Consider the following 55263-nt stretch of genomic DNA (forward strand, 5'->3'; position numbering starts at 1 on the left):
AATAGTGTGATGGTGTGGATCACAATCCCTGGACTTCCCCACCACAGCTCACGAAGATCAGTCATGCGCCGCTCGTCACTACGTGCAGGTTGACCGTGTAGCGCCCCTGCCAGCTGATATTCATCGTTGGCGGGGGCTGCGCTTGGCTGTCCCCCAACACAACCCATGCCGCCACGACTGCCACAGATGTCCTCGGCCCACGACTTCCGGCCGACGGTGTCACTCACTTAACAGTCGCCGCCGCCGCGACCGTGGCCCGCCCATTCGGCGCTCGACCGACAAGCCGACACCCATCCCCAGGCGGTGGCAGGGTGCACCCAGCCTCGGCAACCCGATACGCCCAGGACAGCGACGAACTCCTCCGTCGCCCTCCTGGGCTAAAGACCGTCAGGAGGCGGATCAGTTCAACACCTGGTCAGTTCTGCCACCATGGAGAGAACCCTGCAGCCCGGTCGCCCCCCCGGGGGCGCGGTCCCCATGTGGTTCTTCCACCGCCCAGGGTCGGTCTACCCGGCGGATCCTGGCAATCTCGGGTCGGCAGTGAGGTCGTCGGTGTCGGCGAAGACCAGCCGACCGTCGTCGAGGGCGACAGCCCACCGATGCACCGGCGCCCACGCATGCCCGCGCTCCTCGGTGTCGGTCAGCTCGGCGTAGTCCTCGATGATCCGACCGGTCTGCGCCGGTTCGGACGGCCGCCGCACCAGCACCCGCGCGCCCGCGCCGAGCGGACCGGGTTCGGGTCTCGGACTGTGATCCTTCTTCTCGGACATCGGTCTGCGCCTTCCGGTCGACTACACGCCCGGATCATAAGCACCTCGCCGACGAAACCTCATCCTCGACGCCGCCAGGCCTAGCGATCGACAACGAACCGACCGGACTCCGGTGCTTGCGCCTGCGCCAACGGTGGCTCACACCGCTCGGCAAGCACCAGCTCGTTACCTCACCGCCTCGAGCGCCGTAGACGCCCATGCCGCTGTAATCGGTGTCGACGTCGTCCGGGGCCGCCGCTCCGTTACCGGGACTTCTTCTCGGCGACCGCGGTCGCCGGATGCACGGCGATCAGGCCGAGACCTCGGCGTCGCTTACACAGCCGCGCCAGTTCCCGATACGCGGCCTCACCGAGCAACTCGGTCAGCTCCGGCGCATACGACTGCCACACCGCCTTGGCGCCGACGTGCGCGTCCGGCGAGCCGGAGCAGTACCAGTCCAGGTCCGCGCCGCCCTCACCCCAACCGCGGCGGTCGTACTCGGTGATCGTCGTCTTCAGGACCTGCTCACCGTCGGGTCGCTCCACCCATTCCTGGGTGCGCCGGATCGGCAGCTGCCAGCACACGTCGGGCTTGACCTCGAGCGGCTCGATCCCGCGCTCGAGCGCCATCGAGTGCAGCGCGCACCCGATGCCACCCTCGAATCCGGGACGGTTGAGGAAGATGCACGCGCCCTTGTAGCGGCGGGTCCGCAGCGCCGGCTCGCCCTCGAGCTCGTCCTCCTCGATGTACCCCCTCTTCCCGAGACCCTGCTTCCTGAACTGCCAGTCCTCGGGTCTGAGCAGCTTCACCGACTCGTGCAACCTCTCGACATCCTCCTCGTCGGAGAAGAACGCGCCGTGCGAGCAGCAGCCGTCGTCGGGTCGGCCCGCGATGATGCCCTGGCAGGCCGGGGTGCCGAACACGCAGGTCCAGTGCGAGAGCAGCCACGTCATGTCCGCGGCGATGAGATGCTCGGCGTTATCGGGATCGAGGAACTCGACCCATTCCCGAGCGAAGTCGAGCCCAACCTCGGGGCTCGGCGTCATCTTGTCCGACGGCCCCGGACTACCTGCTGTCACAAACCCCACGGTAGCCAATCCACGTAACAGACAAGGCCTGATCGGATCTCCGTCCGGGAGTGAACAACACTCGACCCGAATCGCGCCGACGTGGGTGTAACGCCGCGGCCTCCACCGCGAATAACCAGCGAACGTTCTCGCGGCTGCTTCGGGGCACGAGGAGGCAACGGCCTTCTGATGTCGACACCCTCGGGTGGGGCGTGTCGTCACGTGTGTCGACGATGTGCAGCGAAGAATCGACGTAGAACGCGACAGTCGAGGAGGGTGCGATGAACCCCAGTCGCATACGCAGGCTCCGGCCGGTGCCCGACGCCGAGCCGCAGATGATGTTTCGCACCATCCACGGGTACCGGCGCGCCTTCCGCATGGCCGGTGACGGCCCCGCGCTGCTGCTGTTGCACGGAATCGGCGACAACTCGTCGACCTGGACCGAGATCATCCCGCACCTCGCCGAGAAGTACACCGTGATCGCACCCGATCTACTCGGCCACGGTCGCTCCGACAAGCCCCGTGCCGACTATTCGGTCGCCGCCTATGCCAACGGCATGCGCGATCTACTCTCGACCCTGGGAATCGACCACGCCACCGTGATCGGACATTCGCTCGGCGGCGGCATCGCGATGCAGTTCGCCTACCAGTTCCCACAGATGGTGGATCGGCTCATCCTGGTTTCCGCCGGCGGTATCACCACCGACGTTCATCCACTCCTGCGCCTCGCGGCGACGCCGATCGTCAATGAGGCACTGAAGTTGCTGCGCCTGCCGGGAGCGGTGCCCGCGGTGCGCTGGGTGGGGACCCTGTTGACTCGGCTGCACGGCACTGCCCTGCACCCCGGTGCGACGCTGCACGACACACCGGATCTGGTGCGAATCTTGACCGAGCTTCCCGACCCCGCCGCGTACGAGGCCTACCTACGCACCCTGCGGGCGGTGGTCGACTGGCGCGGACAGACGGTGACCATGCTCGACCGCTGCTATCTGACGGCAAGCCTTCCCGTTCAACTCATCTGGGGAGATCGAGATACGGTCATCCCCGTCAGCCACGCCCACTCCGCGCACGCGGCAATGCCGGGTTCGCGGCTGGAGATCTTCCGGGGCGCCGGTCACTTCCCCTTCCGGGACGACCCCATGCACTTCCTCCACACCGTCGAGAAGTTCCTGTCCGATACGCGCCCATCGCCATTCGACGAGACCAGGTGGCGGCAACTGCTCAACATCGGAACCGTCGAGAAGACTCTCACCCCCGACGTCTCCACGCGTGCCGCCGTGCTCGACGCCGTGGGATCCGCCGAACGCAACGCCACCTGATACGGGCTCAGATGACCGACACCGGGCACAACACCCACCCGGTACCTGGGGCAGGTACCACGCCGCGGCAGTCACCGGTCTGCAGCACCGTGTTCGAAAGATTCACCACCTACCGACCGGGAATCCGCCACGGCCATGTCACTGCCTCGCACACTCTGATCCGGGCGGCCTGACCCCGTCCCTCCACCGGCCTGTTGGGGGCCGGCGGTGAACGCGGTGGGGCGGGCGGGGCTCGAACCCGCGACCAATGGATTATGAGTCCACGGCTCTAACCGACTGAGCTACCTCCCCATCACCGCACTACCCCGCCCTCGTGGGGTGTGGTGATGCTACCGGCCACCCTGCTGGCTGTCCCCGCCCGCGTCGGGAAGTCTCATACGCGGCCGAAGAGCTGCCGCACGCTGCCGTCCTCATCGACCGCATACAGCGCCATCCCCAACAGATTCAGAATCCGCTGAGGTGCCCGCACCGCGGCGTCCACCGATCGCGGCTCGTCTCTCACGACCAGCGCGAACGACACCGACTGATCCGGTTCGCTCGGCATCCGCCGCACGAGCTGCCCGATGGCGGTATCGATGTCCAATCCCGGCGCGGCGGTCGCAGCCTTGACCTCGGCGTAAAGCCGGCGCCCGTCCTTCTCGGCAACGATGTCGACGAAATCCGTATCGGGCACCACCGTCCAGCCCTGAGATGACAACCACCGCGCGAAGTCCCGGGCCACGCGCGCCTCCTCACCTCTCATACCGCCACGGTAAGCCCGAAAAACGTCAGTTCAAACCTCTTTTGTCGAGCGACACGGACCCCACGGTGCGCGATACGGCCGACGCGGGACACGTCACGACTCGAACCCGCCCCGAAGGGCGCCGTGCGGTGAATCCGACGTTCACGAGGCTCCCTCCCGGACCCAACCGTGTCGATCACGTAATCACCTGGCTGCTAAAGCAATCCGTGTACCGAACGCTTGACACTTCCCGCAGAGCCGACTGTGCAGGCGGAAGGCCGGGGACCGGGCCATCCTGCACCTTTTCGGTTCGCTGGGGCCGGCGGTTAGCACCGTGTCGGGGCGGGCTCACCCCGGAAACGTGCCGCGATGAACTCGTACGCATCCGGAAAACCCACCACCGCAGTGGTCATGTGCTCGGAGATGTCATAGGGCACGAACGTCAGCCTCGCCCCGCCCGCGCAGTACCGGTGCGCCACCTCCGCCACCGAATCGAACGGAGTGAGCCCATCGAGCGTGCCGTGCCACATATACACCGGCGCCGACGGCACCCCCTCGAAATATCGGAGACTGTTCTCCCGCAACACCTGCCGCGCCGCCGAACTCGCCATCAGACTGGTCGACGCCGCCAACTGCCCGGCGTTGCGGAAAGCGCCATGGAACAGCAGGAACCGTCGGCACTCGTTGCTCATCCATTCCCGCAACCACAGACCGGTCTCATTGAGCTGCGAAGACACCGGCAACCGATCCGGGTACTCCCGCTCGAGACCGATCGCCGCCGCGAAGGCCAGCCCGAACCCCGGGTGCGGGTTGAAGCCCAGCCCCTCGGCCATCTGCTCGAGATCCGCCGGCACTCCGCCCTGCACCACCGCCGCCAGCTTCAGCTCCGGGGCATAGGTCGGCGCGAGCGCCGCCGCCCACGCGCCGGCCATTCCCCCACCCGAATAGCCCGCCAGGGCCACGGGACTGTTCGCCAGGCCCAGTTCGGCCACCCGCTGCACCGCACGGACACTGTCCAGGGTGATCATGCCGCCGAGCTTGGCCGCACCGTACGCACCGGTCGGGCCGAGGTGATCGGGCACCGAGACCGCCCACCCCCGCTGCAACCCCAAATACATCCCCGGTGATTCCTGCATCTCCAGGTTGAACAACGCCCGCGAGGGCGCGCACTTGGTTCCCAACGAGTTCACGATCGCCTGATACGACACCAACGGCGGATTCGCCACACCCCTAGGAAGGAGCACCGTCGTGACCGCCAGAATCGGGTTTCCGGCCGAATTCGTCGACCGGAACGCGACCTGCCACCCGTCGGAGTTGGCGTACATCCAGGTGTCGATCCGCCGCGTCCGCACCACATCGCCCGGCGCCTTGGCCCCGAGATCGGCGGGAGCGAGGTAGAACGGGTCCGGGTCGGGCCACGGATACAGCGGTTCCGCGCTCGCCGGCACCGGAACCGCCAATGCGAGGAAGAGGACACCGAGCACCGCCGCCATCAAACCCCGCAAACCTCGCCGCACCACGTCCTGCTCCCTCCGCGCCCCCTCGTCAGGACACGGTGACAGTATCCGCACGGGCACCCGCACCGTTACCGACTCGATCCCAGGCAACCTCAGCCACAGTCCCGTGCGGAACCCTCAGAACATTGGGTTTGGGCGAATCACGGGAAAGTCTGCCCAGCGTGGCCAAAGAGCCCTTTCCGTGGAAGTGCCCAGCGATGCCAGGGGCGGGATCGCCCCAGGGCTGTGGTTCGTTCAGCGCCATTTCCGCTGTCAGAAGTTCTCGGTGAGGATCATCTCGAGTGCCCCCGTGCCCCCGTGCCTCCGTGCCCCCGTGCCCGCGGGGACCGCGGTGCAGCGCGGTGTCGCCGCCTGTGCGGATCGAGCACGCACATCATTAGTTGCAAGGTGTACTCGTCGTGGGGCATTCGGCCGTGACCTCTCCTATACGGATCCACCGCGCTCCGAGAAGAAGCAGTTCGCCCAGTGCGCCCGCTGCCCTCATCCACGGACTGATGCTCGATATTGCGGTAATCAGGGTGCCCGCCCAGAATCGAAGAGGCAGCAAATTCGCTTCAGCCCGCGGTTCCCGATTTGACGGTCGAAGATCCGCCGCATCTGTGGGTGCCGCCCAAACGACGTGGGAGGACAACGATGTCCGGTCTCATCCGCAAGAGTCTCGATTCGCCCGAGGAAACCCGCCCTTTCGAGGACGACATGGGCAAGCTCGAACTCGTCAACGTCACGTCCGGCGCTGTGGGGAGGGCGACCTTCCAGCCCGGCTGGCAGTGGTCCAAGCACGTCAAACCGATAGCCAAGACGGACAGCTGCCAGGCCGCTCACATGGGTTATGTCATCTCGGGTCGTATGAAGATCGTCATGGACGACGGAGAGGACATGGAGTTCGGCCCCGGCGATCTCATGGTCTGCCCGCCCGGACACGACGCCTGGATTCTCGGCGATGAGCCCTGCGTGGTCATCGACTGGACCGGCGTCGCCGACTACGCCAAACGGTAGATGACAGCGCCGTGTCCGCCCGCTCATCCCACGCGCGCGGGGAAAGCCTGTGGAGTGGACTCTTGCTCAGGGGACTCCCGCCCTGCTTGCTATTGCGTTGTGCGACACAACGTTGTTGACGACCCAGGCCGCTTCGCAGAGTGAGCGGTCAGTCCGCGGGTAGCGACCCCCGTAAGGACGTAGCCGAGGGTCAGCGGGCTTTGGTGGTGAGGATTGCCGCAAGGTCGTCGAGCGCTATCAGGGCGGCGTCGCTGTCCCGGTCGACGAGCCAGCGCAGCACCAACCCGTTCATGCACGCCAGCGCGAACCGGACGACCTGATCGACCGGGGTGATCCAGGCGACGCCAGCTCTACGTGCGCACAGGGTGAGGAACGCGACGGCCTCGGCGTCCATGGTGCGGTACTGCCGCGCGGCGATCGCCCCTGCAGACAGGTTTCCGGCGCCGCGTCGGCGGAGCGCGTGCGCGGTGATCTCATAGGTCAGCAGCTGGCGGTTAGGGGTGGCCTCGATGATCGGCCACAGTCCGCGGATTCCGGCCCGCAGCAGATCCGCGAGGGCCGGAATCCCAGTGAGCCCGGCCGGTGCGGTGTACTGGCCGAACGCCAGCCGCATCCCCTCGTTGACCTGCAAGATCTGGGTCTCCCCCAGTTGGGTGAGGAGGGTGTCCTTGTCGTGGAAGTGGTAATGCACGATCCCCAGTGACGTTCCGGCGGCGGCGGCGAGTGGACGCATGGTCAGCGCGTCGACGCCCCGCTCGGCCGCGATCGTCAACGCCGCCTCGAGAAGTTGGGCGCGGCGCTCATCGGCGGGCAGCTTCTTCGCCATTCGCCGAGCGTAAGCGCTCGGCGGTCGGCGCCGGGGCCTTTATCCCACGACGATCAGCAGACCGACGGCGGCGACCGCGATCACGGAGGCGAGGACACAGATCGCCCACGCCCGGATCGCAACCCGGTGCCAGTCCCGGTCACGGCGTACCACCTGGGCGGTGAGCATCCGAGCCTGCGAGGGTGATGCCGCCGTGTCGGCTCGGTCCGGCACCCGCTCGCGCGAGCGTCGCGACACCACATCCGCGGTCACCGCCGCGGCGAACGACACCGCAATCACGCACAGCGTGGCCACCAGGACCTCGACCATCCAGAACACATTCATACGGCAACTCGAACTTCCTTGTTTCTCGGGCGTCCACCGCTGTAGGCGATTGCCGTCCCCGTCGGTCCCCGCCCCGTCGTGTATCGCCACGATCGCTCACTCTGTTGCGCCGATCGGCCCACGAAGTTTTTTCAATATTTTGATCAGTCGTCCAATTTCCATTTTGATCGCGCGTCCAATTGAATTGGGCATTCGTTCAGTTTGATGGGCGAAAATTATCTTCCTTTTCGTGAAACGCCGGAGGCGCCCACAGCCGATATAGGAGTAAGCGGGTTCGGTGCCCGTGGATGAGAAAAGGCAAGAGGAGTGAAGGGGTCATGGGTTCTGCAGGTGTTGACTTTGCCGTCGCCTTCGAGGCGTTCCTCAAGTGGCTGAGTATCACGTTCGGGGGCGGTATCGGAATCGGCTGATCGGCCATATATGCCCTGGAACGGCGGTGGCCCGCGGCTCGCCAGGTGGGAGCCGAGCCACCGCCTTCCGAGCAGCGGCCCACGCCTCAACGCTGCCCGCCGCCCATAAGGATGCTTTGCCGCCTAAAGTCGGAATCGACTAATGGCGTAATCGTCATGCATATGCTCACACGGACCGGCAATAGCGGCCCCCTCGATTATCGTCCGCGATTTCAGCCATTCGAGAAATGTTTGTTCGGTGAGCTAGAACCTCACCACCCTTGCTGTCATTTCGTTCGCTGTCCTCGGGCTCGCAGCCTGCGGCAATGACCAGTCGCCGGACGTCGAACCGTTCCCACCGCCGGTCGGCACCACCGCGACAACTACGACGCAGCTGCCGCCGCGCGCGACCGAGATGGTCGTCGGTCAGCCCAACACGCTGACCTTGAGCAATGGCGTCGAACTGACGTTCACGGTCGACTCGTTCGCCTCGCTCACCGGGGCCGACTGCACCGGTTCGGCTTTCGCTGGTCCGCTGGACAAGCAGTTCCTCCGGGTCGATTTGGTTGTGCGCACCGGCGAGACGGTGCCCGCGGACTATACGTCGATCTTCGACACGTTCCTGTGGAAAGTGCGCGGCGACGACGGTGTCGTGATCGACGAAGCGGCGATGGAAGAGGACGCGTCATATTGCCTCAGCGTCGAGGAGGACGGTGCTGATCTGGACACGTGGGAAACGAATTCGATCTACAACGCAAGCTTCGTTGTCCCGCAGCAAGGTCCGGCCGGGACGGTCATCCTGGAGCCGTCGGATTACGTCAGCACAGACCGCTTCGAACTGAGGTACTGAACAGAGACGCCACAAGGCCCCTGGCGCGCAACAGCGGGCGCCACGCACCATGTGCACCTGACCGATGGGCAGCACCCGTCCGACACCGGTCTCGGGTGCTCCGCAGCGAGGCGTGGGCCTCGACTTCATGGGGGCCTTGGCCTTTGCTCTTCTGCGCCGCCGCGAACTTCATGCTCGCCGACGGTGACGCTCTTCCCCGGTTGGACGAACTTACATGGCACGTCATCTTCCAACCAGAAGTGATCCCCCAGTGGCCTGCGGCGGTGCGTGCCGCGCCGGACAACCGCTACGGCGTCGGTTGCGTACTGGCTGTCACACTTCCGTCGCGGCGTGGCTGGATGGTCGGTGGTTGTACAACGTCTATCGCAGAGAAGGCGACGGCACCGGACAATTTCAGCTATCGAGTTCCGGATGTGGGGGTTTCGACCTCGTCACCACTGCCGCCTCCGTTGCACATAGGCCGACCCCGGTGCACACGGGCGATCCTGGGCCCCGAACCGGCGTCGAAGATTCAAAGAATCGGTCAGCCCATCGGAAGGCAAATCGAGCCGAGATTCAGTCCCGTTGCCACGGTGACGGTCGTGCTGCCCTCCGAGCCTCTGAAGCCGGCCGCTCCTTTGAATTTTGCGCCGATGACGTGCGCGCCTGGCGCGCCGAAGGTGTGATTGGCAGTGGCGGTGCCATTCGTCACGACGGCGGCGGCAACGATCACGGTGGTGCCGTCCTTGAACTCCACCGTGCCAGCGGCGTTTACGGGCGTAATCTTCGCGGTCAGCGTGACCGGACAGGTGGTCGCGACGGTCCCCTGCACGGACACAGTCGTCGTGGTATCGACGTCAACCGCTGCTGCGGGTGTGGCCATGAGGACCATCGCGGTGGCAGCGGCGCCGAGTGTGAACATTGGGGCCCGGAGCCGTCGCGCCGGCCGCCGCCGAACGTGCATGCCCTGGCCTGCCGATTCCGAACCGATACTTGGACTTGCGAAGGTGATCATGGCCGTACTCCTTCGATTCGCGCCTGATGTGAAACGCGAAGCGGACGACCACGCATCCGATAGTTCCGGCGGCCGCCCGGGCCGCTAATTCTGACGCTACTCGTGGCGGGTAATTGTCATCAATACCCCAAACGGATCGTTCGGCCACCGGGAATTTGGCCCCACACGAACTTTCTTGGTTTGCCGAGGGCTGGCGGCCGTTGACGCGATCGGTAACCTTTACGGCCCCACCCCGCCCCGTGTATCGCCGCGACGGCGCACCATGTTGCGCGATGTCGGGGTCCGTCCCATTCGCGGGAGCAGTGCTGCACATGGTGCTCGGAGCCCGCGACGCGCACGGTGCACCGGTGCGCCCCGCCGCGCCGGATCGGCCCTCCCCGGCCCCGATTCGCCCCGGGGGGTTTCCACACATTTTGATCAGTCGTCCATTTTCCATTTTGATCACTCGCCCAAATTGGTCTTTCGTTCAGTTTGAAAGAATGTCAATTTTTCTGGTTTGCAGTGAATCGCCCAGGGCACTTCCGTGCGATATGCGGCCCGGGATGCGGGGTGAATATCGGAGACGCCGAGCGAAGACGACGTTCCTACCGGAGGCCTACCGCAACCTACGTGGCGTGCTCGACCCGGCCGTCGCCGTATTCGGACCCAGTTGGTCGTCATCGACAATCCTCACACCGACCACGTCGGCCAAACTTGTGCGAGGCAAGAGATCTGGAGTTGCCCCATGGCCCCGACGGCGAAGAGCAGTTCTCCTTCTCGCGGACCCGCCACCCAGGGGCGCGCAGCCCGCATCATCGACATCACCGCGGTCGTCGCTACCTCGGCCTTCGCCGGCGGCGCCTTGCTCACTCAGACCCCGTGGTCGTCCCGGCCTGGCGCGCGATGGAACCGGCGGCATTCCTGCACCATTTCGCGGTGTACGGACCCGTCACCGGGGCGACGGTGTTTCCCTTCGCGGTCGCCGCGGTGCTGCTGCTCGCAATTACCACGTACTCCGCCGTCAAGCGTCACCGGCCGGGGCGGCTCGCCTGGGCGCTGGCCACCTTGTGCATGGCCTGGACCTTTGTGCTCCTACCGCTCTATTTCGTGGACGCGAACCTCGCCATGCTCGACCCCGGGTTCCCGCCGCAGGCCGTGTCCGCCGAGTTGACCGACTGGTATCGCTGAATTGGGTCCGTGCGGGCCTGGGCCTCGCCTCGGCGGCCCTGGCCTGCACGGCGCTCACGGCCAGCCGAGGCCAGAACGCCACTCACCGGGGTGAGGCGGACCACGGTCTCGGTAACAGCTGAGATCTGTCGACCGCTGCGCGCGGGAAGGGGCCGCATCGGACTTGCACCCATTGCTCATCCATTCCTGCAACCACAGACTGGTCTCATTGAGCTGCGACGACACCGGCAACCGGGTCGGGTACTCCCCGGTCGAGACCGATCGCCGCCGCGAAGGCGGGGCCCCGAAACCCATGTGTAGGTTGAATCCCAGCCCCTTGGCCATCTGCTCGAGATCCGCCGGCACTCCGCCCTGCAAGCACCGCCGCCAGCTTCAGCTCCGGCGCACAAGTCGGCGCGATCGCCGCAGCCCACCCGCCGGCCACCCCCCCGAATAGCCAGCCAGGACCACAAGCCTGTTCGCCAGCCCGACTCGTCCGGCCTTGTGAAGCCGTTACCGTCAGAACTTCTCGGTGAGGATCATCTCCAGTACTCCCGTGCCCGCCGGGACCGCGGTGCAGGGCGGTGTCACCGCCTGTGCGGGATCGAGCAGACCCATCACCAGTTGCAGGGTGTACTCGTCGTAGGGCATCCGGAAATGCCCGGACTGATTGGACGGGCAGAGGTCCCCGATCATCAGGTTTGTTGCCGACCCGTCGCGCAACGCGATATTGGTCGCCGGCTGAATGACCTCGTCGAGCCACGAGCCGATCGTCGTGTACCGGGTTCCCCCGGCGGTGTCTCCCCCGCTGTTGAGGTCGTCGAGGAACGGCGAGCCCTGGGCCTGCTGCTCCAACGCGGGCGACACCAAGTCCGGGGGCAACACCGCGGTCGCCCACTGCATGCCGCCGGGCGTCTGCTCGAGGACCGGAACGAGCCCGTACAGGGTGCCCCCGTAGGTGGGTGAGGCGAGACCGACCCACTGATCGACTATGGCTGCACCACCGAGCCGGTTGACGTAATACCGGGCCACCGTCGCTCCCTGCGAGTAGCCGACGAGGTCGACCTCGGAAGCCGCGGTCGCGCCGCGGACCTCGGCGACGAACTGCGCCAGCTGACCGGCGCTGACCGCCATATCCTCGGTTCCGTAGTTGTCGCCCCCGGGCTCGCCGCCGTAATTCAGCGCGAACACGCAATACCCCGCCCCGGCCAGTCGCGGACCGAGCGCCGCCCAGTCCGAGTACGCATTCGAGTCCGTGCCGTGCACCAACACCACCGGCCTCGGATGATCCCCGGTCGGGGTGCAGGTGAAATCGTTGACTCCAGGCGGAACCGATCCCGGGTGCTGCCGCGCATACCGGGCGGCATCAGGATGCTCGCTCTGGGCGGGACCGATGCGGTCCGGTACCTGCCACACCGAGCTCGCCCCGGGCAGATCCGGAACCTCCTCCGCCGCCGCGACCGGCGCCCAAAGAAGGCCCGCGGCCAACCCGACACCCGCGGCCGCCCACCTCATCTGTCGATGTGCCCGCATCCTGCCGCTCCCTGCCCTCCCTCCGCGCCCCGACCATTCGTGCCGGCACCACTACCGGAGCGCCCCTCTGACCCGGGCAGCTCCGGGGACAGTGTGGAATACATTGAGCGCAAACGCTATTAGGTCAATCGTCCAGTTCCGCTGGGTCGTATGCCATCAGGCCACCGCTCGAACAGTGCGACCGCTGCCGAATCCGACGAGCTCATCTCGTGGACCGGATCACTACCGCTCGGTAATGTGATGCAGGACACAGCGACTGCCGCGGAGATGCCCTACCCTGCTTAAAAACACACCGCCTAAGGCTTCCCTCACGGATCGATGCGCAGAGTGAGTCGGAACCCGCGCTTACTCGAGGAGGTGCGGTCGCCATGACCACAGGACAGCTTGTCCACAACAACGACGGCCCAGGACGGGGCGCCGAAGGCATCATCCGCCGTCCGCTCGGTGACGTCGTCGCGGCAATGTTCTCGTTCGAGGACGGGGACGTCGATGCCGTCGAGCGGATCCGAGCGGGCGACTTCGACGATTGGGTTTCCGCCGCCGCCCGGTCCGGCCTTTTTACCCCGCGGGAGGTCGAGGACCTGGTCCGGTCGTGGCACGCCGATCCCAGGTTGCTGTTCGAGGCGCTCCTGACCGATGCCGACGACCTGAGCCGCAGGCGCTTCGAGATCGCCTGGGACTCACTCGACGAGGTCGACTCACTCGAATACGCCTGACGGTGCCCACCGACGGTGACATGCGTGCGAGCCAACGCACCACACTGAGCGCCGAAAAGCCTTGAGATGAGCGGCAAGAGAGGACGACGATGGCGAACTCGACCGTTCCAGAGCAGTTGCTGCACGCCGTGCAAGACCGCACCACCGAGATGCGCCGATGGTTGGATACGGACAACAACAGCGAAACGCTGATGGCGCACCTCCAACACGAGCCCGTCGACACGGTGTGGCTACGCACCTACCAGCGCCTGGGTCGCGACCTCATGTCAGCTGTCGGAAACGCACAGGAGCAGTTGCCGCGACGTCGATGAACACCGACCAGGATGGCGCGTCGATCGGTACAGGACCCGCGCGCGTTCCGCCGAAACTTGCACCCGCCGAGCGCACAACGGTTTTCCGCCTCGCTTGAGCTGAAACTTTACCTCGCGGGCCGGTCGTCGGTGGGGTCTCCAATGTCGGGGCGCCGACACCTTGCGCCTGGAGTCCCACCTTCCTGAGCTGCGCTGGGGACGACGTCGTGCGGCCAGGCAGCCTCAGTGGGGGTCACGCCAAACATATTGCAACGAACCTCACATCGAATATGCATGTGCAGTGCGTCGTTCAACCCCATTCAGGACCGTTCAGAACAGCCGTCCGGTCGATGATCTCGGACGGCAGGTTACGCGAGCGTGTCGGAACTCTCGGGTACGGCGTGCGCGCGGGATGGTGCCGTGCATCGCCCGACTCGTCGCTGGACACCGCGGCTGGTGTCAGTCGTCGGGGATGTTGTAGGGGCGTTGCTGCGAGTGCTTGTTCCGCTCTCGGCGGGGCGTATGCCTCATGCCGACATCCTGCGCGCTGGAAGGTCGCCCGGAGGAACCGTGCCGCGGCTGCCGCAGCACCTCCTCGACCAGACAACCCCTTCCTATCCGGTGGTGACGTCGGGCGGGTCGGGGAGGTCGACATCGAGAAAGAAGTCGAGCCAAATGAGGGCGTCGGCCAGGGTCTCCGCCCGCATGGTGATGTCGAAATCGTCGGCGGCGCTCAGCGACCGCTCCCCCTCCGCGACATCCTCGGCGACCAACGCCGACACCGTCTGGAGCACCCACCGCTCCGACGCCGGCAAGGCCTCGACATCGACGTACCCGCCGTCCGCGAAGCGCAGGTCGAGGATGAACCGTTCGCCTGGCCCCGCGGCACCCAAGCGCGCGATGACCACACCGACGATGGCATCGACCACCCAGGCAAGAAGAGCGCGGTACTCCGGGCGCTCGTCGAGAGGGCGCGGGTCGACGCACACGCGGGAGACCTCGCACGAGAATCGGGCCGCGTCACGATCCCCGACCAGCTGCATCAGCCGACCGCCGAGAGCCGCGGCCGACGAATCGGTGGGGCGATGTCCGTTCGATTCCATACCCGAGAGTGCCCGGACCCCTTCCCCGCTACACCGCCCCACCGAGGTGCGGTCGACCTGCTGTGTCAGGATCCGTTGATCACCAGGTCCAACAGCCAGACCCCCCACGGTATGCCGCTCTCAATTGGCAACTCCCACAACGTTCCCTCCCAGTGTTGTCGGTGCGGTGTGACCGTCATTGTGCCCGACCAGGCAGACACCACCCGCTCGTGACAACCGAAAAACATCGGTAACCCCCAGCGCACCGAACCAATACCGATATTCCGCCCCACTGAGGCGGCGGCAGGGTGACCGCACTCCCACCCCAGGGAGCCTGGAAACCCCCGTGCAGGTCACCGACGATAAACACGTCGAACTTCCGAACTGTCGAATCCTGCTTCCCCATTTCCTGGAAAGGAACCCATACCGAAGACACCCCGCACACGGATCGCGGTGACGCTCGCCGGCGTCGCCGCCGCGCTGTCGATCGCCACCGTCGGGCCCGTCACCGCCGCCGTCGCCGACACCCCCTGCAAGGGAACCAGCTGCCACACCCCCAATCCCAAGCCGACACCACCGGACCACATCGACGGCTGCCAATTCTGCAACGACGGACCCAAACTGCCCGCCCCGGGAACTTCCCACCACCCCAGCAACCGGCACCCCCACCGCGATGAACCCGCCCACGAATACTCCCGGGATTGGCAGCCACCGAAGCGATTCCGTTCACGCCCGCCGGCGTGAAAGCGGACGCCCGTTGCTACCGGCCGCCTCTGGTGATTCCGGGCGACACGCGACCGTATGCCCCGCGTGCGTGCCTCCCGACGTGACCGAAGGGCCCATTGCCCGTCACGGGGTGGGTAACCCACCACTGTTTCGGGTAACCGGACCGCAGGCGACGACGCGAGACAGCCGGTCACGGTGGGCGACGTCGAACCAACCAAAAGATCGCGGCGCATCCCACCGGATGCGTCCGACCGAGAGGGTGTACATATCGTGCCTCGCACCGGCGAAGACCCCGATCACACCTCTGGCGCCGATTTCGGATCCGACGACGATCCGATCCGGTGGCCCGATCCCAGTCCGTTGGACCTGTGGTGGCAACGGGTGATGTCCGAAAGCCTCCGCCGATCCCGGGAACCGGGACCCCGGCCGGTAGTCCCACCCGCGTCGAGGAACTCCCGCAATAGCGATCCCCGCCCGCACGCAAGTTTGACCCATCGCCCGATCCGACGCTAACGCCCTCGGGCCCGCTCTGTTCGGCAGCACCAATCGAGACGCGCCCTCGATTCCCGGCACGGGAGGGGTCGGCACGCATCAGCGGGTGTAAGGACTGGTCGCGGTTGTGCTGACGGGTGGACCGATCGTGGTAGCGAGCAGGCCGAGAGCGATCATGGCCACCCCGAGGCCGAAATGCAACTAGTTGTCAGCGGTGTTGACCGGCACGAAGTTCGCGGCGCTATCGAGATCGATGACGAGCCCGTAGATCCACAGCACCAGGTAGATGAGGCCGCCGCCGAGCAGGAACGCCTTCCCCGCACCGGCGGTGCGGGCCGCGGCGATCCCGACGACACCGAATAACACATGCACGACGTTGTGCAGGACCGAGACATTGAACAACCCCAGCAGTTGGGCGTCGGAATGATGGCCGGCGAAGGTCAGGGTGTCGTAGTCGGTAGTGACGCCGGGGATGAACCCGAGCACCCCCACCAGCAGAAACACCGCACCGGGGTGCGCGTCCTCGAACGCACGGCAGGCGATGGTGTCATGATCGTGCTCACCAACTTTCGGTCCAAGATTTCCGACAGATCGAGCGCGGCACGCGTTATACCGGCCATCGGTGCCCGGTGACCGGGACCCGCGTGTGCCGCCCTCCTGCGGGTACCCCACCGCCCAGACGCGAACCCGAGCGCAGACCTTCCACAAAGGGACCTCACAGTAGTTCGAGGAGGCCCACCGGCCACGAACACAATCTGACGAGCAACAAAGTCGTCTCAGCGATGGTCAGATGGTCGACGCCACAGCCGACGTGCGACGTGCGACGTCAGGATCATCAGCCGCGTCGAGCCAGAACAGGGACCGGCCGTCGTTCGTCACAGGCTGCCTCGCAGTCGCACTACCCGCAACAGCGTGTGACACCGAATCGGAGTTAGTCGCACAATCGAAGAAGGAGGAGAAGCGAATCCTGATGGGGTGAGCAATGCGTCCGAGCCAGTCGGCACCTGTGCCAGTGCCCCTGCCGGCGGCTCTCACCAGAGATCCTCCCCTGGATCTCGGCAATACCCATCACATCGGCCCCGTGCAGCGGGCAGTGCGCGGACACAGGGATCACGGGGACCCGGGGGGGGTGTCGCTCACGAGAAGTGCCGCCTTCAACGTGGGGGTGCGTGCCGCCACGGGCGACCGCACAGCCGATTCGACTCGATGCCGTCTCGGCGTGTCCGTCGCCCGGGCGGGTACCCGGTGGGCGTGGGTTCGGATATCGGTGACCGCGCGTTCCCGGAGGCTCGCCTGGCCGGACACCTGCTCGCCCTGGTCACCGATCACGACTTCGACGCGTTGTCGGCGGAACTGTGTCCGCTGGTACAACCACCGGCCGCGGACCCGGTCCGGGCCGTTCTCTACGGCAGTGTGCTGACCTGGCTGGTCACCGCCCTGACCGACGTGGTCACCGCCCGTCTCGGTCAGCCCGCACCCGGAGAATCGTTCGTCCTCGAACTGCAGACCACCGCCGGCCACACCCTCGGCGCCGAGGATCTCCCACTGCGGGAAGGCCGGGTCGGACGCGCCGCCCTGGCCCTACTGTCCGGCGACCGGGCTACAGCCGACGTCCACCTCGAAGCCGCCGCACGCGAACCGGAGCTGGCCATCCGGGCAGGCACGCTCGTCGAGGCGTTGATCTGGCTCGACGCCCTCCTTACCGCGCAGACGCCTGCGTTTCCAGACTGCCCACCGCGCTGACCTCCCACAATGACACTCCCGGTGGGCGCCGTCGCCCGGCCGCCGGGTGGTCCGCAGGGCGGCCCGCATCGCCCCTATCGGGACCACAGCCGCATCGCTGCTGCCTCGGCGACGCCGGACCACTTCGGGCGGCTGAACACGCAACCCACACACGATTGCGAGGCCGAGTCCCCCGACCGGTCGCTGACGACTCGCGTGAGACCGCGGATGTGATGCCAGTTACTTTCGGGCGAATCTCTTCACCGTCCACCGTCGTAGCGTTACCATTAGCGTTACATCCATTTACCGATTCTTTGCAGTCGGTGAGGGTGGGGAGATCACCGGTATTCCGGCGTCTCCCGGTTCCATCGATGTCGAGACCAGGCATAACGTCCATTCCCGTCTGCGGAGACGTGGTGCACTGATTACCGTTTCTGAATCCGGTCCTCGCTGTCACTACCTCGATGTCTCTTGCCGGCATCAGGAGTGAACGCGCGATGTGTCGAGGGGTCATGTCGCACAACATTTTCCGGACAACAATCCTGCAGCTGGTCCGGCTCCGTTCCTTCTGAGGAGGCCATGCCAACACCCACCTCCATGTGCACTTTGCACGATCCGTCGGCGACCGGCCCAGGCCTTGCCGAACCCGTGTGTCCCCCGCTATTGCCGGCGTTCGTGTCACCGTTTCAACTCCGAAAGCGACCCATCCCGCAGTGCCTGATCATTCGCACCACATCAATCCGGACTGGCAGCACCGCGCCTCCTGCCGCGGCGCCGACACCGAGACGTTCTTCTCCCCCGACGGTGAACGGGGCAGCGGCCGCACAAAGCGTGAGCGTGCCGCCAAACAGATCTGCCAGGACTGCCCCGTCCTCGCACAGTGCCGCGCCCACGCCCTCACCGCCAACGAGGCCTACGGCATCTGGGGAGGCATGTCCGAAAGCGAGCGCGCCCGCCACCTCCGACGGAACCGTTCCACGGCCCGCCACTGCGACACCGCACCCGCTTCGGCAGCGCACCGCAACCGCTCCACCTGCTCGCGCACGTAACCAACCACGTGCGCGGTGAAATCGGTTCCCTGCGGTACGGCGCCGTCACCGGAACCCTGCGAGCGTGTCTCAGTTAGCCGGCGTGACGGTGCTCCTCAGGACGTGTTCTCGACGAGTTCCTATCCTCGACAATGGACGTTCTCCCGCAAAGGAGTGACCATGAGCGGATCGATCGAATCATCCCCTGACGACGGTGCCCGTGTGCTCTTCGTGATCCTCTCCGCGGTGGTGGCGGTCGTGGGTTCGGTCATCGGCTCAGGGGCGCTGGTGGGAACCCCGATCGCCCAGGTCGCCGACGGCGCCCTCGCCGCCGACGCCACCGCAGTGGCCCCGGGCGGGCCCGCCTTCTCCATCTGGACCCTGATCTACCTCGGGTTCCTCGCGCTCGCGATCTGGCAGGCACTGCCCGCGCACCGCACCGATCCTCGGCAACGCCGCGCCGGGTGGTGGCTGGCCGCGGCGATGGTCCTCAACGCCGCGTGGATAGTCTGCGTGCAGTTCGAACAACTGTGGCTCAGCGTCCTGACGATCGTGGCCCTACTCGCAGTGCTGGTCGTCGTGTTTCACATCCTGACCAACACGAAGCCGTCCAGTCGTGTCGAAGCGATCGTGGTCGACGCCACCGCGTTCGTATACGTCGGATGGGTGTGTGTCGCGGTGGTCGCCAACATCGCTGCCGCCCTGGGCGCCGCCGAGATCGATCCGTTCGCTCTCGGGGCCGATACCTGGGCCGTACTCGTCCTTACCGCAGTCGCCCTGGTCGCCGTGGTCCTTGCCGTCGCCGGTCACGGACGCTTCACCGTCACAGCAGCCATCGTCTGGGGGCTCGTATGGATCGCCGTCGCGCGGACCACCGGCGACGGTTCCACCTCGCAGCCAGCCGCCATCGCCGCACTGGCGGCCGCCGCAGTGGCCATCGCCGCCACCGCGATCGCCCGACGACCCCGCGCACAGTCCGGCGAGGCCAGCGTCACGAAACCCTAATCGTGTGCAGTGCTTAGGAAATCGACCACGAGCGATCCGGGTCGGTTCGACAGGTTCCCCCGATCAAGCCCGTCCTCTCAGCCCCACAACTGTGCCCGTATTTTCTCCTCGAACCACTGCTGCGGACGCCGGTTCGGAACGTCCACGACGCGCCCGAAGTCGTCGAGGCGGGAGTCGATGACCCGGTCCCGTGCCGCTCTCCGGTCGGCGAGATCACCTGTGGCATCGATGCTGATCTCCGGTGGTGTGCCCCGTTCGACCAGCATGACGGCGCGTTCGTCCCGTCCGTGGCGGCACCGATACCGCACCCCCGCCGCGGTCGGGGTGCCGACCAGGATGTTGGTGCAGGTGATGCGGGAGTCGCGGTAGTCCCGCCACGTGCACCCGGTCAGCGAGCCGTCCTGGTTGATCGCCGCCAACCCGGCCTGGGTGTCGAGGGCCGCGACCGTGAGGTCCTCGCCCGCAATCATCCGGGTGAGCGACACTTCGGCACGGGCTGTGTCGGAGAGCCTTCCGGTCTTGGGGATGTCGGTGCCGCGCAGGATCCTCTCGCGACCACCGCACCCACCGGCAACCCGACGTACAGGTAGCCACCGAGCAGTGAGCCGCCGGGGCAGACGCGGTCGTCGTGGACCGGGTCGAACCGGCCCTGCCGCGGAATTCGCGTGGTGCGGGTGTTGATCGTCACGCCGTCCGCGAGCGGGGCAATGGCGGCGGAGTTGAAGCTGTTCGGCGGGTAGGGGCTGTCGGTGCGGTGGATCCGCCACAACTCGGTGCCGGCCGCAATGGTGTCGGTGTGCGCGGGTGCGCCGTTGTACGTTCGCACCCGCTCACATGCCCCGGCGTGCCACGTCGAGGACGTTGTCGATCGCGATCTCGGTCAGCTCGCCGGCCTCGAGGTCCTCGAGGGGGCTGCGGCCGTCGAGGATCTCGGTAGCGGTCAGCCACCACGACGCCGCACCATACGGGTCCTCCGCCACCGCGAGCCGCCGGTTCGCATATTTCACCAGGTCAAAAATCTGGTGCCGTGCCCGGTCGAACTGGAACAGCGGGTACCGGTAGTCCGGGCGGGCGCCGATCGGCAACCCGATCAACTCCCCCGCCTTCCTGCGTTTCTGCGCCACGCTGCGGATCGGCTCACTCGTCGGCGCCAGGATCGTGGCGACCTCTTTCGAGTCGATCACCTCGAGGGCGTCGAGGACCGACCTGCGAGCATTCGCCCGCAGCGATGTGCCCTCTTCGGCGTCGGTGACGGTCGCGATCAGTGACTGCGCCAACTGCAGCCGCTCGGTCTGCGACAGGGCGGCTGCCGAAAACTGGGTGAGTGCAGTGACCACGTCCCCGCCCGCTTCGTCTGCCCCCACTGAAGTCAGGGCGTCACCGCGCCGACCTGCTGTGCCTGCGCGGGGTCCGGGATCCGGCGCGTTTCCGCCTGCCTGGACCAGGGCGAGGCGGAACTCCGCGAAATAGGTGCCCAACGCCCGCTCGAGGCCCTCGACCTGGATCGACTCGGACATCCGCGCCACCACTACCGGGTCGATGGCAGGAGCAGGTCCCGAGGAGAACGCTTCGGCACACATCCAACCCTCCCAGGTACGATCGTCCTGACCACGTACCTATCGTACCTCCGAGCGGTCGATCCGTCGACGCCGAGACCAGCGGCCACGACGGGCGACTGGTGCGCGCCGCCGACTCCCGTAGGCCTTGGCGGTGGGGCCCGCCCTGGCCGGAGGCCGGATCGGGGTCGACGGTCACCTAGTCTGTCTCCACGAAGATCCGGCGTCCGTCCTCGTGCGCATCTGAGCGCGAGAGTGTGCCGTTCAGCTCACCGATTTGGCATCGCTGCTGAAACTCAACGCCGAGCATGACGTGGGCCGACTCTGTCAGCTCACCGAGCTGGGTACCGGTGGCTCGCTGCCGCTCCCGCGCAGCGGCAGCCTATCTGCGGCGAAGTCGACCTCCAGCTCCCGCGCAGTGTCTGCGCGGGAGCTGGGGTGGTCAGTGTGATTGCAGCTTCGTCACAAGTGCTTCGGCGACGGGCCGAGCGCTTCCCGGGTTCTGGCCGGTGATCAACTGTCCGTCTTCGACGACGAAGGGGTCGAAGGGTTTGTCGGCGATGCTGTAGTTCGCGCCGAGCTTATTCAGCTCGTCCTGCAGGCTGAATGGAACGGCATCGGCGCGTTGTGCCGCTTCCTCCTCCGGCCAGGAGAAGCCGGTGACATTCTTGCCTTTGACCAATGGGTCTCCCGTACTGAGCGGGACATTGAGAAGGCCGGCCGGTCCGTGGCAGACGGCAGAGACGATGCGGCCGGTCTCGTAGAAGCGTGCGGTCAGCGCACCGAGATCGTCACCGCGGAAATCGAACATCACGCCGTGGCCGCCGGTGAAGTAGATCGCGTCGTAATCTTCGACGTCGAGGTCGGTCGCCTTCGTCGTGTTCGCGAGGAGATTCATGAATTCGCGGTCGTGGTAGCGCTTGTCGGTGCCGAGCTCACCGAGCACCTCGTGTGCCAGGCTCTCGGGGTCGATCGGCACGTAACCACCCGAGGGACTGGCGATGTCCACGGTGTATCCGTGGTCGGTGACGTAGTCGTAGAAGTGCGTCAGTTCACCGAGCCACAGCCCGGTGCGATAGCCGACCTTCTCGTACTCTCCGACGTTGGTGACGATGATCAGAATCTTGTTCGTAGCCATGCTGTACTCCATTTCCAATCAGATTTCTTCAGAAAATGGTGGGGCGCTGGAGGGTGCGGTGTGGTCCCGCGCCTGGCGTGCGACCCTGCTCAGCAGCGAGCGGAACTGTTCCTGCTCGCCCGGCGCGAGGGCGCCGAGGACAGTGGTCTCGGCGTCGGCGATCCGCGCCTCCAACTGCTTCAGCCGCTCCGATCCCGCGGCCGTCACGACCACCGTGCGGACTCGACGGTCAGCAGGATCGGGTTGGCGATCCACCAAGCCCGCGTCGACGAGGTCGTCGATCACGTAGGGGATCACCGACCGATCCACTCCCAGATAGTCCGCGAGCTGCACTTGTGTGCGAATGCGTTTGCGCGCCACGGTATACAGCAGCTGGAAGCCGCGAGAACCGCGCGGCAAGTCCGCCACCACGGGCTCCACCAGGGTCTTGTAATCACGCATCAACATCGCGACCGACCACCCGAGGTCGCAGTCCCCGTCGTCCGCTCCGTCATTCGACACTGGTTCAGGCTATCGAAGAATCATATGTGCCACAACTAAGTCATATAACAATTTAGTTGTCCATCAATAGTTCCCTCTCGACGCATGAGGCTTTCCGCGTTCGAACACCCCACCTCGGTCTTTGTGGGCCGACCGTGGAGGCTGCGCGGGATGACACCGAAGGGACTGCCCCGGGCTCTGGTCGACATCGCCTTGATGGTGCTGCCGTGTAGAGCCCGATCGCCCAAGCTCGCAAACACGGCCGGGCGGGTGTGCGCGGTGTACCCATTGCCCTACCGGCAGCGTCAGTCGTATTTCGCGTCCGTGGGTCCCACAACGTCCCTTGGTCTCGTCGCGCGTCCAGGTCGACTCTGTTAGACAGAGCGAATGGCGCACAACGGAAATCCCGACACGACACAGCTCTCCGAGCCGAACTAAATGTCGACGGCGTGGCAACACCGGCGTCGCGCGACGCCGGACAGGCGTTCGAAGATGTCGTCGCGTAGTTGGACTATCCGATGTTCGTGGTCACGACGCGCGGGGAAGAACAGCGGTCGGGATGCCTGGTCGGGTTCGCGTCGCAAGTCAGCATCAACCCGCCGCGTTTTCTCGTGGGACTGTCGAACAAGAACCACACCTACAGCATCGCCGCGCACGCCGAACACCTCGCGGTCCATCTGCTGACCCGACCACCGTGCCGTGGCAACCCTGTTCGGTGAGCAGACCGGCGACGACATCGACAAGTTCGCGCAGTGCGATTGGCACGCCGGCCCCCACGAGCGGCCCATCCTCCACAGCGCCGCGGCGTGGTTCAGCGGCCGAATCCTCGAACGCCTCGAGCTCGGCGATCATGTCGCGTTCCTTCTCGCACCCGAAACAGGCTTCGCACCAAACGCTCTGGGTGAATTGATCACCTTCTCGGATGTGCAGGACCTCGAACCCGGACACGAGGCGTGATACCGACCATGCGCAAACTGGACACAGGCTCAGGCGAGGTGCCTGCCGAGGATTTCTATCGCGACCCGCCCGACGGCGTTCGCGTGAACATGGTGGCCAGCCTCGACGGCGCCGCTGCCTTCAATGGCCGGGGCCGGCCCCTCTCGGACGCGGTGGATCACCAACTCCTCCGCGCTCTGCGCACCTATGCCGACGTGGTACTCGTCGGCGCCGGAACCATCCGGGCCGAACGGTACGGGCCGGCAGTGCTGACGGACGAGCAGTCGCGCTATCGACTCGAACGGTGGCCTCGACACACCGCCGCCGATCGCCGTCGTCACCCGCACCGGCAACCTCCCGCTCGACACCCCACTGTTCACCGGCGACGTACGGCCGATCGTCGTCACCACCCACAGAACCGCGACCGAGCGTGGCCCCGCCCTCGGAGAGGTCGCGGACATCGTGGCGGCAGGAGAAGACACCGTCGACATGCCTGCCCTGATCGCCGCCTTCCGCGACCGTGGCTTCCGCAGAATCCTCTGCGAGGGAGGCCCCACACTTCTCCACGACCTCGTCGACGAAATGTGCCTCACCGTGGCGCCGAGGCTGGCCGGACCCCAACCGCTGCAGTCGACCACCGGTCCCACCTTGGGAGCGCCGCGGACGCTGTCACTCCACCACGTCCTGACCCACGACGACTTCCTGTACCTCCGATACGGCCGCGGCCGCTAAGCCAGTCGAGGACGGTGGAGCACGAGTCGCCCGTCCAGGGCGTAACGGTTTCTGGCGACTCCTCCGGCGGCGACCTCGGTCAGCCAACAGCGTGCGCACGCTGCCCGAGGACGAGGCCCCGCACCTGTCGCCGGAACGCGTGCGGCCCCGTCAGAAGGACTGAACCACTTGCGTACCAGGATTCGCGCTACCCGACTTGTACCCCCGCCTGACAATCCGTCTCGCCGACGGCACCACCACCAAGGTCCGTGTCGACCGTGAGCTGTGGAACAGCATCACCGAGGGTGACATCGTCCGCAAGGCCCCCGGCCAGAATCCGGTCAAGCGGGCAGAGCATGGATGACAAAATCGAGCGCCATTGCCGCCGCCTCTGCCCTTCGCCTATGTCCGACAATGCCTGCGGGTTCTGGGCTTTCGCGCGAGCGTGGACACGATCTCGGCGACGACGAAACGGGTGTCTCCGTGGTCGATACCTCTGAATGCATCGACAGCACGGTAGTCTGATCGGAGCGAATCTGGTGTCCGACCAGATCTCCTACGGTGCGATCGCCACCATCCAGGCGTTCGCCGGCGGCGCGGCCATCGCCGTACTGGCGGATTCGTTGATGCCCGAGGCCTACAAGGAAGGCGGTTGGTGGGTGGGCCTGTCCACCGCGCTGGGATTCCTCGTCGCGTTCGGTCTCGGAGCATAGACCGAATACGACGACGTCTCGGTCCCTACAGCACCATGGGTGCGGCCGGTGACCGCGGGTCGGGCGGGCCGGAACGATCGCGGCTCGCAGCAGGTCCCGGGCTCCCGCGACGGGCGCCTCGCCGACCCGGTGTTTGCGATCCTGCCATCCCGGCAACTACCGACGGTAGGGAGCACCGCCGTGTTGGGGTATCGCCGATGTCTCGACTAGCGTTCGCCGGGTGTGCCGCCGATTCAGCCGACAGTGTCCAGGCGTCAGGCAACGGAACCGTCCGGATACCGCCCCCTGCAACAACATTGACCCAAGCGAGGCTCACCGAGGCGGACACGAGGAACAGTGAGCACGTGGGTTCTGTGGATCCTCGCAGCACTTTCTACGCTGGTGCTCGGCGGTCTCGGTGTACCAGCTGCGGTGGAGGCGCCGGGTGCACAATGTGAGGTTGGCGCGTTGGATCGAGCAGGGCGGTCCGGGTGATTTTCGGGACCCTCTGGGCCGATCGAGGGTCGTGTCCGCGACTGCGGTGTAATCAGTAGGTGGCCGCTCGACGCAGCCGACGACCGTCGCCGCCGCGCCGTCGAACTTCTCGACGAGTACGGGTGGATTCGCGTTGGACCGGCCCTGATCGTCGACCAACAGAAATTCTTCGTGCGGTGACCCATCGGCCTCACCAGCGACTACGAGGCCGATACCCTGTACTCGAAGCGTATCCAAGGCGTCGGCATTCAGAGTGCACCCGACGGGCGAGAAGATCCCGCCGGTTTGGTGCAAAGGTTATCCACTGGGCTGCATTGTCATCGCGACCCGGTGACCACCCGGATGCGGCGGAGGGATCCGTCGGCGGCATCGGGTATCTCCATCCCGGCATCCACGCCGCTGCGCAGATAGTCGATGACGGGCTGGTCGAGCCGCTCACCCGGCACCACCGCGGGAATGCCCGGTGGATACGGGGTGAGGGGTTCGGCGGCGATGCGCCCGGCGGCCTTGTCCGCCTCGACCAACTCCACCGGCCCGAAGAACGCATCCCGCGGGGACAGCACCGAATCGAGCTGCAGTTCCTCGGGACTCGGCAACGAGATCGGTGGTGGTGGATCGAACGAGGACGCGGCGTGGGCCAGGTTGTCGAGCGCGGTGACCAGCCGGTCGGTGGTGGTGTCGTCGTCGGCCATCGATAAGGTCGCCGCGATGCGGCGGTGATCGTGCATGCCGACATCGAGGTGGCAGTGCTCCCGGAGCCAGTCGGTGCACTGGAACCCGGACACACCGAGTTCGCTGACATCGATGAGGATCTGCATGCGGTCGAGGTCGTGCGAGGCCTGCTCCCCGAGCAATCGATCTTCGAGCACGGTCAGTCCGCCGATGCGGGCGATCCGTTCCCTGGTGCGGCCGGCGAGCGCGAGTGCGCGGCCGAGCAGGTTCGTGCCGTGCTCGGCCATCTGTCGCCGCCACCCATCGATGGCCGCATACAGCATCACGTTCGGGCTTGTGGTCGTCAGCAGGTCCGCGCACTGCGACAGGTGCGTGCCGTCGACGAGGTCACCCTGCAGGTGGTAGACCGATCCCTGCTCGAAGCCCGCACCCATCTTGTGGACGCTGACCACGCAGACATCGGCACCGGCGTCCATCGCCCAGGTCGGCAGGTCGTCGTGGAACGGAAGGTGCGCTCCCCATGCCTCGTCGACGATGAGCGGCTTGCCCCGCTCGTGGCACACCTGTGCGATGGCGTCGAGGTCGGCGCAGGTGCCGTATGGGCTGGGGCTGACGATCAGTGCACCGGCGGCGTCGGGGTACTTCTCCCACATGGCCCGCACCTGGTCCGGGGACGGCGGATGGGAGAAGTGCATGTCCTGGTCCCAGCGTGGGGTGATCCAGCGAGGTGTCACACCGCTGAAAATCAGTCCGGCGACGATGGACTTGTGCGAGTCGCGGGAGACGAGTAGGCCGCCGGGATCGTTTCCTGCGACGGCCATCATCGCCGCCTTCACCGACAGCGAGCTGCCGCAGGTCGAGAAGAAGGCCTGCTCGGCCCTGACCGCGTCGGCCATCAGTTGCTCGGCCTTGGACAGGTAGCCGTTACTCGACCTCCGGTCGTCCAGTCCCCCGGAGGCGAGCACGTCCGCACGGAACGGGTCGGTGCCGAGAACCTCTTTTACCCGCTCGTCGGCGCCGCGCCCCTGCCGATGGCCTGGTGGGGAGAACCCGTATCGGTCGAGCCGGTGATACTGCTCCAACGCATCCAACAATGGTGCCTGCGACTGGTCCATCCCCGAGGTGTACCCGCACTCTTTCCGCCTTGAACCCTCGACGCGTCGCCGCAGCTTTCGGCCGCCGGCGCACACCGCGCCACACGGCGACAACGGCCGAAGAAATGTTCTTATGATCGATATGGCCCCGCGGACACGCGGCGCGCCCGCCACGCGGCGCTCGCGAATCGCGTCTCGCCGGAAAGGTACTTGACGACATGGCAGTCGAGAATGACGAGTGGTTTCGATGACGGTCATCGAGTGTTCCGGAGACGGGCGGGCGCGTGGCCGCGCCCACGGTGAGCAGGCCCGCGACTTGGTCCACGCCGCCCTCGACCGCTGGCGAGACGGTACGAACGCTCGAAGTCGCCATCACCTCGCCTCGACAGGACTGCTCGCCACGGTTCAGGCCGCCGTACCCGACCTGGCCGAGGAGATGCGCGGCATCGCGGAGGCCACAGCGGTCCCGTTCGCGGAAATCCTCGCGTACAACTTCATGGACGAACAGTGGTGGGTGCATCGCGAGCACCTCGAACTCGGCTGCAGCGTCCTCGGGCGGGCGGACGTGGACGGCGTCTACCTCGCGCAGAACATGGACCTGCCCGACTTCATGAACGGATCCCAAATCGTTCTCCGCATCCGCCCGGAGGCCGGCCCCGAGGCACTGGTGCTCAGTTCGGCGGGAATGATCGGATTGACCGGGATCAACGATGCCGGAGTCGGCGTCTGCGTCAACACCCTCGGCATGCTGCGCCACAACTCAGCCGGCCTGCCCGTGGCCGCCGCGATCCGTGGCGCGCTCGCCCACGCTTCCCGCGAGCAGGCCGTCGACTTCCTGCACCGCATCTCACACGCCAGCGGCCAGCACTACGCGGTGGCGGATGCGCACGGTTTTCACGGGGTCGAGTGTTCAGCCGCAGCGGTGGTCGTCAGTTGCCGGGCGGGGTCGCCGCGCCTGCTCCACACCAATCACCCGCTGTCCAACAGCGACATCGACCAGGATGCCGAGCACGAATTGGAGCGCGAAGGACGGATCACCGATTCCCGGGCTCGGCTCGCTTTCCTCGAAGCGAATGCGTCGGAAGCCCGCGATCGCGCTGCCGCCGAGCGCCTTCTCGCCGACCGCACCGCGCCCCTGTGCGTCACACCGCGTCTGGGTCATCGGACGCGGACTTTCGGTGCCGTCGCCTTCGAGTTCGGAACAACTCCGCCGACAGCACGCTTCTGCCTCGGCCTACCGGACCAGGAACTCTGGATCGAACCTGGATGGCGCTCGGCGCCTCAGGACGATTAGATGCTATCCGCCCAGGACTTGGCTCAGCGACGTCGTCGCGCACCTGGTCTACGGCGCCACCGTCGCCGGGGGGTCACGACGCGTCTCTAGCCGCCGGTGAGCGTTCGAAAGGCGGTGGCGACGACGCCGAGGGCACCGAGGCCGGCGGCGATATTTGGATGACCTGCACTACCGCGCCGTATACACGTCATGATCGTGCGGGTCGGTATCGGCGCTTCGCGTAGTGGGACACGCACCACAGCGTGCGAGGACGGGATAGGCACCATCCGCGGCAACAGACAGACGCCGAATCCTTCTGCGACCAAGGCGGACACGGCATACCACTCCTTGACCTGGTGGGTGATGCGGGGAGCGAATCCCGCTGCGAGACACGCTGACACGAGTAAAGCGTAGGTGTCGTTGTTCTCCTTCTTGACAATCCATTCCTCGGCAGCGGCCCCGCTGAGTGCCACACCCTCTGATTTCGCAAGAGAATGGTTCGCGGGGACCAGTAAGTCCTGCGGGTCGTCGAGCAGCTGATACTGCTCGAACCGAGGATCGACAAGAGTCGGAGCGTCGGGACTGGGGAGGACGATTCCCACGTCGGCCTGCTCGGCACCGACGAGCCGGTAGCAGTCGAGGCATTCTTCTTCTCTGATTTCGACCTGCAGCCGGGGGTGGGTTACCGCGAGACGACGAGCAGCGGGTGCGGCCAGTGCCGCGACAGCCGAGGACACCCCGCACAGACGCAACGGACCGGTCGACTCGCGGCCCTCGGCGGCGAGATCGGCCTGGGCGCGTTGCCATTGAACCTGCAGTGTGTCGGCGTGGTGGAGCAGCATGCGTGCGGCCGGGGTCAGGTGCACCAGTCGGCCTTCGTGGCGGAGCAGGTCGACGCCGAGATCACTGGCCAATGTCTTGAGCTGTTGGGAGACCGCGGACGGGGTCAGATGCAGCGCCGCGGCAGTCGCGGTGACGGTGCCGTAGTCGGCCAGGGCCCGCAGGACCTGTAACCGCCGCAGGTCGATCATGAAGTCCAATCTAAACGAAATTGCGCCCAAAGTATTGATGGACCTGCACCTTTATCGTGGCGATGCTGGGTGCATGAGGAACATAAGCAGCCTCTCCGCTCCCGCTCTCGTTCTGTGTAGCGTGGTCAGCATCCAGTTCGGGCAGGCGCTGGGCAAAGGGTTGTTCGACTCCGTGGAGCCCTCCGGCGTGGTGGCATTGCGTCTCGGCATAGCTGCGGTGGTGCTCCTGTTCGTGTGGCGGCCAAGGCTGCCCCGGCCATGGACCGACCGGGCGGTGATCCTCGGATTCGGTACGGCGATCGCGGGGATGAATCTCGTCTATCCCGCCCTGCACTACCTGCCCACGGGTGTCGCGACGAGCCTGCAACTTCTGGGGCCGATCACCCTGGCCCTGGTGTCGTCCCGACGGTGGTCTGACGTGGTGTTCGTCGGTCTCGCCGCGACCGGGGTGTGGTTGTTCTCCGGATCGCCGAGTGGCGCGTATCCGGTCACCGGCATCGTGTTGGCGCTGGCCTCCGGAGCGTCGATGGCCGGCTATCTGCTGATGGGCCGACGAGCAGGAACGCGCAGTGCCGGCGCCGAACCCTTGGCGTGGGCGGTTACCTGGGCGGCTCTGGTCACGGTGCCGGTCGGTGTGTTCGACAACGGTGCCGCGCTCCTCGAGGTCCGAACCGTCGCCATCGGCGCAGTCGTCGCGGTCCTGTCCGCCGTGGTGCCGTACTCGCTCGAACTCGCGGCGCTGCGTCGCCTGCCGCCTCGAACCGTCGGTGTGCTGCAGAGCCTCGAGCCCGCCGCCGCGGGGATTGCGGGAACCGTTGCACTCGGCGAAAACCTGCACGTCGCACAATGGCTCGCTGCCGGCTGCGTCAGCGCCTCGAGCATCGGAACAGTCCGCCGATCCCCGCCCCAAGTGCCCGAACGATCCCTCGACTCACTACCGCAGCGCCGCTCCCCGCGGGTTGACATTCCGCGCATCCGAACGGCTACCAAGACGCTCCACAATGCGGTGTCCACGGATCGCGTCTCCACGCGGAAATCCGAAACACACATGCCGCCAGCTCGAAGAGCCTATTGACGGCGCGACGTCGTTGACGGAGTCCTTGGGGGCTCGTCGTCACCGCACGCCGCGACATTGTTCACCATCGTCGACCGTCCCAGCGAGCAGGTCGTGTGGATCCAAGTCACTGTTGCGTGGGCGGATGTCCGGACGGATCCCCTGGCGGCGACTACTCCTCATCGCGCCATCTGCGGGTTGCGGCCAGCCACTCGGTACGCGAACCCACGTCGGGCCGTCTAGGGGTCCAGGTATCCGCACACGAGCGCCGCACCCACGACACGGCGCCTGTTCTGTCATTTCTTGTCTTCGGCCTTGCCGACGCCTCCCTGATGAGCGGGTCCGACCCCGGAGTCGCTGTCCTCGGTCTCGGCGGCATGTGCGGCGGGCTTCTCCTCGGCCGGCGAGGCCATCGCACCGCGGGGGGTCTCCTCGGGTTCCGGGGACTGCATTCCGTCGGCGTCCACGTGCTCGTCGTGCGCCGGACGCCCCTCCTTGGTGCTCGTCGTCCGGCCGTCGTACGGCGGTATCGCCGGCTTCGCATCCCCGGGCGGGAGCGACCCACCGGCAGCAGCGGGATTGGCGCCCGGTTCCGCGGTGGACTTTGTCTCCTCCTGCTCCAGTGACCCCGGTTCGCGGTCCGTCTCGCCTGCTCCAGCCTGGTCCGGGCCCGCGTCCCGCGCGCCTTTGGGGCCACGCTCGGACTGCGGCTCCTCCTGCAGCTGCTTGCCTGGTTCGGTACCCATGATTCTCTCCTCACCGACGCCCCAGAATGCCGGATTCTCTGCTTCGTTCGCGGCTGACGTCTGCTGTAGCTATGCCCAGGGACACGAACGCGAAACCGCACCTCTCCGGATAAGGGCACGAGTGCTCTTTTGCGGAGCCTCGATGACAATCCGTCGATAGCGGACGGCAGGTCGGCGCTACCTCCGCCTGGACGGCTCGGTGATTTCCCGCACGGTCGACGCATCATTCTGCTGAAGAGTTCTTCAGTTGTCAGGTGTTGGACAACACGGTTTTGAGCGAACCGCGCTCGCGGGTGTCGAACTTTTCGTACGCGTCGAGGGCGTCGGCGGTGGGTTCGTGTTGGGTGATGAACGTCGTCGGGTCGATCAGGCAGTGGCCGACCATGCCGAGCAGCCGAGGAATGTAGCGGCGATGGTTCGGCTGAGTCGGTTGCTCGCCGACGGTGATCTCATCGCGGCACAGGAAGCGTTAATGCGCCTGGTCGCCCGGAAGGAATGGAGCATCGCTGCGCTGTTGCCGCTGCTGGTGCACCTGAGTGGCTTGCCGCCCACCGCATCGGAGCTGGAACCGCCGACGTGTTCGTCGTCCGAATCCGGATAGACAACGTGCGGGCGGACATCGACGCTCTTGCTCCCGACCCGGGGAGCGCGGCGTGCGGTCCTCCCTCAGCTGGCGCGCATCCCGACGATGCGGTCCTTCATGCCAGCGCCGCCGCCCACACCCGACCCATCGGCCGCGCCCACACCGTTCTCGACTTACTGGTGTGGATTTATACCCTCGGCATCGGCAGATCCTCGCCGCCCTCGCGGTGGTGCGGCAGTCCTCGAAGACTGGTAGTCGATATCGTCAGGGTTGCGGTTCGAGTGCCGCAGCGGCCGGGTAGAGCACGGTGATGGCTTTGCGGCTCCTGCCATACAGGAGCGAAAGCTGTGCGGCTGGTACGAGCACGGTGAATCCGGGTATCCGGTGAGCAGCCAATCAAGTGAGGAGGAACGCCATGCCGCGGTCATCGATCAAGGACGAGAAGGTGTACCAAGAAGTACGCAAGGACGGTGCGTCGAAGCAGAAGGCGGCACGGATCGCGAACTCGGCCGCCAACCGTGGCCGGTCCGCTACCGGCCGCAAGGGTGGCAAATCGTCGTCTTACGAGGACTGGACCGTCGACGAGCTGAAGAAGAAGGCGAAAGAGGTTGGTCTGTCGGGTTATTCGTCCAAGCGCAAGGGTGAGCTGATCGACGCACTCCGCAGCCATTGAGGGTCCGACGACCTAAAGCGGTACCGCCACAGTCAGGTTCATGGAGATCTGCCGCAGCGCCGCGGCGTGATGGGTTCGAATTCATGTCGGCGCCTGGAACGCTTCCCCGATCCATTGTGGCGGCGCGGCGATACTGCATGCCGGTGTCACGATCACGTCGCTGACGCAACTAGTGCGCACCAGGGCGGCTGCTCGTCACCGTGGGGATGTTCGTCAGAGTTGGAGGGAGGCCATGGCAACCACCACCGTGCCGGCAAGGACGGTCCGCGGCGGGATACCCACCCTCGGGGTAGAGGAGGAGTTCGTCCTCGCCGACCCGCACACCGGGCGGCCCAGCCTGCACAACACCGAAGTCATTACCGCCGGCCGCGACCTCGGCATCAATCTCCAGGCGGAGTTCTCCCGCTGCCAGATCGAAACCGCCACCTCGATCGGCACGCACATCCGGGATCTGCGCGACCAATTGTGCGAATCCCGCGCAGTGACCGCCGACGCCGCCGCGCGCACCGGGTGTCAGCTCCTCGCCGTGGGCACCCCCATGTACGTCCCGCCACCCGACTCGATCACCGATACCCCCAGGTATCGGCGGATGGCCGAACAATTCGGCGCGCTCGCGACCGGAGTGGTATGCGGCTGCCACGTGCACGTCGGGGTGGCAGACCGTGAGCAGGCGGTCCAGGTGATCAACCATCTCCGACCGTGGCTGCCCACGCTGCTGGCGCTCACCGCGAACTCCCCCATCGCCGCCGGGTGCGATACCGGGTATGCCAGCTGGCGCTACATCCTGTTCGGGCACTGGCCCAGTGCGGGAGCACCCCCGTATTTCGCCTCCTCCGCCGACTACGATGCCGCGGTCGACGCGATGCGCGAGAGCGGCACGATCCTTGACACCGGCATGGTCTATTGGGATGTGCGGGTCTCGGATCATCTGCCTACCGTCGAGATCCGCATCAGCGATGTCCCCGCCACCATCGACGAGACGATGACCCTGGCCACCCTGGTGCACGCACTGGTCATCACGGCGGCGCGCGCGATCGAACACGGCACACCGGCACCAAGGATTCACCAGGAGCTGCTGCGCGGTGCGTGCTGGCGGGCGGCCCGCGACGGGCTTGCCGGGCACGGTTTCGACCTGACCACCATGCGCCTGGTGCACGCGCGGCGGCTGGTCTACCAACTGCTGACGCATGTCAGGCCTGCCCTGACGGAACTCGATGAGTACCGGCAGGTCGCCGGGTCGCTGTCGGCGATCCTCGATCACGGCAACGGGGCCGTCCGGCAACGCCGGACCCTGGCCCGTCGGGGCAGTGTCGCCGAGGTGATCGCGGAGTGTGCGCGCCGCACCTTCGAAGGATGCATTCCCGAACCGGACGATGCGCTGCCGCTCTAACCGCCCACACCTGGTTCTCATCGGGATCCTGCCACGGTCTCGTCGCTCACGGAGTCTGATTCGCCGCCCTCGGGTCTCAGGCGAAATCACTCAACCTACCGAGATCGAATTAACTTGGCAGGGCAAAACATACTCCTTGCCCCGAGCGAAACCGGCAGCGTCCGTGCCGATTGCCGGCGGAAGGGGTGCGGCCTCGACACCCCTGACAGTCCGGCCGCCCGTGTTCCGACCTGGCGGGGTTCAAACACGCAGAACGCGAGATAAAGCCGACGCCGCATAACCACCCACCGGACTTGCCCGATCGCCTACATTTCGTAGGACCGAACGATCGGTGAATGTGGTCCCGCATTCGCGATCGCAATCATGGTGATGACCCTCATCTGCGCAACAACGGGCCAGAGGACTGTGGCGCGCCTTCGTGGAGTGCTCCGTCCCCAGGCCGATACAATCTAGTGTCCGGACCCTAGCTTCATCCTGCTACTCGGCCGCCTCGGCGTGTGCGGGGAGCGCATCCCGCTCTTGGCTCGAAGCCGGGAAACGGGAACCAGGCTTCGCGACCCGTCACCGCCAACCAACACAATGCCGTTAATCATTGCCGCTAGCAACGGGGTTGGTGCGGAGCGTCCGCTGCTCGTCCGGTTGCCGGACCTCAATCCGACCGTGCCGCACGCGGGCCTCGTACACCTGCTGCGGTCGCGTTGCCGGACCCCGCATGACCCGGCCGTCGGCGACACGGAAGCGGCTCCCGTGCCAGGGGCATTCGATGCACCCGTCATGGAGTAAGCCGTCGTGAAGCGGTGCGCCCCGATGGGTGCAGCGGTTACTCAGGGCAACGACGCCGTCAGGGCGATTCACCAGCAGCACCGACACGGTGCCGACCAGCACGGCGACCATTTCCCTGCCGGTCAGCACAGTTTCCGGTGCCGCGTCCGTCCAGTCCGATGGCAGGGTGGAAAACGCGGTGGTATCGACCCCGACTCCTGCAGCATAGGACAGATGACCCCCGAGCCAGCCGCTGACTCCGAGCAGTCCTGCCCCCGCTGCCGACAGGCCGACGCCGACGCCGTGACGGCCGCGTCGTCGGGCGGTCCACGACGCGAGATACACCCCAATGGCTGCATAGTTCGCGGCCGCGTGGATTGCGCCGATCCTGCGCTCGGCGCCGAGTGTGTCGGCCCAGTCCGACGCGCCCGTGAGAGTGGCCGGCACCGCGGCCATGGCACCCAGCCCCACGAGCTTCGTCGCGGCCATCCGCGCGCTCCTGCCGCCGAGAGCATCGAGGAAACCGGCGCTGACCCACGCCCCGATTGGCACTGTAACCAGGAGTGGGTGCAAAGGGTGCCCGAGATCGGTGCCGGACAACGCATCCTTGGCCCGGCCGGCCGGAAGCCACCTGTTGATCGCGTTCACGACCGCACCGGCAGGGCGATCCAATCCATGAGCGTGTTCGAGCCGCCGCACACTTCGCTCGAGTAGATTCACATCCACCTCATCCCGATATTCCCTCGACGAACACCTTTCGGACCACTCCGGCGCGGATGCCCCGTTGCCGAGCTGCGCAAACGAACGCTTCTGCGCGCCACGGTGTTGCACGCCGTCAACCCGGCAGAGTCTCACCGCCCAGCGGGGCGAGCACCTCCCCGGAGTAGTAGGACGACAGCAGACCGGAAGCGAAGAACACGTAGGATGGGGCGATCTCGTCGGGCTGCGCTGCCCGCCCGTAGGGGGCCTGCTTCCCGAATTCGGCGACTTTCTCCTCGTCCATGGTTGCCGGGATCAGTGGTGTCCAGACCGGTCCTGGTGCAACACAGTTGACGCGAATTCCGCGGTCCAGCAGGGTCTGCGCCAACGAGTACGTCAACGCCGTCACCGCCCCCTTGGTCGCGGAATAGTCGATCAACGACTTGTTCCCCCGCAATCCGTTGACCGAGCCCGTGTTGATGATGGCCGAGCCCCGGCCGAGATGGGGCACGGCCGCTTTCGTCACGTGGAAGTAGCTGTCGATGTTTACCGAGAACGTGTGCCGCCACTGCTCATCGGACAGATCGAGGAAGTCGTCGACCGGTTCCTGGTAGGCCACGTTGTTGACGACGATCTCGAGCCCGCCCAGTTCCGCGACCGTGCGGGCTACTACGTCACGGCAGTGTTGCGGATCGGCGAGATTACCGACGAACGTGCGACAGCGTCGCCCTTCTTTTTCGACCAACTCAGCCGTGTGGGCCGCGTCGTCGCTCTCCTCGAGGTAGGCGATGGCCACGTCGGCGCCTTCTTTCGCGAACGCCACCGCCACGGCGCGGCCGATCCCCGAGTCTCCGCCGGTGACCAGCGCCCGCTTGCCCGTCAGTAGTTCGTTGCCCCGGTACGCACGCATCTCGTCATGCGGTTCCTCAGCCATGTCCGACGTGCGGCCGGGATAGTCGATTGTGTGTGGCGTGTGTTCGCTCATGCACTTCTCCGATCGGGTGAACATTCACCTGTCGAGTACCCGGCCCGCGAGCGGGCAAATCGACGCGGCCGCGCGCCGGAAACCTGTTTTCACGTCGCCCACCGTGGGTAGACGGCACTGGGGAGGGCGGGACCCTGCTTCCCGCCGGCATGCGTCGACCGGAGGTATTCGATGACGCCGGCATGCGTCGACCCGGAGGTATTCGATGACACTGACCGCCACAGGACCGGCCGCAACCGCTCGGGAGCGCCGCGCGGCGCTGCCCGACGTGGCGCGTTTGTTCGGTCAGGTAGCGCTACCGTTCCTCGCCGCCGGCGCCATTGCGCGACGCCGTCCCGTAATGGGTCTACTCGAGCGACTGCAGGCCGACGCGGCCACGGCGCGGCAGATACCCGCACTCCGCGAGCGCTACGGTGACGGACCGCTGCCGTTGCGAGTATTCGGCCGGGACCTCGCCCTGGTCCTGTCGGACGAGGACGTCGATACCGTGCTGCGCACGAACGCCGACGCCTTCACCGCGGCGAATCGCGAAAAGACGGCGGCGCTGAGCCCGTTCCAACCCAACGGTGTCCTGATCTCACAGGGCGACCTTCGTGCGCGCCGCCGGGACGTGAACGAGCAGGCTCTGGACACCGAGCAGCCGATGCATCACCTGGCAGCCCCGATTGCGCGGGTGATTCGAGACGAAGCAGACAAGTTGCTGCGCACTTCCCGTGCCACCGGCAGCCTCGACGCCGCCGAGTTCACGCTCTGGTGGTGGCGGACGGTACGACGTGTCGTGTTGGGAGAGTCCGCGCGAGACGACCACGAATTGACCGACCAGTTGTGGACGCTGCGCGCGAACGGGAACTGGTCATTCGCTCACCCTACCCGGCACGCCTTGCGGGACAGGTTCACCCAGCGGCTGCAACGTTACGTCGAGTCGGCACCGCCGGAAAGCCTCGCGGGTGCGCTGCGTGAGGTCTCCACCAGCGCACCGATCGACCCCGTCGGCCAGATCCCGCATTGGTTGTTCGCGTTCGACGCCGCCGGAATGGTGACGATCCGAACGATGGCGCTCCTCGCGACTCATCCGCGGCACCGCATCAAGGCACTGGAACGGATCGAACCGTCGACCCTGGACGAGCCGCAGCCCTACGAGTACCTGCGTGGGTGCGTCCTCGACAGCACCCGGCTCTGGCCGACCACCCCCGCCATCCTTCGGGATTCCCTCGTGCCGACGGAGTGGGAAGACAACAACGGACGGTACTCGATTCCCGCCGGTTCCGCGTTCGTCATCCTGGCAACTGCCTTCCACCGGGACCGCCACGCCTTCCCGTTCGCCGACCGATTCGAACCCGAAATATGGATCGACGGACGGGCCGAACACTACCGCGGGCTCGTCCCCTTCAGCGCCGGACCGACAGCCTGCCCCGGCCGCAACGTGGTCTTGCTGGTAACCAGCACGGTGCTCGCCAACCTCTTCACCCGCGCCGACTTCACCGTCACCTCACGCACCACACCCGACCCGGACCAACCCCTCCCCGCCACGCTGAACAATTTCGGGATCACCTTTTCCGTCCGATGAGTCACCCGTCCGCCTCCATCGGTGCTCGTCCACTCGCTCGGGTGCGGGAGGGGTAGATAGGTGCCGCACGCTCCCCGCAAAGTCGTGATCACCGGTGCCACTGGAAATGTCGGCACCGCCCTTCTACGCCTCTTCGCCGCACAGGAACCCGCAACCGTGGTGACGGGAATCGCCCGCCGAACACCTCCCCGCACGGCACCCTACGAGCGCGCGCAGTGGCATGAGCTCGACCTGGCACGAGACGATGCCTACACCACACTCGCACCTCTGTTCGCCGGAGCGGACGCCGTGGTCCATCTGGCGATCGCATTCCAACCGGCACGAGACCGCGACTACCTGAGACGCACAGCGGTCGCCGGGACGCGCGCGGTCGCGCAGGCGGCGCGCGATGCCGGCGTGAAACAGGTGGTCCACCTGTCGTCGGCGGCGGTGTACTCCCCCGGCGCCTACGGCGGATACGTGACCGAACAGTGGCCCCGCCGCGGCATGCCGCGATCGATCTACAGCGTCGACAAGGTCGCCGAGGAAGACGTTCTCGACCAAGTCGAGCAGGACATCGCATCGGATGGGCGGGCACCTCTTGTCGTCACCCGGCTACGTCCCGGCCTGATCGCCCAGCATGATGAGGCCACCGCGCTCCTGCGCTACGCGGCACCGAGTTACCTGCCGCGAAGCCTGACGCGGCGGATACCGGCACTGCCGGTACTGCTCCTCGACCGCACACTGACACTTCCGGTCATTCACACGGACGATGTCGCCGACGCGGTGATGAAGGCCCTCACCCATCGTGCGCCCGGAGCGTTCAACATCGCCGCGGACGAACCACTGACCGCGAAACTGCTCGGTGACGTCTTCGACGCTCACCTGGTGCACGTACCGTCGACAGCATTGAGCATTGTCACCAACATGGCTTGGTCGCTCCATCTTTCGCCCATTCACAGGGGGTGGATCGATCTCGCCTATGCCACCCCGCTCGTCGATTGCTCCCGCGCCCACACCGAGATCGGGTGGCGTCCCCAGCACGAGACCGAATCGGTGATTCGCGAACTCGTTGCAGGAGTCGAGGACCGATCACGCAGTACCAGCGCAGTCCTCGGCGAACGCTCACCGGCCGTGCGGCTGCGAAAACTCCTCACCTCTGGGCCCGTCACCAGACGGAAACTGCCCTGACGGCGCTGGACGGAGCGTGATCATTGCGACCCTCACACCACGCCGCCAGGAGTTTCGAGAAAGAGTCCGCTGTGAACGTCGATCTGCTCGACGGTGGAACCGATCGCTCTTGCCGGCGGTACTGGTCGACAGCCTCTGTGACGCCCGCTGGACCGCGGAAATGCACCTCGAGACTCGTGGTTTGTCACTTCCTGATCACCACGACTTCACGCGCCATCCGTCTCGTCGATTACTGCCGCGCCTATACCGAGATCGGTTGGCTTGCTCGGAGGGATTGTTTGACGATCCTGGGCGACTCAGTCGAAGACTCCGACAATGTCGAGAACGAGTAGGACCGCGATCGCCAGGAATACGACAACGATCACACCGATAACCACCATGGTCGCAATACCTGTGGGTGGAAACGCCCAACTGGTGCGCGGTTCGTGCTCGGACAGTCCCGAAGTTTGCGCGGAATCGGGTGGGGTCGATCCAGGCCGGACCCCCCCGGCTCCAGGTCTGGGGTATCCGCCGGATCAGGGTCTGGGGGTTGAGTGGTCATGGTAAGGATCCTCTCGGCTACTGCCGTCCGGCGCTTCCTTGCCACCGCGACCCGAGTGAACCTGCGGGGGATCATGGGCCGGGTCACCGTCCATTCCTCGTCGTCCACAGTGCGAACGATCGGCAGATCCCGCTCGAGTACGCTCACCACCTCTACAACGACCTCGTCAACAGCCCGAAAGGTGAATTGAGAATCTTCACCGATCGCGAGGGCGGGGTCGAACATTGCAGTGTCGACAATATGTCCGTTGTACGGGACTACATCTGCGACTGGATCGACGACACCGTCAACGAACTCCGCGGCGGCCACCTCGACCAAACAATCGCACTGCCACCCCAACCGTCACCACCTGACCACAACCAAACCGGAACGAGATCTGCGGGTGCCCGGGATTGCTCAGGAAAGGGCGGGTGAGTTCTCCGAGTCGGCAGGCTCGTCGACCGGCGCGGTCGGCGGGGGCCTGTCGTGTAGGACGTTGAGGAGGCGGGTAAGCGCCGGGACATGAGCACCATCACCGAAGCAGTCGATGTCAACGTTCCGATCCGTGTGGCCTATGACCAATGGACCCAGTTCGAGTCGTTTCCCCAGTTCATGGAAGGCGTGAAGGAAGTCCGGCAGATCGATTCCACCACCACCCATTGGGTACTCGACATAGCCGGGCAGAGACGCGAATTCAACGCCACCATCACCGAGCAACACCCCGACGAGCGGGTGGCGTGGAAATCAGATGTCGGCCCCGACCATGCCGGGTCATCACCTTCCACCGACTCGACGACACCCACACCCGAGTCACCGCCCAGATGGATATCGACCCGGACGGCCTCGTCGAAAACGTCGCCGACAAACTCGGCATCCTGACCCACCGGGTCAAAGGGGACATGACGAAATTCAAGGAATTCATCGAAGCACGCGGCACCGAAACGGGCGCCTGGCGCGGCGACATCGACCGCCCCGACCACGGCCTCCCCGACGAGACCTAACCCTCGCACGAACCTGGGTGCGGTGCAGGCAAATCCATTTCTTGGCGGACGCGGGGAGACGAAGTTGCCGATGACAGGGCCGAGCACCCTTCCGATTGCATCGGAAGAGTCCAGCATCCGGCGCGCAACGAGCCGTTGGTGTGGGCAGCGTTCAAGCTACTCCTCGGGGTTCGGCGAGTACCGCGGCGGTTGCGGGGGACGGCGGGGCGTCTCAGTCGTGCCCTGAATGGCTCTTCGCTCCCCGCTTCTTGTACAGCACATAGGCGACGACAACGACCAGAATGAGTATCCCGAAGATTTCCACATCAAGCGGATACCCGGATGGTGCGTTCCTCATGTGTTGCGCACAGACGTGCTTCGTTCGGTCGCAAAACCCTCAGCGGCAGATCGTGGCGGTCCCGGTGCGCGCCGTCACCGCCGCGGTGGTCGAACTGATGCCACCGAAGACGTGCGCGGGCATTCTTCTCATCTCCGGCGGCAAGAAGTTCGAGACCGTCGCACCGACCTCCGAACTACTCCGAAAACTCGACCACGCGCAGCAACAACTCGGGCAGGGACCGTGCGGGGCAGCTGCAGTGAACAACCTCGTGGTGCGCAGCGACGATCTTCGTGCGGAGCCGCGATGGCGCAGTTTCCGGGGATTGCCGTTGAGGTGGGGATTCTCAGTTCGGTGTCGTTTCAGCTTTATACCGCCGACGGAAATTGGGGGCACTCAACGTGTTTGTGTTCTCTCCAAACGCGTTCGGCCCCGAGGAGGAGGCCGCGGGTGAAGTTCTCGCCACCCACGCCGCGTTGGCCCTCACCGCGGCGCGCACCGAGGAGCAACTCCGATCAGCGGTCGCCTCCCGCGACGCCATCGGACAGGCGAAGGGCATGCTGATGGAACGATTCGACATCGACATCGACGCGATTCGCGCGTTCGAACTGCTCACGAAACTCTCCCAGGAGACGAACACCCGATTGAGTGTGATCGCGCAACAGGTTATCGACCGTCGGTAGAACAGGCCACGTCACCGGAAGGCGTTCAGGATTGGAACCACGGCGACGTAACGGTCGGCGAGGACGCCCCCCGAGGATCCACCATGGGTTCGACGCATCCGCCGCCGATGGCCGGCAGCGGCCGGATACTGCAGGGGCCGGCGCGCGCCGGGCTGGGCCTGAGGGAACCGGCCAGCCGAGGCGGCACCTCCGACCCCGTTAACCAGAGAGTAGCGATGATGCGACCGCATGGGGGAATGCGACACACCACCATCAGGTCTGGCACTCAACACGGCCGAGTGCTAAATTGCTCTCGCACAGTGATGGCGGCTCCGCCGAGGTGGCGGGCCCTTGGACTGAACATGGGAGGTGTGTTGCTGTGCTGCGTTTCGATCCTTTCACCGACATCGACTCGATGACCCAGTCGTTGCTGGGCGCTCAAACCGGATCGTCTCGTCGTCCGCGGTTCATGCCGATGGACCTGTACAAGGTCGACGACCACTACGTCCTGCACGCCGATCTGCCCGGTATCGACCCCGGTTCGATCGACATCGATGTCGACGCCGGGGTATTGACCCTGACCGCCCATCGAAGCCAGGCAGACGATGGTGTGCAGTGGTTGACATCGGAGCGATTCAGCGGACGTTACCGGCGCCAGGTGTCGCTCGGAGAGAACATCGACGTCGACCGCATTTCGGCAAGCTACGACAACGGTGTCCTCAGCGTAATTCTGCCCGTCGCCGAACGAGCGAAGCCGCGGCGCATCGAGATCACCCGCACCGGCTCACCCGTGGAGTGCGGTGACCGCACCCTCATCGAAGCCTGACCCCGTCCACCACGCACGTCGGTTCGGTCCAGTGGCGCACCCCTCGCCACTGGATCGAACCTACTGCAGGACATACACAGCCGATCCCCACCGCACGCCCTGCGAGGACCTGAAGCGATGACTGCCACCACGACCGGGTTCCGACCCGATCCCCGCGGCCGCGAGCACACCCATCCCGGACCACCACGTTGTCGCGTCCCCACGGCGGCCAGCTCAGTGACCTCTCGATCATGCTGGGCTCGCTGTCGATCGTGATGTTCTGGATGTTCGGATTCGGCATCCTGCTCGGTGCCGGCGCCATCGCGGCCGGAATCGCCGCACACCGGCACCCCGCCGTCGAAGGGAACGAGTCCAAGGCTCTCGAAGCGCTCCTCGGCGTCCTTGCCGGCGCCTTCGGGATCACCGCTGGGCTGGTCTTCCTCGCCGCAGCTTTACCCAATCTCTGACGTAACGCACCCGGAAGCCCGTTCAGCGTGCGTGCCCGGAGGTATGCCACAGGAGTCAGGCGCGGCGTGTACGCTCAGCGTCCACCTGCACATTGTGATTGGGCGGCACAGTTTCTGGGTACTCGTCGCGATGCGAGAACGGCGATCATGTGCAGCCACCAAGGACGGAAGAGGCCGCGATTGCAGTCGGCGTTTTCTGCCGTGTTGTCCGGGAATTTGGCTGATTTCGGTGTTCCTGACGAAAGGAGTCGCGCCATGTCTCCCCACCCCACCTCGGGAGCAGATCGTATCGAACCGTCACCGGACGATGACCTCATCCGTTGGCCGGATCCCAGCCCGCTGGACCTGTGGTGGCAACGCATCATGTCCGACACCCTCCGACGAAGCCGAGACAGTAGCACTCTCGAAACGTCCGGACGGCGCCCGCCGCACCCACTCCACGAGCAGCAGGACGCACACCCACAAGCGGCAGGATAGCGTCCGACGAGTCCCCTGAAGCGGAGTGTCGACCGAAAAGACGACGGACACAATCCAAACCAGACCCGACACCTTACGGGAGCGACGAGATACGGCGACGCCCCAGAAGTGCATGAGAGGCTCGGTGCATATACCGAGGGCACAGGTAAACGTTCGGCAGGACGACACCCCATAGCGGGGCGGGCACCGGATCCGGTGCGATGATGGTGGCTGCAGAGTGATCCGTTGATGCGGACGCCGAACGCGGCGAGTCGTGGTGGTAGGCCGGTGGTGCCGGTGTGCGCCGCGGTCGGCACCCGAAACGTTCACCACGTTCCAGCACACTCAGCGCGGCCGGTGCCCGCGGTCCTACTCAGCGACGCCGGCACCGGTCTCGACTGGACGAATCACCTCAGCTGGAGTCCGTGCTGGCAATTGGGAATCTGCCCGGGTCGGTACCTGACCATCGTTGGGTCACACACGGAAAGGGCCTCTCTTGTGCTTCGGTTCCGCGGGATTCCTCGCGCGGCGTAGGGCGCACCTCAGCGGTGCCGTCGGGCTGGTCCGACCCACAAGCCGGTGGTGGGTGGGCGCCGCGGCGGCGGGTTGGCGACCACGACGACGCGAAGGGGAGGTGATCGCCGTGGCCACGCCGGGGGTCCGGCCGCCTCCCTCCCGGTCACTGTCTGGTCGTGGGCGGCCCGGTGTTCGGGGTCGCGCAGCAGGGCGTAGGCAGTCAGAACGTGCTGGAGGTGCTCATCCGCAGCCGGATCTGCGGGCCGGTGGTGGGTGCGGGTATCGGGGTGATGCTCGCGCAGCAGTCGCCGGTAGGCGCTGGCGATCTCGGCCTGGGACGCCGATGGGGACAGTCCCAGCACCCGATACGGATCTCGCCCGGTGGCCATTACCTCGTTCCTTTTCGTGTGATGCACACGAGACGGTGGTTCCGGGCTCGGGATGCCGGAACCACCAGAGTGGGACGGGCCCGCCCCCCGCTTTCCGCCGGTTTCTTTCCTTGCTTTGTTGCTCGCTGGGCGGGCACTGCCCCACCCGGGGACGGCCGACAATCGCCGTGTGTGCCAGTCAATGGCGGTGCGCCCCGGTCGAATACGACAGACACCACATGATCGTCGCATTCGCCGTCGGCGCCGTCACTTTGTTCTCGGTGGATCGGCGGTACCGGGCGGGCGGTGTGCCCGGGATTCGCCGCGCCGCACGGGATGGAAACAGGTGACCGGAGGCGGCAGCGGACGAACCCGTCGACTGGTGCACTCGAGTGGGTGATCACCCCCTTCTCGACTGTCCACGGGTCGGAGCACATTCACCTGGACCGGTGGCCCGGTTGCGCTGGCTTCTCGGAGGTGAGCGCTGCGTGGCCCGGACGTCGGGGGCCGGTGGGGCCGTCACCGTCCACCACTCCGAAGAGGGAGGGGATGGATGCGGCGGACCGGCCGGTGCGGTGGCCACCCGGTTGAGCAGGACCACGGTCCGCGGCGTGAGTGCGTCGGCGAGGATGCGATCCGAATCGGCCACGAGCAGTGCGTATTCGAGCTCGTGCCACGGCCGCACCACCTCGTGTTCGGTACGCTCCCCATCAGCGATGGGCTGCAGTTCGGTGGCCATGTTCGCCAATGTCATCCTCTGTTCACCCCCTCCCGAGCCGTGTCACCCCGGTTGAGCGTTGCCGGATTTCGCCTCAGGCGTTGACGGCCTTCTGCTCGGAATGACCGTTACTGCTGATCTCGATCTTGCGAGGCTTGGCCTTCTCCGCGACCGGGATCGTCAACCGCAGCACCCCTGCCTCGTAGCTCGCCTCGATCTTGTCCGCATCGAGATTGTCCCCCAGGAACAACTGCCGGCTGAACACCCCGCGCGGACGTTCGGCGGCGACCATCTCCTGGTTCTCGTTCAGCGCGGCCCGTTCGGCGCGCACCGTCAGAGTGTTCTTCTCGACGTCCAGATCCAGCGAGTCGGCATTCACCCCGGGGAGATCGAACTCCACCACGAACCGGTCCTCTTCGCGCCAGGCATCCATCGGCATCACCGCCGGACGGGCCGCGGTGCCGAGGATCTGCTGTGTCAGACGGTCGAGATCCCGGAACGGATCCGTCCGCATCAACATCGTGTCCACCTCCTGAAACCTTCTTCATTCCACCAGGTAAACTCCAGCAGATGCTGTAGGTTTGGTATATCACCTGTCGTAGATGATTACAAGAGGTTGTGCGAGAAAATTCCGATCGGAGCGAAATGTCCGAAGAAGACGAGCGGCGCGGCTCCGAAATACCGTCGGTGCGTGGTGTGTACGGCATTTCGGTAGCCGCAGAGCTGTCCGGGTTCGGGGTCGCGGCGCTGCGCCTGTACGAGGACTACGGCCTGATCACACCGAGTCGCACCGGTGGAGGCAGCCGCCGGTACAGCGATTACGACCTGGCCCGACTGGGGCGCATCGCCGAACTCATCACCGCCGGGGTCAACCTCGTCGGCATCGGCCGGGTCCTCGACCTCGAGACTCGCACCGGCGAACTCGAACGCGACAACCGCCGCCTCGCGGCGGACAACGCGCAACTGGGCGCCGAACAAGCTACCGCCACCGACACCGGCACCACCTCTCTCATCCACCCCCGGGACGACACCGTCGAGGACCAGACTGTCGGCGAGGTGGCGCGGAGCCGCAGACCACCCGAACCGGCCGCCCTCGGCGGTCGTCACCGGGGCGGCGTCCACGTCTGGGGGACAGCGCTTCGCGGGAACGCGTAGGCGGCCCCCACTGACAGGGCAGGAACACGGGCGACAGCGGCGAAGCAAAGTCGGGACGGCGATGGTGTCTATGCAACGACGTCCGCGACGCCGTTGATGTGTACCGCCGGCGTGCCCGGCTGTGGGCGTGGGATCCGGGGTTACCGCGCAGAAAAGAGGTGGCCCCGGCGTCGGGGGGTTACGCCGGGGCCGTGTGGTCCTCGAACCCAGACTCGAGTGGGTATGCCGAGGAGCACTCGCGAGAATACGCCGGACCTGCAGCGGGTGGACAGCACTAGACGATGGGTACCACACTCCCCAACCGTCGACGGTGGCCCAGTCGACCGCCATGCTCACCCGGCGACGATCTCCACCCGGTGAACCGGCGATGTCGTCACCGGCAGGGTCGCTCGTGAGCGGCGGAGGCGGTGCCGAACCGGTGGACGAGAGTGGGAACCGGAAAGTTGTCCGGGGTCCGGCATTCGAGGTGCATCAGGTCGGCGGCGAGCTCGTCGACCCGGTCGGCGATCACCTCCGGTTTCGGGCATCGGCCGATCCCGAGGCCGCCGATGATCAGGACGCAATCGGTGCGCTGTCCCTCGATGCCCAGGGACCATCCGAAGTGATGGTTCCACGCGATCAGGGTGCGGCGGCCGCTGTAGTACCGGAACTGCTCCGCCAACACCAGCACGGCATCGAAGGTGACCGTGTCCCATTGGCGGATCGCGTCGGCGTTCAATGCCCGCGCGACCGAGAACACATATCCCTGGACGTCGGGGGTTTCGCCGGCACCCACACCGTGGCTCATTGTGAACACTTCCTCCATCGCGGATCATGTACCCGTCCGCGGCGACGTCGAAACTACACCTTCTGCGCTGGTCAGCGGAAGAAACTATCGCGATCCGGCGCCGCGGACCGCCGGGTGATCCGGCCACGGCATGTTTGGGATCGGATCCGGCCGGGCACGACGCACTGGAAGCCATTCCCCAGATGTCGACGGAGGTGTCCTCGATGGTCGGATTGCCCAGTCACACCACGCCCGATGCCCGCGGTACCGGATCGCGTACCCGCGCGCTCGACACCGCCGAGGGCGTGCTCATCGGGCTCCGCCGGATCCCGGCCACGGACGCCTTCGACGAACTGGTCTCCGCGGCCCGCCGCCACGGAATGTCCGTCTTCACCCTCGCCGAGGCCCTGGTCGCGCTCGCCAGCGGGAACGAGTCCACCGAGCCCGCCACCGCCCGCGCGGCCCGCGCCGAATGGGGCGCCCTGTTCTTGCCCTGAACCGCCCGCGGGACCCAGGTCTGTCCGGTATGCGCCCGCGGTTTCGGCGGAATCGTCGGCGGATACTCTACGGGCACTACCGTCCGGACAGATTCGGACACACCGTTGTTCGGACGGTAGGGCCCACCAGCTACGGTGATTGTTGGGCGCTCACTGGCTGGTGGGCCACCTTGCCGGCCGTGACCGGCCTGGTGCGGTCGGTGACATTTCTTCCTCTAGCCCCGCATGACCCAGTGTGGCGGATGTCCTCATGGGGAGCCCCGTCCCTCTTTCGGTTGAGGCGGTCGTGCGGCGGCCCGGTGTGTCGAACCGGGCCGGGCCGGGCGGGGCCGGATTGTTTCCAGGCGCGGCCGGGTATTTCGGTATTCACGCCGCCCCCGCGTCCGGACGCGGGTGACGGCCAGGCTCCCCGGTTCAGCCCCGTAGCCGGCGGATGAGGTTCCCCCCGAAAAGTGGACACCGAGTTAGCGGGACTCCAGTCCCGCTGGAAGGATGTCCGTATGCCTCCTCGCAAGCGTCGGTCGTTCACGGCCGAGTACAAGGTCGAGGCCGCCCATCGTGTGATCGATTCCGGCCGTACCATCGCAGAAGTGGCCCGGGAGCTGGGCCTGAACGAGAGCCTGTTGGGTGAGTGGGTCAAAGTCGAGCGCCGCAGGATCGCTGCCGCCGAGGTCCATGGAGAAAAACCTCTGGACACGGCCGAACGCGCCGAGTTGCTGCGACTGCGACGGCAGGTCGGCGAGCTCGAGAAAGACAACGCTTTCCTGGTAAAAGCCTCGGCGTACTTTGCTGCGATGCAGAAGAATCGACCCGGTTCGATCTGATGGTGAAGTACGCCGGCCCCGACGACATTGCGGAGACCGCCGGTACCGCCGCACCGGAAGGTGAGCGCTTTTCGATCACGCGGATGGCGCGACTGCTGACAGTGTCCACATCTGGCTACTACCAGTACATCAAACGCAGAGCTACCACGGTGCTGACGCCGAGACAGCAGCGTCGCGCCGACCTCGAAGTCAAGATCGTCGAGATCCACAAGGATTCGAAGGGAACCTACGGGTCTCCGCGGGTCACGGCCGAGTTGCGTGCTCACGGCGAGGTGGTGAACAAGAAGACGGTGGCCAAGATCATGGCCTCGATAGGCATGGAGGGCATCAGTCCGCGCACGTTCAAGGTCAAGACGACGGTGGTCGATCCGCAGGCGTCGTTCCCGCCGGATCTGATCGAGCGGCACTTCGACCAGGGCCGACTCGATGCCGTCTGGCTCACCGACGTCACCTATCTCACCTCCGGTGAAGGAAACATGTTCTTGTGTGCAATCCGGGACGGCCATTCGCGGAAAGTGTTGGGATACAGCATTTCTGATCACATCGGTGCCGAGATGGTCACGACAGCCATCGACCGCGCCGTGGCTGCGCGCGGTGGGTGGTGTCGTCAGACGATCCTGCACTCGGACCGGGGTGGGGAATACACGGCTCACCTGACCGCGGCCGCCTGTTTCCGGCACGGGTTGCGTCGGTCGATGGGTGCGACCGGGATCTGCTGGGACAACAGTCCTTCCGAATCGTTCTGGTCGACCTTCAAGCACGAGGAATACTATCGGCACGTCTTTGCGACGAAGTCTGATCTCGTTGCCGCAGTTGACAGCTGGATCATCTTCTACAACACTGTCCGACGACACTCGGCAGTGGGAATGCAAAGCCCCGACAGCTACGAGAAGTCACTTCGGGCGGCAGTCGCCTGAAGCAGGTAACCCCCTTGTCCACCGTTCGGGGGGAACCTCAGGAGCCGCCCCGGCGTAGTTCCGGGCGCAGGGTCTCGGCGCGTCCGAGCCGACGTCCTGCGACCTGATCCGACGGGTCACTACAGTCCGTGAGAGCGCATCAGAGCCGTTGCGCGGGAGAAAGGTGGAGGAGAGTTGCTCAATGTGGCGTTGTTGGTGATCGCGGTCGCGGCGGGTATGGCGGGAGCTTCCGGACTTCACCATCTTGGCCGCCGAAGCGCCCTGCACCAGGACTGGAGTGCAGATGCATGAGCAGCTTGATGAGTGCGCCGAGCGGATCTCGGCGACAGCGCGCGGTCGGCAACTCACCGTGGCCACCGCGGAATCGCTGACCGGCGGACGGATCTCGTGCGTTCTCGGGGCCGCGCCGTCGTCGTCCGAGTGGTACCGAGGTAGCATCGTCGCCTATGCCAGTTCGGTGAAACATGGATTGTTGCGGGTTCCCGACGGCCCGGTTGTCAGCGAACCCAGTGCGCGCACGATGGCAGCGTCGGTCGCCGAGCTGCTTGGCGCGGATCTGGCGGTAGCGGTCACCGGAGTCGGTGGACCGGAGCCTCAGGACGGACAATCACCGGGCACTGTGTGGTTCGGGGTCTTCGCTGGCGGTCAGATACGCACCGAACCACGCCACTTCGACGGTGATCCCGGCGAGGTCGTCGAGGCGACCACGGCCCATGCCCTGTTCCTGCTCGAAGATGCCCTCGACCAGTAGGTGCGGGTGCTCATGGGATTTCGGATCGGCAGGTGTGAGGAGTGGTCGACGTTGTTGCGGATCCCGGGTGTTTATGCCCCACAGGACGATACGTGGTTACTTGCCGACGCGATGGCGGAGCAGTCCTTGGACGCGGATACGCGCGTCCTCGACCTCTGCACCGGCACCGGGGCGCTTGCCGTGCGGGCGGCCGAGCTGGGTGCCGGCAGCGTGACTGCGATCGACATTTCCCGTCGCGCCGCCCTCACCGCCACACTCAATTCCCGCGTGAGCGGGCACACGATCCGGGTGCTGCGCGGAGACCTCACCGCCCCCGTCCGTGGGGAACGCTTCGATTTGGTGATTTCCAACCCGCCGTATGTGCCCGCCGAGGACGATCGGCTTCCCGGCACGGGCATGGCGCGGGCCTGGGATGCCGGCACCGACGGGCGAGCGCTGCTCGACCGGATCTGCATGCAGGCACCCGACATCCTCGCCCCGGAAGGAACACTGCTTGTTGCCCAGTCGGCACTGAGCGGGGTGGACAAGACACACGTCATGCTCGAAGAGCAGGGGTTACAGGCCGACATCGTGGCTCGCCGCGAGATTGCCTTCGGGCCCGTCCTGACCGCACGCCGCCGCATGCTGGAGTCTCGCGGCGTCATCACAGCTGATCAACGTAGCGAGGAAATCGTGGTGATTCGAGCCCGTCGGCACCGGTAGACGCCACGTGTCGTCCGAATCATCCGCACTCCGCCCACTGACTTCGAAATAGTTGCAGGCGAACGGCACTCGACCTTATGCACTGGAGAACCCATCGAGTCATACCCGTGCGGTGCCTCGCGACGAGTGGAGATCATCGATGGTGCCGACCGCCATTCATCACGGTAGGGCAGCCTGCAGCAACACCTCGGTGTCGATGCGCTGCGCCGAGCCGGCGGGTCTGGGAGATCGTGTGCGCGGTACCGCCCCGACTCGCCCGCATCCGGTGGTCGCGCGGCGGCCACCGGGCAATGCGGTCGCGGCGCTGCCGCTGACCGGCATCGATCGCACCCGGGATCGATGTGAGCGCCTCGCCCGCCACGCCCCCGGCTATCTTGCCGGACCTGCCCGCCGCACCAGCCGCGTCCTGGCTGCGATCGCCGGCACGGTCGGACACCTGCCGCCGCTGCGCCACGGCGAACACTCGTCCACTTACCGCTGATCCGCCATTGGACTGCGGCGCGGAGGTGCGCCGATCGTGCCCAGGCCGCTGCGACAGTTTCAGGCACGATCTTCGTTTCCGGCCGACACTCTTAGTCGTCGAGGTGCTCCCCGGCGGGTGTGGGCGCGTCCGGCGGTTCGGATCGCTGGGCGATGTCCGCGGTGCCGGCGACGGTCGGCGGGTGTCCGCCCCTGCCGATGTGCGCCTCCACCCGCATCCGCTCGGCCATGTGCGGGTAGTGCAGCTCGAACGCGGGGCGCTCGGAGCGGATGCGGGGCAGCTCGGTGAAGTTGTGCCGCGGCGGCGGGCAGCTGGTGGCCCACTCGAGCGAATTGCCGTAACCCCATGGATCGTCCACCGTGACCACCTCGCCGTACCGGTAGCTCTTGAAGACGTTCCACAGGAACGGCAGCGTCGAGGCGCCGAGGACGAAGGCGAAGATCGTCGAGAAGGTGTTGAGGAACGTGAAGCCGTCCGTCGGCAGGTAGTCGGCGTAACGACGCGGCATACCTTCGTTACCCAGCCAGTGCTGGACGAGGAAGGTGCCGTGGAATCCGATGAACGTGGTCCAGAAGTGCCACTTGCCCAAACGCTCGTCCATCATGCGACCGGTCATCTTCGGGAACCAGAAATAGATGCCCGCGTAGGTGGCGAAGACGATCGTCCCGAACAAAACGTAGTGGAAGTGGGCGATCACGAAGTAGCTGTCGGTGACGTGGAAGTCCAGCGGCGGGCTCGCGAGGATCACGCCGGACAGACCACCGAACAGGAACGTGATGATGAACCCCACCGAGAACAACATCGGCGACTCGAACGTCAACTGCCCCTTCCACATCGTGCCGATCCAGTTGAAGAACTTCACCCCCGTCGGGACGGCGATCAGGAACGTCATGAACGAGAAGAACGGCAATAGGACCGCGCCGGTGGCGTACATGTGGTGCGCCCACACCGCGATCGAGAGCGCCCCGATCGCCAGGGTCGCGAACACCAGTCCCGTGTACCCGAAGATCGGCTTGCGGGAGAACACCGGGAAGATCTCGGTGACGATCCCGAAGAACGGCAGCGCAATGATGTACACCTCCGGGTGGCCGAAGAACCAGAACAGGTGCTGCCACAGGATCGTCCCGCCGGTCGCCGGGTCGAACACATGCGACCCCAGGTGCCGGTCGGCGGCCAACCCCATCAGCGCCGCGGTGAGGATGGGGAAGGCGAGCAGCACCAGGATGCTGGTGATGAAGATGTTCCAGGTGAAGATCGGCATCCGGAACATGGTCATCCCCGGGCAGCGCAGGCAGATGACGGTGGTGATCATGTTGACCCCGCCGAGGATGGTTCCGAGCCCGGACAGGGCCAGGCCCAGGATCCACAAGTCCGCTCCGATGCCGGGCGAATGCACGAACGAAGTCAGCGGCGAGTAGGCGGTCCACCCGAAGTCGGCGGCGCCGCCAGGCGTGATGAACCCACCGAAGGCGATGAGCCCGCCGAACAGGAACGCCCAGTAGGAGAACGCATTCAGCCGCGGAAACGCCACATCGGGAGCGCCGATCTGCAGGGGCAGGATGTAGTTGGCGAACCCAAACACGATCGGCGTCGCGTAGAGCAGCAGCATGATCGTGCCGTGCATGGTGAACAACTGGTTGTACTGCTCGTTGGACAGGAACTGCAGGCCGGGCACCGCCAACTCGGCGCGGATCAGCATCGCCATCAGGCCGCCGGCCAGGAAGAACGCGAACGCCGTCACCAGATACATCAGGCCGAGCGTCTTCGGATCCGTCGTGGTGATCATCTGGACGACGAACCCACCCTTGCGCCGGTATCGCGGCGGATACGGCCGGGTGGGGGTGAGGACACGCATTCCCGTGGCAGTCATGGCAGATCTCCAACTCGGCTCCCGTCGCGGTAACGCGACAATGGGACAGTTCTTACCCTGGTCGCGCTCACCCGAAACCGTCATTGCTCGGAATGTCGCGACGATTAGTTTGGGCGGACTCGGGGTACTGCGGATCCATGAAACTGCCGCCGGTCCCGCTGACCCGCACCGAGAGTGGAGGCTACGCCGAGCCCACGGTCACGGTCAGCAACCGTTGCCGGCCGATCGTGATCACCGACGCGACCGCCTCCTACGACGAGCAGTACCGTGCCCGCGTGCATCGGTACCTCCTGCTGATGACGATCCGAATACCCGCGCTCCTGGTCGCGGCACTGCTCTACGCCGTCACCGGCAACCCCTGGGGTGCGGCGATCCTGCTCATGGCGTCGATCCCGCTGCCCTGGATCGCGGTGCTCATCGCCAACGACCGCCCCGCCGTGCGCCGGCGCCCCCACCGGCCCGTTCCCGATCTCTGGCCTGCCACGACCCGGTTCAAGAGCAGCTACTAGCCCACGGCGCCCTGCGTGCGCGCACCTTCTGCGCCGCCTCGACCCTGCCGACTCCCGCTGTAGGCGCCGGCCCGCACCCAGGCGAGCCATGCGGGGCGCAGCGCCATCTCCGGCGGCCGGTGGAGCACCGGGTCGAAGCTCGGCTGCTCGTCGTCCGGCGCATCCCGGATCTGCGTCAGCATCACGTGGCCGGCCGGAGTAAACGATCCGGACTCCGATACCAGCTCCAACCGGAACCGCAGTGGCGCTTCGGTCATCGCCTGCGCAAGCGCGTGCAGCGACGTCGTTGCCGGATGCGGGCCGATCGGTGTGGCGAGCACCCACCTGGTGTCGGTTCCCCTCGACAAATAGGGCATCAGGCTGCTGTACCGGGCACTGCGCCACCCCATCGCGGGAATAGGAACCATCCGTGTCCATGCCGAGGTGCCTGCGCTGGCCAGCAGCAGATCCCACTCGTGTCGGGTGGATCGAGCGGAACCTTCAGCGCGAGCCCGAGCACGTCCGGTAACCCTGACGGTGTTCCCACTCCCCCGGACAGCCTCGCGACCGCACTGATCGGCGTTCGGACGGGCAGCGTCACCAGGCGGAGTCGAATTCGATATGCCCGGCAGTGGTGAGACCGTGCGGATGGAAGACCCGAACACCGCCCCGGACCGCGGCGGCCGCCTGAAAGGGTGCCCGGACGAGCGCACTCCGGGCACCGCCTAGCAGTTTCGTCAGTTCCCCGCCCTCCACGCGATCGTCGCTATTTGATCACCGCGTCGACGGTTCTTCAGTGCCGACGGTTGAGCGGGAGACGTGGGCGCCTTGCCCTTCAGTTCCGGCAGTCGCGCACCCAGTTTTCTGGAGTTGCTTCCGGCCCAGTTCTTCTCGGACCTTGGGGAACAACTCCTGCTCTTCCTCGTCGACATGGTGTCGCCCTTCTCGATCAGCACGACAGTCTGTCACGATCGCCCAGACCGCCCAAGAGGAAGCGTTAGCGGACGGTTCCCGGGGTCGTGCCGGGGGCCGTGGCGGCGACAGTGCGACGCCCGAGAAGCACACCGAGGGCGATCATTCCGAGACCGAGCACGAAGTGCAGCCAGTTGTCGGCGTTGTTGACCGGAACAAAGTTGGCGGCGCTGTCCATATCGATGAGCAACCCATATAGCCACAGCACCAAGTAGATGATCCCACCGCCGACGAGGAACGCTTTCGCCGTCGCCGCGGCCCTCGCCATGACCAGGCCCGCGATCCCGAACAGTAGATGAACAATATTGTGCAGGATCGAGACCTCGAAAATACCGAGGAGCTTGGCGCCGGAGTGGTGGCCGGCGAAGGTGAGCATGTCGTAGTCAGTGGTGATACCCGGTATGAAGCCGAGGATCCCGACGAGCAGGAACACCGCCCCGACCGCCACGGCAGCGATTTGGACAGGGGAACGTGTCATCGATGTCGCGGTCGAACGTTGAGTCATTGCGATCACCCTTCTTGGCGTAGATGGACGACGGGGACGGGATTGATGACCGTGGGTGCATTCGGCGGGAGTCGACGGTCGCAGTCTGCGGGCGCACACCACGCGATGCCACGTGCCGGCTTCGGGCTCCGGGTACCCGAAGCCAACTGTATCTACACCGTGCGGCGACGGGCGCGGCCCGTGAATCCGCACTAGGGTGTGTCTCCCAATGATTTGTGGTGTTGTGCTGCAGACTCTTCGGTGTGGCAGACGTTGTTGATCGGTTTGAGGTGTTGACGGACAAGCAGTGGGAGTTGCTCGAGCTGCT

General features: G+C 65.9%; 56 protein-coding genes, 1 tRNA gene and 8 pseudogenes (1 of these 65 cut by a window edge). 34 read left to right on the forward strand and 31 right to left on the reverse strand.

What is annotated here, in order from left to right; all coding sequences use genetic code 11:
• Nucleotides 1–506: 506 nt before the first annotated feature.
• Nucleotides 507–770, reverse strand: coding sequence for a hypothetical protein (locus ACLIVD_RS37185; protein ID WP_491933023.1), 264 nt, complete (start codon nt 768–770; stop codon nt 507–509).
• A 242-nt stretch (nt 771–1012) separates the two neighbouring features.
• On the reverse strand, nt 1013–1795 hold the full coding sequence (locus tag ACLIVD_RS37190) for a DUF3109 family protein (RefSeq protein WP_491933505.1): 783 nt from the start codon (nt 1793–1795) through the stop codon (nt 1013–1015).
• 302 nt (nt 1796–2097) lie between these two features.
• On the opposite strand from ACLIVD_RS37190, the gene ACLIVD_RS37195 reads away from it, so the two are divergent.
• The gene (locus ACLIVD_RS37195; RefSeq protein WP_491933024.1) at nt 2098–3135 is read left to right on the forward strand and encodes an alpha/beta fold hydrolase; all 1038 of its coding nucleotides are present in this window, start codon (nt 2098–2100) and stop codon (nt 3133–3135) included.
• A 217-nt stretch (nt 3136–3352) separates the two neighbouring features.
• On the opposite strand, the gene ACLIVD_RS37200 is transcribed toward ACLIVD_RS37195, so the two are convergent.
• From ACLIVD_RS37200 to ACLIVD_RS37210, 3 genes are all read right to left on the reverse strand, one after another.
• Nucleotides 3353–3426 (reverse strand) — tRNA-Ile (locus ACLIVD_RS37200).
• Nucleotides 3427–3508: 82 nt separating this feature from the next.
• Nucleotides 3509–3856: a hypothetical protein gene (locus ACLIVD_RS37205; RefSeq protein WP_491933025.1), complete on the reverse strand. Its 348-nt coding sequence runs from the start codon at nt 3854–3856 to the stop codon at nt 3509–3511.
• 326 nt (nt 3857–4182) lie between these two features.
• A complete protein-coding gene (locus ACLIVD_RS37210) occupies nt 4183–5349 on the reverse strand; it encodes a lipase family protein (RefSeq protein ID WP_491933506.1) in 1167 nt (388 codons plus the stop codon).
• A 657-nt stretch (nt 5350–6006) separates the two neighbouring features.
• Between ACLIVD_RS37210 and ACLIVD_RS37215 the strand changes: the two genes are divergently transcribed.
• Complete coding sequence (locus ACLIVD_RS37215; protein ID WP_491933026.1) at nt 6007–6369, forward strand: cupin domain-containing protein; 363 nt, start codon at nt 6007–6009, stop codon at nt 6367–6369.
• A gap of 190 nt (nt 6370–6559) precedes the next feature.
• On the opposite strand, the gene ACLIVD_RS37220 is transcribed toward ACLIVD_RS37215, so the two are convergent.
• Nucleotides 6560–7195: a TetR/AcrR family transcriptional regulator gene (locus tag ACLIVD_RS37220; protein ID WP_491933027.1), complete on the reverse strand. Its 636-nt coding sequence runs from the start codon at nt 7193–7195 to the stop codon at nt 6560–6562.
• 39 nt (nt 7196–7234) lie between these two features.
• Nucleotides 7235–7519, reverse strand: coding sequence for a hypothetical protein (locus tag ACLIVD_RS37225; RefSeq protein ID WP_491933028.1), 285 nt, complete (start codon nt 7517–7519; stop codon nt 7235–7237).
• An 804-nt stretch (nt 7520–8323) separates the two neighbouring features.
• Between ACLIVD_RS37225 and ACLIVD_RS37230 the strand changes: the two genes are divergently transcribed.
• Nucleotides 8324–8758: a hypothetical protein gene (locus ACLIVD_RS37230; RefSeq protein WP_491933029.1), complete on the forward strand. Its 435-nt coding sequence runs from the start codon at nt 8324–8326 to the stop codon at nt 8756–8758.
• Nucleotides 8759–9281: 523 nt separating this feature from the next.
• Here ACLIVD_RS37230 and ACLIVD_RS37235 read toward each other — a convergent pair.
• The gene (locus tag ACLIVD_RS37235; protein WP_491933030.1) at nt 9282–9752 is read right to left on the reverse strand and encodes an Ig-like domain-containing protein; all 471 of its coding nucleotides are present in this window, start codon (nt 9750–9752) and stop codon (nt 9282–9284) included.
• An 858-nt stretch (nt 9753–10610) separates the two neighbouring features.
• On the opposite strand from ACLIVD_RS37235, the gene ACLIVD_RS37240 reads away from it, so the two are divergent.
• Complete coding sequence (locus tag ACLIVD_RS37240; RefSeq protein WP_491933031.1) at nt 10611–10919, forward strand: hypothetical protein; 309 nt, start codon at nt 10611–10613, stop codon at nt 10917–10919.
• Between the two features lie 498 nt (nt 10920–11417).
• On the opposite strand, the gene ACLIVD_RS37245 is transcribed toward ACLIVD_RS37240, so the two are convergent.
• A complete protein-coding gene (locus ACLIVD_RS37245) occupies nt 11418–12431 on the reverse strand; it encodes an esterase/lipase family protein (protein ID WP_491933032.1) in 1014 nt (337 codons plus the stop codon).
• Nucleotides 12432–12799: 368 nt separating this feature from the next.
• Between ACLIVD_RS37245 and ACLIVD_RS37250 the strand changes: the two genes are divergently transcribed.
• Together ACLIVD_RS37250 and ACLIVD_RS37255 are read left to right on the forward strand one after the other, a co-directional pair.
• Nucleotides 12800–13147: a hypothetical protein gene (locus tag ACLIVD_RS37250; protein WP_491933033.1), complete on the forward strand. Its 348-nt coding sequence runs from the start codon at nt 12800–12802 to the stop codon at nt 13145–13147.
• A gap of 89 nt (nt 13148–13236) precedes the next feature.
• Entirely contained in the window at nt 13237–13458 is a 222-nt protein-coding gene (locus tag ACLIVD_RS37255; protein WP_491933034.1) for a hypothetical protein, read from the forward strand.
• Nucleotides 13459–14051: 593 nt separating this feature from the next.
• On the opposite strand, the gene ACLIVD_RS37260 is transcribed toward ACLIVD_RS37255, so the two are convergent.
• Nucleotides 14052–14540, reverse strand: a complete 489-nt coding sequence (locus ACLIVD_RS37260) for a hypothetical protein (protein ID WP_491933035.1) — start codon at nt 14538–14540, stop codon at nt 14052–14054.
• Nucleotides 14541–14972: 432 nt separating this feature from the next.
• Between ACLIVD_RS37260 and ACLIVD_RS37265 the strand changes: the two genes are divergently transcribed.
• The gene (locus ACLIVD_RS37265) at nt 14973–15263 is read left to right on the forward strand and encodes a hypothetical protein (RefSeq protein WP_491933036.1); all 291 of its coding nucleotides are present in this window, start codon (nt 14973–14975) and stop codon (nt 15261–15263) included.
• 678 nt (nt 15264–15941) lie between these two features.
• On the opposite strand, the pseudogene ACLIVD_RS37270 reads toward ACLIVD_RS37265, so the two are convergent.
• Nucleotides 15942–16280: pseudogene (locus ACLIVD_RS37270) on the reverse strand (DUF4383 domain-containing protein); the annotation flags it as partial.
• A gap of 663 nt (nt 16281–16943) precedes the next feature.
• Between ACLIVD_RS37270 and ACLIVD_RS37275 the strand changes: the two are divergent.
• From ACLIVD_RS37275 to ACLIVD_RS37285, 3 genes are all read left to right on the forward strand, one after another.
• Nucleotides 16944–17480, forward strand: coding sequence for a hypothetical protein (locus tag ACLIVD_RS37275; protein WP_491933037.1), 537 nt, complete (start codon nt 16944–16946; stop codon nt 17478–17480).
• 692 nt (nt 17481–18172) lie between these two features.
• Nucleotides 18173–18508 (forward strand): WhiB family transcriptional regulator, encoded by a 336-nt coding sequence (locus ACLIVD_RS37280; protein ID WP_491933038.1) that lies wholly within the window; start codon nt 18173–18175, stop codon nt 18506–18508.
• A gap of 159 nt (nt 18509–18667) precedes the next feature.
• Nucleotides 18668–19492, forward strand: a complete 825-nt coding sequence (locus tag ACLIVD_RS37285; protein WP_491933039.1) for a TspO-related membrane protein — start codon at nt 18668–18670, stop codon at nt 19490–19492.
• Nucleotides 19493–19569: 77 nt separating this feature from the next.
• Here ACLIVD_RS37285 and ACLIVD_RS37290 read toward each other — a convergent pair whose 3' ends face one another.
• From ACLIVD_RS37290 to ACLIVD_RS37310, 5 genes are all read right to left on the reverse strand, one after another.
• Nucleotides 19570–19977, reverse strand: coding sequence for a hypothetical protein (locus tag ACLIVD_RS37290; RefSeq protein WP_491933040.1), 408 nt, complete (start codon nt 19975–19977; stop codon nt 19570–19572).
• Nucleotides 19959–20318, reverse strand: coding sequence for a hypothetical protein (locus tag ACLIVD_RS37295; RefSeq protein WP_491933041.1), 360 nt, complete (start codon nt 20316–20318; stop codon nt 19959–19961). The genes ACLIVD_RS37290 and ACLIVD_RS37295 overlap by 19 nt, the downstream gene beginning before the upstream one ends.
• Nucleotides 20319–20322: 4 nt before the next feature.
• Nucleotides 20323–21072 carry a hypothetical protein gene (locus tag ACLIVD_RS37300; RefSeq protein WP_491933042.1) on the reverse strand — a complete coding sequence of 250 codons (750 nt, stop codon included), beginning with the start codon at nt 21070–21072 and terminating at the stop codon, nt 20323–20325.
• Nucleotides 21073–21490: 418 nt separating this feature from the next.
• On the reverse strand, nt 21491–22186 hold the full coding sequence (locus tag ACLIVD_RS37305) for a type 1 glutamine amidotransferase domain-containing protein (RefSeq protein ID WP_491933043.1): 696 nt from the start codon (nt 22184–22186) through the stop codon (nt 21491–21493).
• An 18-nt stretch (nt 22187–22204) separates the two neighbouring features.
• A complete protein-coding gene (locus ACLIVD_RS37310) occupies nt 22205–22633 on the reverse strand; it encodes a MarR family winged helix-turn-helix transcriptional regulator (RefSeq protein WP_491933044.1) in 429 nt (142 codons plus the stop codon).
• A 551-nt stretch (nt 22634–23184) separates the two neighbouring features.
• Here ACLIVD_RS37310 and ACLIVD_RS37315 point away from each other — a divergent pair.
• The 4 genes and pseudogenes from ACLIVD_RS37315 to ACLIVD_RS37330 all read left to right on the forward strand — a co-directional run.
• A pseudogene (locus ACLIVD_RS37315) lies at nt 23185–23623 on the forward strand (flavin reductase family protein).
• A pseudogene (locus ACLIVD_RS37320) lies at nt 23623–24334 on the forward strand (pyrimidine reductase family protein). The pseudogenes ACLIVD_RS37315 and ACLIVD_RS37320 overlap by 1 nt, the downstream one beginning before the upstream one ends.
• A gap of 196 nt (nt 24335–24530) precedes the next feature.
• Nucleotides 24531–24677, forward strand: a complete 147-nt coding sequence (locus ACLIVD_RS37325; protein ID WP_491933045.1) for a DUF7489 domain-containing protein — start codon at nt 24531–24533, stop codon at nt 24675–24677.
• A gap of 157 nt (nt 24678–24834) precedes the next feature.
• A pseudogene (locus ACLIVD_RS37330) lies at nt 24835–25026 on the forward strand (hypothetical protein); the annotation flags it as partial.
• A 791-nt stretch (nt 25027–25817) separates the two neighbouring features.
• Here ACLIVD_RS37330 and ACLIVD_RS37335 read toward each other — a convergent pair.
• Nucleotides 25818–27287 carry an aminotransferase class I/II-fold pyridoxal phosphate-dependent enzyme gene (locus ACLIVD_RS37335; protein WP_491933046.1) on the reverse strand — a complete coding sequence of 490 codons (1470 nt, stop codon included), beginning with the start codon at nt 27285–27287 and terminating at the stop codon, nt 25818–25820.
• A 226-nt stretch (nt 27288–27513) separates the two neighbouring features.
• On the opposite strand from ACLIVD_RS37335, the gene ACLIVD_RS37340 reads away from it, so the two are divergent.
• Entirely contained in the window at nt 27514–28560 is a 1047-nt protein-coding gene (locus ACLIVD_RS37340; RefSeq protein ID WP_491933047.1) for a C45 family autoproteolytic acyltransferase/hydrolase, read from the forward strand.
• An 86-nt stretch (nt 28561–28646) separates the two neighbouring features.
• Here the strand turns inward: ACLIVD_RS37340 and ACLIVD_RS37345 are convergent, their stop codons facing one another.
• Complete coding sequence (locus ACLIVD_RS37345) at nt 28647–29570, reverse strand: LysR family transcriptional regulator (RefSeq protein ID WP_491933048.1); 924 nt, start codon at nt 29568–29570, stop codon at nt 28647–28649.
• A 73-nt stretch (nt 29571–29643) separates the two neighbouring features.
• On the opposite strand from ACLIVD_RS37345, the gene ACLIVD_RS37350 reads away from it, so the two are divergent.
• Complete coding sequence (locus ACLIVD_RS37350) at nt 29644–30645, forward strand: EamA family transporter (RefSeq protein ID WP_491933049.1); 1002 nt, start codon at nt 29644–29646, stop codon at nt 30643–30645.
• A gap of 275 nt (nt 30646–30920) precedes the next feature.
• Here the strand turns inward: ACLIVD_RS37350 and ACLIVD_RS37355 are convergent, their stop codons facing one another.
• Complete coding sequence (locus ACLIVD_RS37355; RefSeq protein WP_491933050.1) at nt 30921–31370, reverse strand: hypothetical protein; 450 nt, start codon at nt 31368–31370, stop codon at nt 30921–30923.
• A 250-nt stretch (nt 31371–31620) separates the two neighbouring features.
• On the reverse strand, nt 31621–31755 hold the full coding sequence (locus tag ACLIVD_RS37360) for a hypothetical protein (RefSeq protein WP_491933051.1): 135 nt from the start codon (nt 31753–31755) through the stop codon (nt 31621–31623).
• Between ACLIVD_RS37360 and ACLIVD_RS37365 the strand changes: the two genes are divergently transcribed.
• The 3 genes from ACLIVD_RS37365 to ACLIVD_RS37375 all read left to right on the forward strand — a co-directional run bounded on the left by ACLIVD_RS37365 (nt 31744) and on the right by ACLIVD_RS37375 (nt 34016).
• Nucleotides 31744–31971, forward strand: coding sequence for a hypothetical protein (locus ACLIVD_RS37365; RefSeq protein ID WP_491933052.1), 228 nt, complete (start codon nt 31744–31746; stop codon nt 31969–31971). The genes ACLIVD_RS37360 and ACLIVD_RS37365 overlap by 12 nt on opposite strands.
• Nucleotides 31972–32368: 397 nt before the next feature.
• Nucleotides 32369–32626, forward strand: coding sequence for a DUF7218 family protein (locus ACLIVD_RS37370; RefSeq protein ID WP_491933053.1), 258 nt, complete (start codon nt 32369–32371; stop codon nt 32624–32626).
• Between the two features lie 232 nt (nt 32627–32858).
• Nucleotides 32859–34016 (forward strand): glutamate--cysteine ligase 2, encoded by a 1158-nt coding sequence (locus tag ACLIVD_RS37375; RefSeq protein WP_491933054.1) that lies wholly within the window; start codon nt 32859–32861, stop codon nt 34014–34016.
• 585 nt (nt 34017–34601) lie between these two features.
• Here ACLIVD_RS37375 and ACLIVD_RS37380 read toward each other — a convergent pair.
• A complete protein-coding gene (locus ACLIVD_RS37380) occupies nt 34602–35633 on the reverse strand; it encodes a Rieske (2Fe-2S) protein (protein ID WP_491933055.1) in 1032 nt (343 codons plus the stop codon).
• Entirely contained in the window at nt 35614–36462 is an 849-nt protein-coding gene (locus ACLIVD_RS37385) for an SDR family oxidoreductase (protein WP_491933056.1), read from the reverse strand. The genes ACLIVD_RS37380 and ACLIVD_RS37385 overlap by 20 nt, the downstream gene beginning before the upstream one ends.
• 205 nt (nt 36463–36667) lie before the next feature.
• Here ACLIVD_RS37385 and ACLIVD_RS37390 point away from each other — a divergent pair, with 205 nt between their 5' ends.
• Nucleotides 36668–38029 (forward strand): cytochrome P450, encoded by a 1362-nt coding sequence (locus ACLIVD_RS37390; RefSeq protein WP_491933057.1) that lies wholly within the window; start codon nt 36668–36670, stop codon nt 38027–38029.
• 60 nt (nt 38030–38089) lie between these two features.
• Nucleotides 38090–39199: an NAD-dependent epimerase/dehydratase family protein gene (locus ACLIVD_RS37395; protein WP_491933058.1), complete on the forward strand. Its 1110-nt coding sequence runs from the start codon at nt 38090–38092 to the stop codon at nt 39197–39199.
• A gap of 296 nt (nt 39200–39495) precedes the next feature.
• Here the strand turns inward: ACLIVD_RS37395 and ACLIVD_RS37400 are convergent.
• A pseudogene (locus ACLIVD_RS37400) lies at nt 39496–39740 on the reverse strand (DUF6480 family protein).
• A gap of 501 nt (nt 39741–40241) precedes the next feature.
• On the opposite strand from ACLIVD_RS37400, the pseudogene ACLIVD_RS37405 reads away from it, so the two are divergent.
• From ACLIVD_RS37405 to ACLIVD_RS37420, 4 genes and pseudogenes are all read left to right on the forward strand, one after another.
• Nucleotides 40242–40720, forward strand: a pseudogene (locus ACLIVD_RS37405) (SRPBCC family protein).
• 335 nt (nt 40721–41055) lie between these two features.
• Nucleotides 41056–41719: pseudogene (locus ACLIVD_RS37410) on the forward strand (GAF and ANTAR domain-containing protein).
• 358 nt (nt 41720–42077) lie between these two features.
• Nucleotides 42078–42524, forward strand: a complete 447-nt coding sequence (locus ACLIVD_RS37415) for an Hsp20/alpha crystallin family protein (protein WP_491933059.1) — start codon at nt 42078–42080, stop codon at nt 42522–42524.
• A gap of 188 nt (nt 42525–42712) precedes the next feature.
• Nucleotides 42713–42970, forward strand: a complete 258-nt coding sequence (locus ACLIVD_RS37420; protein WP_491933060.1) for a hypothetical protein — start codon at nt 42713–42715, stop codon at nt 42968–42970.
• 998 nt (nt 42971–43968) lie between these two features.
• Here the strand turns inward: ACLIVD_RS37420 and ACLIVD_RS37425 are convergent.
• The 3 genes from ACLIVD_RS37425 to ACLIVD_RS37435 form a co-directional block, all read right to left on the reverse strand.
• Nucleotides 43969–44331 (reverse strand): J domain-containing protein, encoded by a 363-nt coding sequence (locus tag ACLIVD_RS37425; protein ID WP_491933061.1) that lies wholly within the window; start codon nt 44329–44331, stop codon nt 43969–43971.
• A gap of 379 nt (nt 44332–44710) precedes the next feature.
• Nucleotides 44711–45064, reverse strand: a complete 354-nt coding sequence (locus tag ACLIVD_RS37430) for a hypothetical protein (RefSeq protein ID WP_491933062.1) — start codon at nt 45062–45064, stop codon at nt 44711–44713.
• A 58-nt stretch (nt 45065–45122) separates the two neighbouring features.
• A complete protein-coding gene (locus ACLIVD_RS37435; RefSeq protein ID WP_491933063.1) occupies nt 45123–45548 on the reverse strand; it encodes an Hsp20/alpha crystallin family protein in 426 nt (141 codons plus the stop codon).
• A 125-nt stretch (nt 45549–45673) separates the two neighbouring features.
• Here ACLIVD_RS37435 and ACLIVD_RS37440 point away from each other — a divergent pair, with 125 nt between their 5' ends.
• The gene (locus tag ACLIVD_RS37440; RefSeq protein WP_491933064.1) at nt 45674–46183 is read left to right on the forward strand and encodes a MerR family transcriptional regulator; all 510 of its coding nucleotides are present in this window, start codon (nt 45674–45676) and stop codon (nt 46181–46183) included.
• 373 nt (nt 46184–46556) lie between these two features.
• On the opposite strand, the gene ACLIVD_RS37445 is transcribed toward ACLIVD_RS37440, so the two are convergent.
• Nucleotides 46557–46970: a DUF6292 family protein gene (locus ACLIVD_RS37445; protein ID WP_491933065.1), complete on the reverse strand. Its 414-nt coding sequence runs from the start codon at nt 46968–46970 to the stop codon at nt 46557–46559.
• A gap of 203 nt (nt 46971–47173) precedes the next feature.
• Here ACLIVD_RS37445 and ACLIVD_RS37450 point away from each other — a divergent pair, with 203 nt between their 5' ends.
• The 6 genes from ACLIVD_RS37450 to ACLIVD_RS37475 all read left to right on the forward strand — a co-directional run bounded on the left by ACLIVD_RS37450 (nt 47174) and on the right by ACLIVD_RS37475 (nt 51121).
• A complete protein-coding gene (locus ACLIVD_RS37450) occupies nt 47174–47446 on the forward strand; it encodes an ANTAR domain-containing protein (protein ID WP_491933066.1) in 273 nt (90 codons plus the stop codon).
• Between the two features lie 500 nt (nt 47447–47946).
• Nucleotides 47947–48270 carry an IS3 family transposase gene (locus tag ACLIVD_RS37455; protein ID WP_005563490.1) on the forward strand — a complete coding sequence of 108 codons (324 nt, stop codon included), beginning with the start codon at nt 47947–47949 and terminating at the stop codon, nt 48268–48270.
• Nucleotides 48270–49187, forward strand: coding sequence for an IS3 family transposase (locus tag ACLIVD_RS37460; protein WP_491933067.1), 918 nt, complete (start codon nt 48270–48272; stop codon nt 49185–49187). The genes ACLIVD_RS37455 and ACLIVD_RS37460 overlap by 1 nt, the downstream gene beginning before the upstream one ends.
• Before the next feature lie 283 nt (nt 49188–49470).
• Nucleotides 49471–49938: a CinA family protein gene (locus tag ACLIVD_RS37465; protein ID WP_491933068.1), complete on the forward strand. Its 468-nt coding sequence runs from the start codon at nt 49471–49473 to the stop codon at nt 49936–49938.
• Nucleotides 49939–49950: 12 nt separating this feature from the next.
• Nucleotides 49951–50640, forward strand: coding sequence for a HemK2/MTQ2 family protein methyltransferase (locus tag ACLIVD_RS37470; protein WP_491933069.1), 690 nt, complete (start codon nt 49951–49953; stop codon nt 50638–50640).
• Nucleotides 50641–50779: 139 nt separating this feature from the next.
• Nucleotides 50780–51121, forward strand: coding sequence for a hypothetical protein (locus ACLIVD_RS37475; RefSeq protein WP_491933070.1), 342 nt, complete (start codon nt 50780–50782; stop codon nt 51119–51121).
• Nucleotides 51122–51212: 91 nt separating this feature from the next.
• Here the strand turns inward: ACLIVD_RS37475 and ctaD are convergent, their stop codons facing one another.
• Nucleotides 51213–52991: an aa3-type cytochrome oxidase subunit I gene (gene ctaD, locus ACLIVD_RS37480; RefSeq protein WP_491933071.1), complete on the reverse strand. Its 1779-nt coding sequence runs from the start codon at nt 52989–52991 to the stop codon at nt 51213–51215.
• A gap of 137 nt (nt 52992–53128) precedes the next feature.
• Between ctaD and ACLIVD_RS37485 the strand changes: the two genes are divergently transcribed.
• A complete protein-coding gene (locus ACLIVD_RS37485; protein WP_491933072.1) occupies nt 53129–53500 on the forward strand; it encodes a DUF3099 domain-containing protein in 372 nt (123 codons plus the stop codon).
• On the opposite strand, the gene ACLIVD_RS37490 is transcribed toward ACLIVD_RS37485, so the two are convergent.
• The 3 genes and pseudogenes from ACLIVD_RS37490 to ACLIVD_RS37500 all read right to left on the reverse strand — a co-directional run bounded on the left by ACLIVD_RS37490 (nt 53497) and on the right by ACLIVD_RS37500 (nt 54929).
• Nucleotides 53497–53907 carry a hypothetical protein gene (locus ACLIVD_RS37490; protein ID WP_491933073.1) on the reverse strand — a complete coding sequence of 137 codons (411 nt, stop codon included), beginning with the start codon at nt 53905–53907 and terminating at the stop codon, nt 53497–53499. The two genes, ACLIVD_RS37485 and ACLIVD_RS37490, sit on opposite strands and share 4 nt — an antisense overlap.
• Before the next feature lie 338 nt (nt 53908–54245).
• Nucleotides 54246–54415, reverse strand: a pseudogene (locus ACLIVD_RS37495) (hemerythrin domain-containing protein); the annotation flags it as partial.
• Nucleotides 54416–54476: 61 nt separating this feature from the next.
• The gene (locus tag ACLIVD_RS37500) at nt 54477–54929 is read right to left on the reverse strand and encodes a DUF4383 domain-containing protein (RefSeq protein ID WP_491933074.1); all 453 of its coding nucleotides are present in this window, start codon (nt 54927–54929) and stop codon (nt 54477–54479) included.
• Between the two features lie 269 nt (nt 54930–55198).
• Between ACLIVD_RS37500 and ACLIVD_RS37505 the strand changes: the two genes are divergently transcribed.
• Nucleotides 55199–55263, forward strand: a protein-coding gene (locus tag ACLIVD_RS37505) for an IS5 family transposase (RefSeq protein WP_491933075.1); it runs 845 nt beyond the window's last position. Within the gene, nt 55199–55263 belong to an annotated coding region that runs on past the window's edge; the region does not span the whole gene.

This window comes from Rhodococcus sp. G6(2025) (assembly GCF_058628105.1).

Coding starts and splice junctions, on each gene's coding strand:
- ACLIVD_RS37185 (WP_491933023.1), bottom strand. CDS start 770: ATGTCCGAGAAGAAGGATCACAGTCCGAGACCCGAACCCGGTCCGCTC.
- ACLIVD_RS37190 (WP_491933505.1), bottom strand. CDS start 1,795: ATGACGCCGAGCCCCGAGGTTGGGCTCGACTTCGCTCGGGAATGGGTC.
- ACLIVD_RS37195 (WP_491933024.1), top strand. CDS start 2,098: ATGAACCCCAGTCGCATACGCAGGCTCCGGCCGGTGCCCGACGCCGAG.
- ACLIVD_RS37210 (WP_491933506.1), bottom strand. CDS start 5,349: ATGGCGGCGGTGCTCGGTGTCCTCTTCCTCGCATTGGCGGTTCCGGTG.
- ACLIVD_RS37215 (WP_491933026.1), top strand. CDS start 6,007: ATGTCCGGTCTCATCCGCAAGAGTCTCGATTCGCCCGAGGAAACCCGC.
- ACLIVD_RS37220 (WP_491933027.1), bottom strand. CDS start 7,195: ATGGCGAAGAAGCTGCCCGCCGATGAGCGCCGCGCCCAACTTCTCGAG.
- ACLIVD_RS37225 (WP_491933028.1), bottom strand. CDS start 7,519: ATGAATGTGTTCTGGATGGTCGAGGTCCTGGTGGCCACGCTGTGCGTG.
- ACLIVD_RS37230 (WP_491933029.1), top strand. CDS start 8,324: ATGGTCGTCGGTCAGCCCAACACGCTGACCTTGAGCAATGGCGTCGAA.
- ACLIVD_RS37235 (WP_491933030.1), bottom strand. CDS start 9,752: ATGATCACCTTCGCAAGTCCAAGTATCGGTTCGGAATCGGCAGGCCAG.
- ACLIVD_RS37245 (WP_491933032.1), bottom strand. CDS start 12,431: ATGCGGGCACATCGACAGATGAGGTGGGCGGCCGCGGGTGTCGGGTTG.
- ACLIVD_RS37250 (WP_491933033.1), top strand. CDS start 12,800: ATGACCACAGGACAGCTTGTCCACAACAACGACGGCCCAGGACGGGGC.
- ACLIVD_RS37255 (WP_491933034.1), top strand. CDS start 13,237: ATGGCGAACTCGACCGTTCCAGAGCAGTTGCTGCACGCCGTGCAAGAC.
- ACLIVD_RS37260 (WP_491933035.1), bottom strand. CDS start 14,540: ATGGAATCGAACGGACATCGCCCCACCGATTCGTCGGCCGCGGCTCTC.
- ACLIVD_RS37275 (WP_491933037.1), top strand. CDS start 16,944: ATGCCGTCTCGGCGTGTCCGTCGCCCGGGCGGGTACCCGGTGGGCGTG.
- ACLIVD_RS37285 (WP_491933039.1), top strand. CDS start 18,668: ATGAGCGGATCGATCGAATCATCCCCTGACGACGGTGCCCGTGTGCTC.
- ACLIVD_RS37300 (WP_491933042.1), bottom strand. CDS start 21,072: ATGTGTGCCGAAGCGTTCTCCTCGGGACCTGCTCCTGCCATCGACCCG.
- ACLIVD_RS37305 (WP_491933043.1), bottom strand. CDS start 22,186: ATGGCTACGAACAAGATTCTGATCATCGTCACCAACGTCGGAGAGTAC.
- ACLIVD_RS37310 (WP_491933044.1), bottom strand. CDS start 22,633: ATGTTGATGCGTGATTACAAGACCCTGGTGGAGCCCGTGGTGGCGGAC.
- ACLIVD_RS37335 (WP_491933046.1), bottom strand. CDS start 27,287: ATGGACCAGTCGCAGGCACCATTGTTGGATGCGTTGGAGCAGTATCAC.
- ACLIVD_RS37340 (WP_491933047.1), top strand. CDS start 27,514: ATGACGGTCATCGAGTGTTCCGGAGACGGGCGGGCGCGTGGCCGCGCC.
- ACLIVD_RS37345 (WP_491933048.1), bottom strand. CDS start 29,570: ATGATCGACCTGCGGCGGTTACAGGTCCTGCGGGCCCTGGCCGACTAC.
- ACLIVD_RS37350 (WP_491933049.1), top strand. CDS start 29,644: ATGAGGAACATAAGCAGCCTCTCCGCTCCCGCTCTCGTTCTGTGTAGC.
- ACLIVD_RS37355 (WP_491933050.1), bottom strand. CDS start 31,370: ATGGGTACCGAACCAGGCAAGCAGCTGCAGGAGGAGCCGCAGTCCGAG.
- ACLIVD_RS37360 (WP_491933051.1), bottom strand. CDS start 31,755: ATGGTCGGCCACTGCCTGATCGACCCGACGACGTTCATCACCCAACAC.
- ACLIVD_RS37370 (WP_491933053.1), top strand. CDS start 32,369: ATGCCGCGGTCATCGATCAAGGACGAGAAGGTGTACCAAGAAGTACGC.
- ACLIVD_RS37375 (WP_491933054.1), top strand. CDS start 32,859: ATGGCAACCACCACCGTGCCGGCAAGGACGGTCCGCGGCGGGATACCC.
- ACLIVD_RS37385 (WP_491933056.1), bottom strand. CDS start 36,462: ATGAGCGAACACACGCCACACACAATCGACTATCCCGGCCGCACGTCG.
- ACLIVD_RS37390 (WP_491933057.1), top strand. CDS start 36,668: ATGACACTGACCGCCACAGGACCGGCCGCAACCGCTCGGGAGCGCCGC.
- ACLIVD_RS37425 (WP_491933061.1), bottom strand. CDS start 44,331: ATGGCCACCGGGCGAGATCCGTATCGGGTGCTGGGACTGTCCCCATCG.
- ACLIVD_RS37430 (WP_491933062.1), bottom strand. CDS start 45,064: ATGACATTGGCGAACATGGCCACCGAACTGCAGCCCATCGCTGATGGG.
- ACLIVD_RS37435 (WP_491933063.1), bottom strand. CDS start 45,548: ATGTTGATGCGGACGGATCCGTTCCGGGATCTCGACCGTCTGACACAG.
- ACLIVD_RS37440 (WP_491933064.1), top strand. CDS start 45,674: ATGTCCGAAGAAGACGAGCGGCGCGGCTCCGAAATACCGTCGGTGCGT.
- ACLIVD_RS37445 (WP_491933065.1), bottom strand. CDS start 46,970: ATGAGCCACGGTGTGGGTGCCGGCGAAACCCCCGACGTCCAGGGATAT.
- ACLIVD_RS37450 (WP_491933066.1), top strand. CDS start 47,174: ATGGTCGGATTGCCCAGTCACACCACGCCCGATGCCCGCGGTACCGGA.
- ACLIVD_RS37455 (WP_005563490.1), top strand. CDS start 47,947: ATGCCTCCTCGCAAGCGTCGGTCGTTCACGGCCGAGTACAAGGTCGAG.
- ACLIVD_RS37460 (WP_491933067.1), top strand. CDS start 48,270: ATGGTGAAGTACGCCGGCCCCGACGACATTGCGGAGACCGCCGGTACC.
- ACLIVD_RS37465 (WP_491933068.1), top strand. CDS start 49,471: ATGCATGAGCAGCTTGATGAGTGCGCCGAGCGGATCTCGGCGACAGCG.
- ACLIVD_RS37470 (WP_491933069.1), top strand. CDS start 49,951: ATGGGATTTCGGATCGGCAGGTGTGAGGAGTGGTCGACGTTGTTGCGG.
- ACLIVD_RS37475 (WP_491933070.1), top strand. CDS start 50,780: ATGGTGCCGACCGCCATTCATCACGGTAGGGCAGCCTGCAGCAACACC.
- ctaD (WP_491933071.1), bottom strand. CDS start 52,991: ATGACTGCCACGGGAATGCGTGTCCTCACCCCCACCCGGCCGTATCCG.
- ACLIVD_RS37485 (WP_491933072.1), top strand. CDS start 53,129: ATGAAACTGCCGCCGGTCCCGCTGACCCGCACCGAGAGTGGAGGCTAC.
- ACLIVD_RS37490 (WP_491933073.1), bottom strand. CDS start 53,907: ATGGTTCCTATTCCCGCGATGGGGTGGCGCAGTGCCCGGTACAGCAGC.
- ACLIVD_RS37500 (WP_491933074.1), bottom strand. CDS start 54,929: ATGACACGTTCCCCTGTCCAAATCGCTGCCGTGGCGGTCGGGGCGGTG.